This is a genomic window from Streptomyces griseocarneus (genome assembly GCF_014655595.1).
GTDB lineage: Bacteria > Actinomycetota > Actinomycetes > Streptomycetales > Streptomycetaceae > Streptomyces > Streptomyces griseocarneus.
Genome location: NZ_BNBL01000010.1, coordinates 54,071 through 109,711 on the forward strand (window position 1 = coordinate 54,071; position 55,641 = coordinate 109,711).

At 73.9% G+C, this 55,641-nt stretch carries 55 protein-coding genes and 3 tRNA genes (2 of these 58 only partly in view); 29 read left to right on the top strand and 29 right to left on the bottom strand.

Annotation, left to right across the window (positions count from 1 at the left end):
• The 4 genes from IE295_RS23825 to IE295_RS23840 form a co-directional block, all read right to left on the bottom strand.
• Nucleotides 1-233, bottom strand: partial view of a carbohydrate ABC transporter permease gene (locus IE295_RS23825; RefSeq protein ID WP_190065788.1) — the 5' end (the start) only. Its footprint begins 604 nt before the window's first position; only the first 233 of its 837 coding nucleotides appear in the window; it begins with the start codon at nt 231-233; its stop codon lies beyond the left edge, outside the window.
• 6 nt (nt 234-239) lie between these two features.
• A complete protein-coding gene (locus tag IE295_RS23830) occupies nt 240-1,178 on the bottom strand; it encodes a carbohydrate ABC transporter permease (protein WP_190065789.1) in 939 nt (312 codons plus the stop codon).
• Complete coding sequence (locus IE295_RS23835) at nt 1,179-2,438, bottom strand: ABC transporter substrate-binding protein (protein WP_190065790.1); 1,260 nt, start codon at nt 2,436-2,438, stop codon at nt 1,179-1,181.
• A 145-nt stretch (nt 2,439-2,583) separates the two neighbouring features.
• Nucleotides 2,584-4,449 carry an APC family permease gene (locus IE295_RS23840; protein ID WP_190065791.1) on the bottom strand — a complete coding sequence of 622 codons (1,866 nt, stop codon included), beginning with the start codon at nt 4,447-4,449 and terminating at the stop codon, nt 2,584-2,586.
• A 270-nt stretch (nt 4,450-4,719) separates the two neighbouring features.
• Here IE295_RS23840 and IE295_RS23845 point away from each other — a divergent pair, with 270 nt between their 5' ends.
• Nucleotides 4,720-5,274, top strand: coding sequence for a hypothetical protein (locus tag IE295_RS23845; protein WP_224322896.1), 555 nt, complete (start codon nt 4,720-4,722; stop codon nt 5,272-5,274).
• Between the two features lie 33 nt (nt 5,275-5,307).
• Here IE295_RS23845 and IE295_RS23850 read toward each other — a convergent pair whose 3' ends face one another.
• Nucleotides 5,308-6,225, bottom strand: a complete 918-nt coding sequence (locus IE295_RS23850; RefSeq protein WP_190065792.1) for an oxidoreductase — start codon at nt 6,223-6,225, stop codon at nt 5,308-5,310.
• A gap of 103 nt (nt 6,226-6,328) precedes the next feature.
• Between IE295_RS23850 and IE295_RS23855 the strand changes: the two genes are divergently transcribed.
• The 3 genes from IE295_RS23855 (at nt 6,329) to IE295_RS23865 (ending at nt 9,032) form a co-directional block, all read left to right on the top strand.
• Complete coding sequence (locus IE295_RS23855; protein WP_190065793.1) at nt 6,329-6,997, top strand: hypothetical protein; 669 nt, start codon at nt 6,329-6,331, stop codon at nt 6,995-6,997.
• Between the two features lie 141 nt (nt 6,998-7,138).
• Nucleotides 7,139-7,924: a sulfite exporter TauE/SafE family protein gene (locus tag IE295_RS23860; RefSeq protein ID WP_190065794.1), complete on the top strand. Its 786-nt coding sequence runs from the start codon at nt 7,139-7,141 to the stop codon at nt 7,922-7,924.
• 169 nt (nt 7,925-8,093) lie between these two features.
• Entirely contained in the window at nt 8,094-9,032 is a 939-nt protein-coding gene (locus tag IE295_RS23865; RefSeq protein WP_224322895.1) for a trypsin-like serine peptidase, read from the top strand.
• A gap of 23 nt (nt 9,033-9,055) precedes the next feature.
• On the opposite strand, the gene IE295_RS23870 is transcribed toward IE295_RS23865, so the two are convergent.
• Nucleotides 9,056-9,754 carry a SanA/YdcF family protein gene (locus tag IE295_RS23870; protein ID WP_190065795.1) on the bottom strand — a complete coding sequence of 233 codons (699 nt, stop codon included), beginning with the start codon at nt 9,752-9,754 and terminating at the stop codon, nt 9,056-9,058.
• A 103-nt stretch (nt 9,755-9,857) separates the two neighbouring features.
• Here IE295_RS23870 and IE295_RS23875 point away from each other — a divergent pair, with 103 nt between their 5' ends.
• The 4 genes from IE295_RS23875 to IE295_RS23890 all read left to right on the top strand — a co-directional run bounded on the left by IE295_RS23875 (nt 9,858) and on the right by IE295_RS23890 (nt 15,973).
• On the top strand, nt 9,858-11,198 hold the full coding sequence (locus IE295_RS23875; protein WP_190065796.1) for a deoxyguanosinetriphosphate triphosphohydrolase: 1,341 nt from the start codon (nt 9,858-9,860) through the stop codon (nt 11,196-11,198).
• Nucleotides 11,199-11,355: 157 nt separating this feature from the next.
• Complete coding sequence (locus tag IE295_RS23880; protein WP_190065797.1) at nt 11,356-12,621, top strand: NAD(P)/FAD-dependent oxidoreductase; 1,266 nt, start codon at nt 11,356-11,358, stop codon at nt 12,619-12,621.
• An 89-nt stretch (nt 12,622-12,710) separates the two neighbouring features.
• Complete coding sequence (gene dnaG / locus IE295_RS23885; protein WP_190065798.1) at nt 12,711-14,624, top strand: DNA primase; 1,914 nt, start codon at nt 12,711-12,713, stop codon at nt 14,622-14,624.
• 224 nt (nt 14,625-14,848) lie between these two features.
• Nucleotides 14,849-15,973, top strand: a complete 1,125-nt coding sequence (locus IE295_RS23890) for an RNA polymerase sigma factor (RefSeq protein WP_190066004.1) — start codon at nt 14,849-14,851, stop codon at nt 15,971-15,973.
• 41 nt (nt 15,974-16,014) lie between these two features.
• Here the strand turns inward: IE295_RS23890 and IE295_RS23895 are convergent, their stop codons facing one another.
• Both IE295_RS23895 and IE295_RS23900 read right to left on the bottom strand, forming a co-directional pair.
• Nucleotides 16,015-17,451: an FGGY family carbohydrate kinase gene (locus IE295_RS23895; RefSeq protein WP_190065799.1), complete on the bottom strand. Its 1,437-nt coding sequence runs from the start codon at nt 17,449-17,451 to the stop codon at nt 16,015-16,017.
• Nucleotides 17,452-17,493: 42 nt separating this feature from the next.
• Nucleotides 17,494-17,781 carry a YtxH domain-containing protein gene (locus tag IE295_RS23900; protein ID WP_190065800.1) on the bottom strand — a complete coding sequence of 96 codons (288 nt, stop codon included), beginning with the start codon at nt 17,779-17,781 and terminating at the stop codon, nt 17,494-17,496.
• 235 nt (nt 17,782-18,016) lie between these two features.
• Between IE295_RS23900 and IE295_RS23905 the strand changes: the two genes are divergently transcribed.
• The 3 genes from IE295_RS23905 to IE295_RS23915 all read left to right on the top strand — a co-directional run bounded on the left by IE295_RS23905 (nt 18,017) and on the right by IE295_RS23915 (nt 18,419).
• Nucleotides 18,017-18,089: transfer RNA gene (locus tag IE295_RS23905), tRNA-Asn, on the top strand.
• A 5-nt stretch (nt 18,090-18,094) separates the two neighbouring features.
• Nucleotides 18,095-18,167, top strand: a tRNA-Asn gene (locus IE295_RS23910).
• Between the two features lie 178 nt (nt 18,168-18,345).
• Nucleotides 18,346-18,419: transfer RNA gene (locus IE295_RS23915), tRNA-Ile, on the top strand.
• Between the two features lie 170 nt (nt 18,420-18,589).
• On the opposite strand, the gene IE295_RS23920 is transcribed toward IE295_RS23915, so the two are convergent.
• The 4 genes from IE295_RS23920 to IE295_RS23935 all read right to left on the bottom strand — a co-directional run bounded on the left by IE295_RS23920 (nt 18,590) and on the right by IE295_RS23935 (nt 23,617).
• Nucleotides 18,590-20,068, bottom strand: coding sequence for an ABC transporter ATP-binding protein (locus IE295_RS23920; protein WP_224322894.1), 1,479 nt, complete (start codon nt 20,066-20,068; stop codon nt 18,590-18,592).
• A gap of 161 nt (nt 20,069-20,229) precedes the next feature.
• Nucleotides 20,230-21,060 carry an ABC transporter permease gene (locus IE295_RS23925; RefSeq protein WP_190065802.1) on the bottom strand — a complete coding sequence of 277 codons (831 nt, stop codon included), beginning with the start codon at nt 21,058-21,060 and terminating at the stop codon, nt 20,230-20,232.
• Complete coding sequence (locus IE295_RS23930) at nt 21,057-22,067, bottom strand: ABC transporter permease (RefSeq protein WP_372478779.1); 1,011 nt, start codon at nt 22,065-22,067, stop codon at nt 21,057-21,059. Before IE295_RS23930 ends, IE295_RS23925 begins: the two co-directional genes overlap by 4 nt.
• Entirely contained in the window at nt 22,064-23,617 is a 1,554-nt protein-coding gene (locus tag IE295_RS23935) for an ABC transporter substrate-binding protein (protein ID WP_190065803.1), read from the bottom strand. The genes IE295_RS23930 and IE295_RS23935 overlap by 4 nt, the downstream gene beginning before the upstream one ends.
• A 274-nt stretch (nt 23,618-23,891) precedes the next feature.
• Between IE295_RS23935 and IE295_RS23940 the strand changes: the two genes are divergently transcribed.
• The 8 genes from IE295_RS23940 (at nt 23,892) to IE295_RS23975 (ending at nt 31,485) form a co-directional block, all read left to right on the top strand.
• Nucleotides 23,892-24,884 carry a TauD/TfdA family dioxygenase gene (locus IE295_RS23940; RefSeq protein WP_190065804.1) on the top strand — a complete coding sequence of 331 codons (993 nt, stop codon included), beginning with the start codon at nt 23,892-23,894 and terminating at the stop codon, nt 24,882-24,884.
• 141 nt (nt 24,885-25,025) lie between these two features.
• Entirely contained in the window at nt 25,026-26,015 is a 990-nt protein-coding gene (locus IE295_RS23945; RefSeq protein ID WP_190066006.1) for an ornithine cyclodeaminase family protein, read from the top strand.
• Nucleotides 26,006-27,394: a type III PLP-dependent enzyme domain-containing protein gene (locus IE295_RS23950; protein ID WP_190065805.1), complete on the top strand. Its 1,389-nt coding sequence runs from the start codon at nt 26,006-26,008 to the stop codon at nt 27,392-27,394. The genes IE295_RS23945 and IE295_RS23950 overlap by 10 nt, the downstream gene beginning before the upstream one ends.
• Nucleotides 27,395-27,431: 37 nt before the next feature.
• The gene (locus IE295_RS23955; RefSeq protein ID WP_190065806.1) at nt 27,432-28,457 is read left to right on the top strand and encodes a cysteine synthase family protein; all 1,026 of its coding nucleotides are present in this window, start codon (nt 27,432-27,434) and stop codon (nt 28,455-28,457) included.
• A gap of 9 nt (nt 28,458-28,466) precedes the next feature.
• Nucleotides 28,467-29,900, top strand: coding sequence for an MATE family efflux transporter (locus IE295_RS23960; protein WP_190065807.1), 1,434 nt, complete (start codon nt 28,467-28,469; stop codon nt 29,898-29,900).
• A gap of 80 nt (nt 29,901-29,980) precedes the next feature.
• Nucleotides 29,981-30,388: a thioredoxin gene (trxA, locus tag IE295_RS23965; protein ID WP_190065808.1), complete on the top strand. Its 408-nt coding sequence runs from the start codon at nt 29,981-29,983 to the stop codon at nt 30,386-30,388.
• A complete protein-coding gene (locus tag IE295_RS23970; RefSeq protein WP_190065809.1) occupies nt 30,381-30,992 on the top strand; it encodes a histidine phosphatase family protein in 612 nt (203 codons plus the stop codon). The genes trxA and IE295_RS23970 overlap by 8 nt, the downstream gene beginning before the upstream one ends.
• Nucleotides 30,993-31,059: 67 nt before the next feature.
• On the top strand, nt 31,060-31,485 hold the full coding sequence (locus IE295_RS23975; protein WP_190065810.1) for an OsmC family protein: 426 nt from the start codon (nt 31,060-31,062) through the stop codon (nt 31,483-31,485).
• Between the two features lie 32 nt (nt 31,486-31,517).
• On the opposite strand, the gene IE295_RS23980 is transcribed toward IE295_RS23975, so the two are convergent.
• Both IE295_RS23980 and IE295_RS23985 read right to left on the bottom strand, forming a co-directional pair.
• Nucleotides 31,518-32,093: a sortase domain-containing protein gene (locus IE295_RS23980; RefSeq protein WP_190065811.1), complete on the bottom strand. Its 576-nt coding sequence runs from the start codon at nt 32,091-32,093 to the stop codon at nt 31,518-31,520.
• A 119-nt stretch (nt 32,094-32,212) separates the two neighbouring features.
• Nucleotides 32,213-32,809, bottom strand: coding sequence for a hypothetical protein (locus IE295_RS23985; RefSeq protein ID WP_190065812.1), 597 nt, complete (start codon nt 32,807-32,809; stop codon nt 32,213-32,215).
• Between the two features lie 182 nt (nt 32,810-32,991).
• On the opposite strand from IE295_RS23985, the gene IE295_RS23990 reads away from it, so the two are divergent.
• Nucleotides 32,992-33,507 carry an isochorismatase family protein gene (locus IE295_RS23990; protein WP_190065813.1) on the top strand — a complete coding sequence of 172 codons (516 nt, stop codon included), beginning with the start codon at nt 32,992-32,994 and terminating at the stop codon, nt 33,505-33,507.
• Between the two features lie 43 nt (nt 33,508-33,550).
• Here the strand turns inward: IE295_RS23990 and IE295_RS23995 are convergent, their stop codons facing one another.
• The gene (locus IE295_RS23995; RefSeq protein WP_190065814.1) at nt 33,551-34,000 is read right to left on the bottom strand and encodes a MarR family winged helix-turn-helix transcriptional regulator; all 450 of its coding nucleotides are present in this window, start codon (nt 33,998-34,000) and stop codon (nt 33,551-33,553) included.
• A gap of 89 nt (nt 34,001-34,089) precedes the next feature.
• Here IE295_RS23995 and IE295_RS24000 point away from each other — a divergent pair, with 89 nt between their 5' ends.
• Nucleotides 34,090-35,118 (top strand): NADP-dependent oxidoreductase, encoded by a 1,029-nt coding sequence (locus tag IE295_RS24000; RefSeq protein ID WP_224322893.1) that lies wholly within the window; start codon nt 34,090-34,092, stop codon nt 35,116-35,118.
• 118 nt (nt 35,119-35,236) lie between these two features.
• Nucleotides 35,237-36,034 (top strand): EI24 domain-containing protein, encoded by a 798-nt coding sequence (locus IE295_RS24005; protein WP_190065816.1) that lies wholly within the window; start codon nt 35,237-35,239, stop codon nt 36,032-36,034.
• 4 nt (nt 36,035-36,038) lie between these two features.
• Here the strand turns inward: IE295_RS24005 and IE295_RS24010 are convergent, their stop codons facing one another.
• Nucleotides 36,039-36,761, bottom strand: a complete 723-nt coding sequence (locus tag IE295_RS24010; protein ID WP_190065817.1) for a carbon-nitrogen hydrolase family protein — start codon at nt 36,759-36,761, stop codon at nt 36,039-36,041.
• Nucleotides 36,762-36,768: 7 nt separating this feature from the next.
• Nucleotides 36,769-38,070, bottom strand: a complete 1,302-nt coding sequence (locus IE295_RS24015) for a PA0049 family protein (RefSeq protein WP_224322892.1) — start codon at nt 38,068-38,070, stop codon at nt 36,769-36,771.
• 89 nt (nt 38,071-38,159) lie between these two features.
• Here IE295_RS24015 and IE295_RS24020 point away from each other — a divergent pair, with 89 nt between their 5' ends.
• The gene (locus tag IE295_RS24020) at nt 38,160-38,963 is read left to right on the top strand and encodes an MgtC/SapB family protein (protein ID WP_190065818.1); all 804 of its coding nucleotides are present in this window, start codon (nt 38,160-38,162) and stop codon (nt 38,961-38,963) included.
• A gap of 315 nt (nt 38,964-39,278) precedes the next feature.
• Here the strand turns inward: IE295_RS24020 and IE295_RS24025 are convergent, their stop codons facing one another.
• Nucleotides 39,279-40,166: an SGNH/GDSL hydrolase family protein gene (locus IE295_RS24025; RefSeq protein WP_190065819.1), complete on the bottom strand. Its 888-nt coding sequence runs from the start codon at nt 40,164-40,166 to the stop codon at nt 39,279-39,281.
• 316 nt (nt 40,167-40,482) lie between these two features.
• Between IE295_RS24025 and IE295_RS24030 the strand changes: the two genes are divergently transcribed.
• The gene (locus IE295_RS24030; RefSeq protein ID WP_190065820.1) at nt 40,483-40,977 is read left to right on the top strand and encodes a DUF3145 domain-containing protein; all 495 of its coding nucleotides are present in this window, start codon (nt 40,483-40,485) and stop codon (nt 40,975-40,977) included.
• 62 nt (nt 40,978-41,039) lie between these two features.
• Nucleotides 41,040-41,924, top strand: a complete 885-nt coding sequence (locus IE295_RS24035) for an NAD(P)-dependent oxidoreductase (RefSeq protein ID WP_190065821.1) — start codon at nt 41,040-41,042, stop codon at nt 41,922-41,924.
• 73 nt (nt 41,925-41,997) lie between these two features.
• Here the strand turns inward: IE295_RS24035 and fabF are convergent, their stop codons facing one another.
• From fabF to IE295_RS24060, 5 genes are all read right to left on the bottom strand, one after another.
• Entirely contained in the window at nt 41,998-43,260 is a 1,263-nt protein-coding gene (fabF, locus tag IE295_RS24040; protein WP_190065822.1) for a beta-ketoacyl-ACP synthase II, read from the bottom strand.
• Nucleotides 43,261-43,324: 64 nt separating this feature from the next.
• Nucleotides 43,325-43,573 (bottom strand): acyl carrier protein, encoded by a 249-nt coding sequence (locus IE295_RS24045; protein WP_190065823.1) that lies wholly within the window; start codon nt 43,571-43,573, stop codon nt 43,325-43,327.
• A gap of 99 nt (nt 43,574-43,672) precedes the next feature.
• Nucleotides 43,673-44,677, bottom strand: a complete 1,005-nt coding sequence (locus tag IE295_RS24050) for a ketoacyl-ACP synthase III (RefSeq protein ID WP_190065824.1) — start codon at nt 44,675-44,677, stop codon at nt 43,673-43,675.
• Nucleotides 44,678-44,690: 13 nt separating this feature from the next.
• Entirely contained in the window at nt 44,691-45,644 is a 954-nt protein-coding gene (locus IE295_RS24055; RefSeq protein ID WP_190065825.1) for an ACP S-malonyltransferase, read from the bottom strand.
• 98 nt (nt 45,645-45,742) lie between these two features.
• Complete coding sequence (locus IE295_RS24060; protein ID WP_190065826.1) at nt 45,743-46,918, bottom strand: PucR family transcriptional regulator; 1,176 nt, start codon at nt 46,916-46,918, stop codon at nt 45,743-45,745.
• An 83-nt stretch (nt 46,919-47,001) separates the two neighbouring features.
• Between IE295_RS24060 and IE295_RS24065 the strand changes: the two genes are divergently transcribed.
• On the top strand, nt 47,002-47,673 hold the full coding sequence (locus tag IE295_RS24065; RefSeq protein WP_190065827.1) for a pirin family protein: 672 nt from the start codon (nt 47,002-47,004) through the stop codon (nt 47,671-47,673).
• Here IE295_RS24065 and IE295_RS24070 read toward each other — a convergent pair whose 3' ends face one another.
• Nucleotides 47,674-48,492, bottom strand: coding sequence for a serine hydrolase domain-containing protein (locus IE295_RS24070; RefSeq protein WP_190065828.1), 819 nt, complete (start codon nt 48,490-48,492; stop codon nt 47,674-47,676).
• Between the two features lie 107 nt (nt 48,493-48,599).
• Here IE295_RS24070 and IE295_RS24075 point away from each other — a divergent pair, with 107 nt between their 5' ends.
• Nucleotides 48,600-49,058 (top strand): MerR family transcriptional regulator, encoded by a 459-nt coding sequence (locus tag IE295_RS24075; protein ID WP_190065829.1) that lies wholly within the window; start codon nt 48,600-48,602, stop codon nt 49,056-49,058.
• A 5-nt stretch (nt 49,059-49,063) separates the two neighbouring features.
• Entirely contained in the window at nt 49,064-50,080 is a 1,017-nt protein-coding gene (locus tag IE295_RS24080) for an aldo/keto reductase (RefSeq protein ID WP_190065830.1), read from the top strand.
• 21 nt (nt 50,081-50,101) lie between these two features.
• Here IE295_RS24080 and IE295_RS24085 read toward each other — a convergent pair whose 3' ends face one another.
• The 5 genes from IE295_RS24085 to IE295_RS24105 form a co-directional block, all read right to left on the bottom strand.
• Nucleotides 50,102-50,773 carry a response regulator gene (locus IE295_RS24085; RefSeq protein ID WP_190065831.1) on the bottom strand — a complete coding sequence of 224 codons (672 nt, stop codon included), beginning with the start codon at nt 50,771-50,773 and terminating at the stop codon, nt 50,102-50,104.
• Nucleotides 50,770-52,059, bottom strand: coding sequence for a sensor histidine kinase (locus tag IE295_RS24090; RefSeq protein WP_224322891.1), 1,290 nt, complete (start codon nt 52,057-52,059; stop codon nt 50,770-50,772). Before IE295_RS24090 ends, IE295_RS24085 begins: the two co-directional genes overlap by 4 nt.
• An 88-nt stretch (nt 52,060-52,147) precedes the next feature.
• Complete coding sequence (locus tag IE295_RS24095; protein ID WP_190065833.1) at nt 52,148-53,008, bottom strand: DUF4429 domain-containing protein; 861 nt, start codon at nt 53,006-53,008, stop codon at nt 52,148-52,150.
• A 56-nt stretch (nt 53,009-53,064) separates the two neighbouring features.
• Nucleotides 53,065-54,309 carry an alpha/beta hydrolase gene (locus tag IE295_RS24100; protein ID WP_224322890.1) on the bottom strand — a complete coding sequence of 415 codons (1,245 nt, stop codon included), beginning with the start codon at nt 54,307-54,309 and terminating at the stop codon, nt 53,065-53,067.
• Between the two features lie 99 nt (nt 54,310-54,408).
• Complete coding sequence (locus IE295_RS24105) at nt 54,409-55,047, bottom strand: TetR/AcrR family transcriptional regulator (RefSeq protein ID WP_190065834.1); 639 nt, start codon at nt 55,045-55,047, stop codon at nt 54,409-54,411.
• A gap of 113 nt (nt 55,048-55,160) precedes the next feature.
• Between IE295_RS24105 and IE295_RS24110 the strand changes: the two genes are divergently transcribed.
• Nucleotides 55,161-55,641: the 5' end (the start) of a DHA2 family efflux MFS transporter permease subunit gene (locus IE295_RS24110; RefSeq protein ID WP_190065835.1), read on the top strand. Its footprint extends 1,112 nt past the window's final position; 481 of the gene's 1,593 nt are visible here — the first part of the coding sequence; it begins with the start codon at nt 55,161-55,163; the stop codon falls past the right edge of the window.

Genomic DNA, 55,641 nt, shown 5'->3' on the forward strand with positions numbered 1-55,641 from the left:
GAGGAGTTCAGCAGCGCGTGGGCCATCGGCACGTCGGGGTCGGTGAACAGCTCGCGCACGTTCGAGAAGTGCGGGCGGCGGGGGAAGAGCGTCCAGCCGGGTGCGGTGATCTCCGCCTCGGAGGACAGGCCGTTGCGCACGAGCAGGTAGAAGGGGATGAGGAACAGCACGGCCAGCGCGATGAGCAGCACCAGCCGCAGGGCGCGGCCGGCGCGTACGAGGGCGTCCTCCATTGGATCTCACTCCTCCGTGCGGCCGAGGCCCGTCCAGCGGGCCTGCACGACGGTCACCACCAGGATGACCAGGGCGAGGATCACCGCGCCCGCGCTGCCCAGGCCCAGGTCCTGCCCCTGGCCGAGGGCGGTGTAGTAGAGGTAGACCAGCGGCGGCCGGGCGTAGGGCGGGTAACCCCGGGTGCCCGAGAGCAGGTTGTAGAACTCGTCGAACGCCTGGAAGGCGTTGACCACGAGCAGCAGGACGACCGCGACCGAGGTGGCGCGCAGGGCCGGGAAGGTGATGTGCCGGAAGGTCTGCCACCCGGGGCGGGCCCCGTCGAGCGCCGCGGCCTCGTACAGCCGCACCGGCACCCGCTGCAGCCCGGCGAGGAAGAGCAGCATGTAGAAGCCCGTCTGCAGCCAGAGCCGGACGGTGACGATGACGAGCCAGTACCAGGGCGGGTCGGTGGCCGACAGCCAGGCCACCGGCTCGGCGCCGAACCATCCCAGCACGGTATTGGCCAGTCCGAATCGCACTCCGTTGAAGACCGAGAGCTTCCAGATCATCGCCGCGACGACGTACGAGCAGGCGGCGGGCAGGAAGAAAACGGAGCGGAAGAACGCCCGGCCGGCGCGCAGCCGGTTCACCGCCAGGGCCAGGCCCAGGGCCAGTACGTAGGTGGTGGGGACGATGAAGGCGGTGAAGACGGCGAAGGTCACCAGGGAGGACCGGAAGGCGCCGTCGCCGAGCATGGCCGTGTAGTTGCCGAGGCCGGTGAACTCCGTGGGGGAGACGGTGTTGTGGGCGTCGAAGAAGCTGAGGTACACGCTCCAGGCCAGTGGGACGTACGTGAAGAGCGTGAGCCCGGCTACGAAGGGGCCGACGAACGTCCAGAACCAGAGGGTATGGTTCCGCTGCCGTGTCCGCCGGGTCCCGGCCCCGGACGGGCGGGCGGCGCCCACTCAGCGCCTCTTCTGAACGCGCCGCAGCTCCGCCCCGGCCGTGCGGACGACCGCCCGCAGCTGGGCGCCGGGGTCGGCACCCTCCTTGATCACGCGGTTGAGGGCGTCCAGATAGGCGGTCTGGCTCGCGGCCGTCCACAAGAGGGGCTGCGCGAAGCCGTGCTCCTCGGTGAACCGCACCGCCTCGGCCGCCGCGCCCTGCCGGAGCCTGTCCGCCGTGGCGGCGAGGGAAGCGCGGGCGGGGATGTGGAAGCCGTAGGAGAGGGCGAAGTCCTTCTGGAGGTCGGTGCGTTCGATCCACAGCCAGCGCACGAAGGCCTCGGCCGCCTCCCGGTGGCCGCCGCGGGCGCTGACGGCCGCGGTCCACGCGCCGACCGGCACGGCGGGTCTTCCCGCCGGGCCGTCCGGCGGGAAGGGCAGCACCCCGAAGTCGTCGCCCAGGGCCTTGGCGATCTGCGGCAGGGCCCACAGGCCGCACCACTGCATCGCGGTGAGCCCCTGGGCGAACGCCGCCGGGTTGGCCCAGTCGGTGGGCGCGCCCAGCAGCAGCGACTTGTCGGCGTACAGCCGGTGGAGCTTGCCGAGGGTGCGGGCCGCGGCCGGTTCGTCGAAGCCCACCGTGCCGCCGGGGGTGACCAGGGAGAGGCCGGCGGCGTACAGGGGCGTGCCCGCGAGGGCGCTCGCGCCGCCGTCGTTGCCGAGGAAGAGGCCCTTGGCCCGCTTGGTGGTCAGCTCGCGGGCCGCGTCGATCAGGGCGTCGAGCGTCGCCGGCGGCCGGAGGCCGGCCGCCCGCAGCAAGCTCTTGCGGTAGTAGAGCAGCTGGGTGTCGACCAGCTGCGGGATGCCCCAGACGCGGCCCTCGTAGGTCTTGGGGGCGAGGACGGCCGGGTGGAAGTCGTCCTTGACGTCCTTGATCAGTTCGGTGAGGTCGGCGACCTGCCCGCCCTGGATCTGCTCGATGGTCGGGCCGTTGACCTCGAAGACGTCCGGCCCGGAGGAGCCGAGCAGGGCGGCGGCGGTCTGCTGGTCGTAGTTGCCGGGCCGCCACTCCACCCGGACGCGGGCCTTGCGGTACGCGGCGGCGTAGCGCTCCACCGCCTGCCGGGTGCCCGGCTCGCCGTACTGGTGGTACCACTGCGACAGCCGGGGCCCCGAACCGCCGTCCGCGCGGCCGGTGTCGGACCCGCACGCGGTGGGCAGGCCCCCTGCCGCGGCGAGTCCGGCGCCGGCGGCCATGAGCTGTCTGCGGCTGATCGGCATGTCGACTCTCCCTCGCGGTGTCGGGGTCGCTGGGACCAACGATCAGCGATGGCGGGGGATTACGACAGGGGGCCTCGCCCGGCCGGCGGGCGAGGCGCCCATGGCCCGCGCCCGATCGCGCCCGCCCGCGCCCACTCGCGCCCGCTCATGCCCCGATGCGGAACCGGAGCCGGCAGATCACCGCGTCGGTGTCCCGCCGCACGGCGTGGGCGAGGACCGCGCCGCGCTGGTTCTGCAGCAGCCGCTGCCAGATGCGGGCGGGTTCCACCTCGGGGATGAGCACGGTCACCCTGGTGTCGGGATGCCGGCCGGACAGCTCGCGGACCAGTTCCACGATCGGGCGGCCCAGCGAGCGCGTGGGCGCGGGCAGCTCGACCAGGTCGACGCCGGGGCGCCACAGCTCCCAGTCGCGGCGCAGCGACTCGGCCGCGCGCCGGCCCTCCGCGTCGGGGTGGGTGACGGTCACGGCCATCACCTCGTCGCCGAGCGAGACGGCGGCGGTGAGCGCCTTGCTGGTCAGCCGGGACAGCGAGGAGACCGGGACCACGACCACGGAGCGGCAGCGGTGCGGGGCCTCGGGCACCCGGCCCAGCTCCAGGCGCTCGCCGATCCGCCCGTACGCCCGGTGGACGGCCTCGAATGCGGCCACCAGCAGCGGCAGCGCGATCACGATCAGCCAGGCGCCCTCGGTGAACTTCGTCGCGGTGACCACGACGGCCGAGACGCCGGTGAGCACGGCCCCGAAGCCGTTGAGCAGTGCCTTGCCCCGCCATCCGGCCGACCGGTCCAGGCGCCAGTGCCGGACCATGCCGGCCTGGCAGAGGGTGAAGCCGACGAACACCCCGATGGCGAAGAGCGGTACGAGGGTGTTGACGTCGCCGCCGGAGAGGACGAGCAGCAGCGCGGAGACGGCGGCCAGGGCCAGCACGCCGTGGCGGTGGACCTGGCGGTCGGCCTTGAGGCCGAAGACGTGCGGCAGGTAGTTGTCCCGGGCCAGCAGGCCCATCAGGACCGGCAGCCCGCCGAAGGAGGTGTTGGCGGCGAGGGCGAGCAGGACGACGGTCGCGAACTGCACGACGTAGAACGCCCAGTTGTGGCCGAGCGAGGCGTCGGCGAGCTGGGCGAGGACGGTGACGCCCTCGGCCGGCTGCAGGTGGAAGCGGCCGATGAGCACGGACAGGCCGATCAGCATGACGCCCAGCAGCGCTCCCAGCGCGACCTCCGTGCGCTGGGCCCGGCGGGTGGCCGGGGCGCGGAAGGCCGGGACGGCGTTGGCGACGGCCTCGACGCCGGTGAGGGCCGAACAGCCCGCCGCGAAGGCCTTGAGCAGGAGCAGTGCGCCGACGGCGGTGGCGTCGCCGGACAGCGCGGACGCGTGGCCGGCGGCCGCCTCGGTGCTCGCGGGGGCGTCCCGCAGGAGGCCGGCCACGATCACCGTGAGGATCGAGCCGACGAAGACGGCGGTGGGGACGAGGAACGCCTTGGCGGAGTCCACGATGCCGCGCAGGTTCACGCCGGTGACCAGGGCCAGCACGCCCAGGCAGAGCCACAGCCGGTCGTCCTGGAGGGAGGGGAAGGCGGAGGTGAGGGCGGCGACGCCGGCGGTGACGGAGACGGCCACGTTGAGCACGTAGTCCAGGACCAGGGAGGCCGCGGTGAACAGGCCGGTGCGCCGGCCAAGGTGCCGCTTGGCGACCGCGTACGAGCCGCCGCCGTCCGGGAAGGCCGCGATGACCTGCCGGTAGGAGGCGACGAGGACGGCCAGCAGGGCGGCGATCGCGAGCGTGACCGGCAGCGTGAACCCCAGGCCGTGCGCCCCGGCCGCGGCCAGCACGAGGACGATCGCCTCGGGCCCGTACGCCACCGACGCCATCGCGTCGAGCGACAGGGCCGCCAGGCCCTGGGTGGCGGTGAGCCGGTGCCGGTCCTCGGCGGCCCGCGCGGCGCCGGTATCGGGCGGCTCTTCGTCGCCGGTGCCCGCGGCGTGCTCCGAATTGGCCAGCATGGACATCTTTTGTCGTACCTCCGTTGGGTCGGAGGCTCAGACTGCGCCCGGGCCGGCGGGGGCGCGTCGTTTCTTGGCGGCGTCTTGGCGGTTTTCGACGGATCTTCTACGGAGTCTTAACGCGTGGGGCCATCACCCGGGCCAGGGCGCGTCAGCGCGGCGCAAGGATTGGCCAAAACCACGTCAGCGCGCCGTCAACGTCGGCGCCTTGGCGCGGCGGACGGCCCTAGCGTCAGCAGTATGGGACGGCGACCGACATTACGGACGCGTGCGCGCGTGCGCGAGGGATACGGCCGGGGCCCGGGGGAACGGGCACCGGCCCGTGGCGTGCTGGCGTGGGACCGCACGTGGCGGCGCGAGGCGCGCTGCGCCTGGCGGTGCGGGCTGGCCCTCGGCGGGGTGCTCCTCCTCGCCGACCTGGCCCGGGGCAGCCTCGACGCGGCGCGCGGCCTGTGCTGGACGGCGCTCGGCGCCGCGCTCGTCGCCGTGCTCAGACCCGTACGGATCACGGTGGGCGCCGACTGGCTGGCCGCCCGCGGCCTCCTGCGCGAGCACCGCGTCCGCACCGACCTGCTCACCCAGGTGCGGCGCGCGGACGGCATCGCCCCCCGCCTCGTGCTGCGCGACGTCGGCGGCAACCGCGTGGAGCTGGACCCCGGCGTCCTCACCGCGAACCCCCTGCTCTGGCACCACCTCGAGACGGGCGCGCGGCGGGCCCGCGAGCGCGGGCTGCTGCGGGAGGGAGCGGTGGCGCTGGCCGCCCTGGCCGAGCGCATCGACGGCGAGACGACGCGGGCGGTGCTGCGGGCGTCGGGGCTGGAGCGGGGCTAGCCGTCACCCCGCCGCGCGGGCAAGGGATGCCTGTCAGTCGTACGTGACGCCCGTCATCCGCTCCGACACCGCCCACAGCCCCGCGCTCGCCCGGTCGTCCCGCGTCCAGGCGGCACGCGGCGAGGGGGCGGGGGCGCCGCGCCAGAGCATTACGCGGGGCCCGAAGAAGTCGTCCTGCCGGACCCCCGGCGCCGTGGCGGCGTAGAGCGAGGGCAGGGCGCCGTCCTCCGCGCTCTGCGCGAGGACCCGGTTGAGCAGCTCCGCCGCCCGCTCGGCCCACGCCCGGTCCTCCATGCGCGCCCCGGCCGTCTGCAGGTTGGTGGCCGCGTAGCCGGGGTGGGCGGCGACCGCGACGACGTCCGAGCCCTCGGCCTTCAGGCGCCGGGCCAGCTCGTGGGTGAAGAGGAGGTTGGCGCTCTTGGAGCGGCCGTAGGCGATCCAGCGCCGGTAGCGGTGGTCCATCTGCACGTCGCGGGGGTCGACCGTCCCCAGGAAGTGCAGCCCGCTGGAGACCGTCACCACCCGGGCCCCTGGGCCGGCCTCGCGCAGCAGGGGCAGCAGCAGGCCGGTCAGCGCGAAGTGCCCCAGGTGGTTGGTGCCCAGCTGCATCTCGAAGTCGTCGACCGTCCTGCGGTGCGGCAGCGCCATCACCCCGGCGTTGTTGACCAGCAGGTCCAGCCGGTCCTCCTTCAGGTCGGCCGCGAAGGCCCGCACCGACGACAGGTCCGCGAGGTCCAGCCGCGCCAACCGCACGTCCGCGCCCGGAACCTGGGCCCGCATCAGCTCCTCGGCGGCCTCGCCGCGCGTGACGTCCCGGCACGCGAGCACCACCCGCGCCCCGCGCCGGGCGAGCTCCCTGGCGGTGACGAACCCGATCCCGCTGTTCGCCCCGGTCACCACGGCGGTACGGCCGCTCTGGTCGGGGATGTCGCTCGCGTTCCAGCCGTTCATTTCCGCTGTGCTCCTCGCTCACGAGTGCGTAGCCGTCCCTCACGCCCCAGGCTACGGGAATATGTTCGAGCAGTCGGGCGGGGGTCGTTGGTAGCGTCGCGGCATGTCGCGTACTCATGAAGCATCCGAACCGACGAGCCGGCCGCGGATGCCGGTCACCCCCGAGGACCTCGAGGACGTGGTGCGGCAGGCCGTCGCCGTCCTGCGCCGGGCCCCGCAGGAAAGGTGGGGGGAGAAGGCCGGCTCGCTGGAGTGGGACTGCTGGGAGACGGTCGAGCACCTGGCGGACGACATGTTCTGCTACGCCACCCAACTCGCGCCGCACTCCGGCGCCTTGAACGGCTACGTGCCGTTCCTGATGACCCGGCAGCGCGAGGGCGGCCCGAACGAGACCCTCCACGCCGAGCGGGACGCGGGCGTGGACGGGCTGGTGCAGGTGCTGGAGGCGAGCGCGGGGCTGCTGGTGGCCATGGTGCGGACGAGGCCGCCGGAGACGCGGGCGCACCACTCCTACGGCGCCTCCGACCCCGAGGGCTTCACGGCCATGGGCATCGTCGAGGCCCTGGTGCACGTGCACGACATCGCCGCCGGGCTCGGCGTGGCGTGGCAGCCCGACGCCGGAGTCTGCGAGCGCGTGCTGCGCCGGCTCTTCCGCGACCTTCCCGTCGGCGACGACCCCTGGCAGACGCTGCTGTGGGCCACCGGCCGGCTGGAGCTGCCCGGGCTTCCGCGGCGCGAGTCCTGGCGCTGGAACGGCACGCCCCTGGACTGACGCGCGTTCCTGGACTGACGCGCGCCCTTGGGCCGAACGCGCGCCCCCGGTCCGGCGACCGGGTCAATCACCCCGCCGCCAGGGGTGATTGGCCGGACCGCGGGGGACCGGCCCCCCGGCCGTGCGCGTACGATCGCGCCGGTGATCCCCGACATATCGCTGACCACGCTGGCCGTGCTGTGCCTCACCGCCGCGGCGGCCGGGTGGATCGACGCCGTGGTGGGCGGCGGCGGCCTGCTGCAGCTGCCCGCGCTGCTGGTGGGGCTGCCGCACACGGCGCCCGCCCACATCCTCGGCACCAACAAGGCCGTCGCCATCTGGGGGACGACCGCGGCCGCCGTCGCCTACGCCCGCAAGGCGCCCGTGGACGTACGGACCGCCGCGCGGATCGGGCTGGCGGCGCTCGGCGGCTCGCTGGCGGGGGCCTTCTTCGCCGCGGGCATCGACAGCGCCGTGCTGCGGCCCCTGATCATGGCCGTCCTGCTCGCGGTGCTCGCGTTCGTGCTGCTGCGGCCCACGTTCGGCACCACGGCCGCGGACCCCGCCCCGCCCACCCGGCGCCGCGTGCTCGCCGCGATCGGCGTCGCGGGCCTGGGCATCGGCTTCTACGACGGGCTGATCGGCCCCGGCACCGGCACCTTCCTGGTCCTCGCGCTGGCCGGGATCCTGCACATGAACCTGGTGACGGCCTCCGGCACGGCCAAGATCGTCAACGTCTGCACCAACGTGGGCGCCCTGGTCACGTTCACCGCGCAGGGCGCCGTGCTGTGGCAGGTGGCGGCCCCGATGGCCGTCTTCAACCTCGCCGGCGGCGCGCTGGGCGCCCGGATGGCCCTCAAGCGCGGGAGCGGCTTCGTGCGGGGCGTGCTGGTCGTGGTGGTCCTGGCGCTGGTGTGCAAGCTGGCCTACGACCAGTGGGGCGGGTGAGCCGGTGTCCGGTGGGGCGGGTGAGCCTGCGTCACCCCGTACGGACCGTGCCGCGCACCGCCCCGTCGATCATGCGCACTACCGACCATGCGCAAAATGACCATGCGGAATACAGCCCGGTGCACGGCAAACACGCCGGATGCGGTTAGCCTGTCGCTACCTTCCTGACGTGGTGGGGGTGCTCGTGCGTTTCTCCCGGTGGAGCCGGGCCCGGTGGGTCCGGGCGCTGTTCGCGGGGTTGTATGTGGTCGCGCTCGCCGCGGCCGTGCCCCGAGGGGCCGGCGGACACGGCCGCGACGACGGCTGGTCCAGCGAGGAGGCCCGGCGGTTCTGGGGCCCCGCGCGGATGTCCACGGCCACCGTGGACGACGACGCGGACGGCGACAAGGACGGCGCCCAGCGGATCACCGGCAGCGCCCGCCACTTCGACGGGATCCCCACGGTGGGGGTGCTCTTCTACGTCGGCGAGGACATGAGGGACCACCACTGCACCGCCAGCGTGGTGCACAGCCCCAAGGGCAATCTGATCGTCTCGGCCGGCCACTGCGGCTTCGGCGACGACGCCGCCTTCGTGCCGGACTACCGCCAGGGCGAGAGCAAGCAGCCGTACGGGGTGTGGGCGGTGGACCGCTCCTTCGTCGACCCGCGGCGCGAGGACACCGGCGACGGCTCCGACCTCGACTTCGCCTTCGCCACCGTCAAGGCCGACAGCCGGGGCCGCCAGCTCGAGCGCGTCACCGGCGCCAACCGCCTGGTCCGCACGCCCGGCTACGTCAACCGGGTCACCGTCATCGGCTACCCCAGCTCCGAGAGCGACCCCGCCGACCGGGCCATCCGCTGCACGGCCATGACCGGCAGGCTGCCCGGCCACCGGCAGATGACGATGCGCTGCGACGGCTTCTACTCCGGCACCTCGGGCAGCCCCTGGCTGGCCAACTACGACGAGAAGACGAGGACCGGCGACCTGATCGGCGTCCTGGGCGGCCTCAACGGCGGCGGCCCCGACGGCGAGGAGAGCGACAAGGTCTCGTACAGCCCCATGAACGACGACGAGATCTTCCGGCTCTACGTGGACGCCATAAACGGGCGCGAGCCCCAGCGCGCCTGACGCGCCCGGGGCCCGCCCGCCTGCTACTTCCTCGCGCCGGCCAGCGCCCGCTCGACGCCCGGCTCGTGCGGGCCCAGGAACGCCGGGCTGGGCCGGACCAGCGCGTCCAGCGCCGCCTTGCCCGCGGCGAAGACCTCGCGCGCACCGCCCGCGTACCAGGTGGCGTTGCGCGTGGCCTCCACCCCGACGCCGTACGAGTCGATGCCCGCGGCCTCGCACAGGGCCACCGCACGGCGTATGTGGAAGTCCTGGCTGATCAGGACCGCATGTTTCACGCCGAAGATCCGCTCGGCGCGGGCGCAGGAGTCCCACGTGTCGAAGCCGGCGAAGTCGCTGACGATCCGCTCGTCCGGCACGCCGTGCCGGATCAGATACGCGCGCATCGCGTCCGGCTCGTCGTAGTCGCTGCGGCTGTTGTCACCGGTCACCAGCACCACGCGCACCTTGCCGCCGCGGTAGAGCTCCGCCGCCGCGTCCAGGCGGTGCGCCAGATAAGGGGAGGGTTTGCCCTCCCACAGCCCCGCACCGAAGACCATCGCCACCGGCGCGGACGGCACCGCGCCGATGTCGCGCACCCGGGGCGTGCCCGAGACGTACACCCACGTGGCGGGCAGCAGACCCAGCACACAGGCCGTCATGACGGCCCACACCAGGTGCCGTCTGCCGCTCGTGGTGGCGGGCAGCCGCAGGCGCGCCCTTCGCACCCGACCCGCGATATCCATGAGACCTCCCCCGTTCGCGATGGGTCAACGCCGCGGACGTCCGGCTGGTTCCCGCCCCCCACGCGCATCGCTGCTGTCACACCCTGCGGCTACCGTCGGGGGTATGAACGGCAGCACAGCGGGGACCGCGTCAGAGCACAACGGCATCGCAGGCTACGAGGAGCCGGACCTGGAGCGCTGGGCGCCCGAGCCCGACAAACGGCCCGGCCGCACCGCCTTCCAGCGCGACCGGGCGCGCGTGCTGCACTCCGCCTCGCTGCGCCGCCTGGCCGGAAAGACCCAGGTCGTCACGCCCGGCGTGAGCTCCCAGGCCTGGGACGCCAGCCCCCGCACCCGCCTGACCCATTCGCTGGAGTGCGCCCAGGTGGGCCGCGAGCTGGGGGCGGCGCTCGGCTGCGACCCCGACCTCGTCGAGACCGCCTGCCTGGCCCACGACCTCGGCCACCCGCCCTTCGGGCACAACGGCGAGCAGGCCCTCGACGAAGTCGCCGGGCCCTGCGGCGGCTTCGAGGGCAACGCCCAGTCGCTGCGCCTGCTCACCCGGCTCGAGCCCAAGCGCTTCGCGCCCGACCCGGCCACGGGCGAGCTGGTCAGCGTCGGCCTCAACCTCACCCGCGCCGCCCTGGACGCCGCGACCAAGTACCCGTGGCCCCGCGGCGGCCACCCCGCCGACCCGGCATCCCGCAAGTTCGGCGTCTACGCCGACGACGTCCCCGTCTTCCGGTGGCTGCGCCAGGGCGCCCCCGGCCACCGCCAGAGCTTCGAGGCACAGGTCATGGACTGGGCCGACGACGTGGCCTACTCCGTGCACGACGTCGAGGACGGCCTGCACGCCGGCCACCTCGACCCGGCCGTCCTGCTCGCCGATCCCGAGCGCCGCGAGGTCTTCGCCGTCGCCGCCGGCCGCTACGCCCCGGGAGCCGACCCCGACGAGCTCGCCGAGGCCCTCGACCGCCTCCTCGAGCAGGAGTGGTGGCCGCACGGCTACGACGGCTCCGCGGTCGCCCAGGCCCGGCTCAAGGACGCCACAAGCCAGCTCATCGGCCGTTTCTGCCTCGCCGCCGAGGGGGCCACCCGGGCCGCCTGGGGGCCCGGCCGGCTCACCCGCTACCGCGCCGAGCTGGAGGTGCCGCGCGCCACGCGCCTGGAGTGCGCCGTCCTCAAGGCCGTCGCCGACCGCTACGTCATGCAGCGCGAGGACCAGGAGAAGCTGCGCGCCGAACAGCGCGTGGTCATCGCCGAGCTCGGCGCCGCGCTGGCCGCCCGGGCCCCCGAGGGCCTCGACCCGCAGTTCCGCACGCTGTTCGCCGAGGCCGCCGACGACGCGGGGCGGATGCGCGCGGTGGTCGACCAGATCGCCGCGCTGACCGACGGCTCGGCCCGGAGCCTGCACGCCCGGCTCGTGGGGGCCCGCAGCGAACTGCCCACCGTGCCGCGGGAGTAACCCCGTACGGCCCTTGCGGGCCGCACCCGGCCCGGGGTAGTCCCTCTACCGGCGCCACGCGGGGTGCGGGACTCTCGGCAGTGGCTCTTTCCGTCCGGGGACGACAACCGCGGACACGCCGGCGACCGGTGTGCCGCGCGCAGCGAGGAGGCAGCAAGTGGTGGACGCGAACCAGACGTTCGTCATCGTCGGAGGGGGCCTGGCCGGAGCGAAGGCGGCCGAGACCCTCCGGTCCGAGGGCTTCACCGGCCGGGTGATCCTCATCTGCGACGAACGCGAGCATCCGTACGAGCGCCCGCCGCTCTCCAAGGGCTACCTGACGGGCCGCGACGCCCGCGACAGCGTCTTCGTCCACACCCCCGACTGGTACGCCAAGGCCGACGTCGAGCTCCACCTCGGCCAGCCCGCCGTGCACCTCGACCGGGCGGCGAGGACCGTGCGCCTGGGCGACGGCACCGTCGTCCACTACGACAAGCTGCTGCTGGCCACCGGCTCCGAGCCCCGCCGCCTCGACATCCCCGGCACCGGCCTGGCGGGCGTCCACCACCTGCGCCGCCTCGCGCACGCCGAACGGCTGCGCGGCGTGCTGTCCTCCCTCGGCCGCGACAACGGCCACCTCGTCATCGCCGGCGCGGGCTGGATCGGCCTGGAGGTGGCCGCCGCCGCCCGCCACTACGGCGCCGAGGTGACCGTCGTCGAGCCCGAGCCCACCCCGCTGCACACCGTCCTGGGCCCCGAGCTGGGCCAGCTCTTCACCGACCTGCACAGCGAGCGCGGCGTCCGCTTCCACTTCGGCGCCCGCCTCACCGAGATCGCCGGCCACGACGGCATGGTCCTGGCCGCCCGCACCGACGACGGCGAGGAGCACCCCGCCCACGACGTCCTCGCCGCGATCGGCGCCGCCCCGCGCACCGCCCTGGCCGAGGCCGCCGGCCTGGCCCTCGTCGACCGCGCCGACGGCGGCGGCATCGCCGTCGACGCCTCGCTGCGCACCAGCGACCCCGACATCTACGCCGCCGGCGACGTCGCGGCCGCCGAGCACCCCTGGCTCGGCACCCGCCTGCGCGTCGAGCACTGGGCCAACGCGCTCCACGAGGGCCCGGCCGCCGCCCGCGCCATGCTGGGCCGGGAGGTCTCCTACGACCGGGTGCCCTACTTCTTCTCCGACCAGTACGACCTGGGCATGGAGTACTCGGGCTACGCGCCGCCCGGCTCGTACGACCAGGTGGTGTGCCGGGGGGACGTGGGCAAGCGCGAGTTCGTCGCCTTCTGGCTGTCCGAGGGCCGCGTGCTCGCCGGGATGAACGTCAACGTGTGGGACGTCACCGCGGACATCCAGCGGCTCATCCGCGCCGGCGCCCGCCCCGACCCGGAGGCCCTGGCCGACCCGTCCGTCCCGCTGACCGCGCTGGCGGCGGGGTGAGCGCGATCCACACCGCGCTGGTGCCCGTCGCGGAGGCCGGGGAGGGCGCGGGGGACGGGAGTGTCGGTGGGCCACCGTAGAATTCACGCGTGGCAGGCAGGATCAACGATGACGACGTGAAGGCGGTCCGGGACGCGGTCCCGATCGACGCCGTCGTGTCCGAGTACCTCCAGCTGCGCAACGCCGGCGGCGGCAACCTCAAGGGCCTGTGCCCCTTCCACGACGAGAAGTCCCCGTCCTTCCAGGTCAGCCCCGCCAAGGGGCTCTTCTACTGCTTCGGCTGCCAGGAGGGCGGGGACACCGTCGACTTCATCATGAAGATCGACCACCTCTCCTTCGCCGAGACCATCGAGCGCCTCGCCTCCCAGGCCGGCATCACGCTGCGCTACGAGGAGGGCGGCTACACCCCCGGCCGCCAGCAGGGCGAGCGCATCCGCCTGGTCGAGGCCCACAAGATCGCCGCGAAGTTCTACGCCGACCAGCTCTCGAGCCCCGAGGCCGAGATCGGCCGGAAGTTCCTCGCGAGCCGCGGCTTCGACCAGGCCGCCGCCGAGCACTTCGGCGTCGGCTACAGCCCCGCCGGCTGGGACCACCTCACCCGCTTCCTGCGCGGCAAGGGCTTCAGCGACAAGGAGCTGCTGCTGTCGGGCCTCGCCCAGGACAGCCGCAGCGGCAAGCCCATCGACCGCTTCCGCGGCCGCCTGATGTGGCCCATCCGCGACATCACCGGAGAGGTCATCGGCTTCGGCGCCCGCAAGCTGCGCGACGACGACAACGGCCCGAAGTACCTCAACACCCCCGAGACGGCGATCTACAAGAAGTCGCACGTCCTCTACGGCATCGACCTCGCCAAGAAGGACATCGCCAAGACCAACCGCGCGGTGGTCGTCGAGGGCTACACCGACGTCATGGCCTGCCACCTGGCCGGCGTCACCACCGCCATCGCCACCTGCGGCACCGCCTTCGCCGGCGACCACATCAAGATCCTGCGCCGGCTGCTGATGGACAACGCCGCCTCCGAGGTCGTCTTCACCTTCGACGGCGACGCCGCCGGCCAGAAGGCCGCCCTGCGCGCCTTCGAGGACGACCAGAAGTTCGCCGCCGAGACCTCCATCGCCATCACCCCCGGCGGCATGGACCCCTGCGAGCTGCGCCTGGCCGAGGGCGACGCCGCCGTGGCGGCCCTCGTCGACGCCCGTACGCCGCTGTTCGCCTTCGCCATCCGCCAGGTCGTCGCCCGGCACAACCTCGACACCGCCGAGGGCCGCGCCGCGGCCCTCGAGGCCGCGGCCCCCATCGTGGCCAACATCAAGAACGGCGCCATCCAGCACGAGTACGCCGTGCAGCTCGCCGGCATGCTCGGCATCCTCGACACCCAGTTCGTCGTCCGCCGCGTGGGGCAGCTGGCCCGCTGGGCCCGCGAGCGCGGCCAGCGGCCGGACCAGGCACGCTCCCCGCAGCGCACGGCGGCCGCCGCCGTCCAGGCCGCCCCGGCGCAGGCCCGGCCCGGACCCGCGCTCAACCTCCGCAGCCCCGCCCAGCTCACCGAGCGCGAGCTGCTCAAGCTCGCCCTGCAGCACCCCCAGCTGGTCGCCCCCGCCTTCGACGCCTACGGCGAGGACGAGTTCACCGCCGCCCCCTACGTGCTCGTACGCCGCGCCATCGAGCAGGCCGGCGGCGTCACCCAGGCCGTCGCCCAGGCCGACTCCGGCTACCTCGCCAAGGTCCGCGACGCCGCCCCCGACGACACCGTCCGCTCGCTGGTCACCGAGCTCGCCGTCGAGGCCGTCCGCGCCAAGAACGTGGACGAGGCCTACGCCGGGATGCAGCTGGTCCAGGTCCGGCTGCGCGCGGTGGAACGCCGCGTCAAGGACGTCCAGGCGAGCATGGTGCGCCTGGGCAGCCAGGCCGACCCCGACCACCTGGCGGCCGTGGCCAACGAGCTGTGGGTGCTGGAGCAGTACGGGCGTGCCCTGAAGGACCGCGGCGCGGCCGCGCTGTAACCGCCCGGTCACCGTCCGGGCTCAGAAAGTGCCCGCACGCCCCTCGTGGCGGGCCCGCGTCGTGCCCCACACTGGTGGGCGGTGCCCGCTTCCTCGGAGCGCGGCGGTCCGGCCGGCCGGACCCGGACCCCTCCGCGACTCGCGCGGGATCCCCGGCACGGGAGGCGGCCGAGCCGCCGTAGCGCTTCGAATGCTCCGCCGCATGTTCTGCCGCCTCAGCAGCGATCACCCTGGAGGTCGCCCCCGTGCAGACCCGGACCCCGACCCTGCCTCAGGCCCAGGCCGATCCGGCACCGACCGTGCCGCAGCAGGCCGAGCCGCCCGCGTCCGAGACCCTGGCCCCCGCCGAGGAGCCGGCCCCGGATCGGGCCCCCGGACCCGACCGGGACACCGCTCCCGGCCCCGCCCCGGACCGGGCCGCGCGGGCCGACACCAGCGGGCCGTCCTCCGACCTCTTCCGCCAGTACCTCCGCGAGATCGGCCGCATCCCGCTGCTGTCGGCCGCGGAGGAGGTGGAGCTGGCCCGCCGCGTCGAAGCGGGCCTGTTCGCCGAGGAGAAGCTGAGCACCACTCCCGACCTCGACACCCAGCTCGCCCTCGACCTCGACCGCCTGGTGGTCCTCGGCCGGATGGCCAAGCGCCGCCTGATCGAGGCCAACCTGCGGCTCGTCGTCTCCGTCGCCAAGCGCTACATCGGCCGCGGCCTGACCATGCTCGACCTCGTCCAGGAGGGAAACCTGGGCCTGATCAGGGCGGTCGAGAAGTTCGACTACGCCCGGGGCTACAAGTTCTCCACCTACGCGACCTGGTGGATCCGCCAGGCCATGTCCCGGGCGCTGGCCGACCAGGCCCGCACGATCCGCGTCCCCGTGCACGTCGTGGAGCTGATCAACCGCGTGGTGCGGGTGCAGCGGCGCATGCTGCAGGAGCGGGGCTACGAACCCACCCCCGAGGAGGTCGCCGCCCAGCTCGACCTCTCGGGTGAACGGGTCAGCGAGGTGCTGCGCCTGGCCCAGGAACCGGTGTCGCTGCACGCCCCCGTGGGCGAGGAGGACGACGTCGCGCTCGGCGACCTCATCGAGGACGGCGACGCCACCTCCCCCGTGGAATCGGCCGCCTTCCTGCTGCTGCGCGAACACCTCGAGGCCGTGCTCTCCACGCTCGGCGAGCGCGAGCGCAAGGTCGTCCAGCTGCGCTACGGCCTGGCCGACGGCCGGCCGCGGACGCTGGAGGAGATCGGGCGGATCTTCGGGGTCACCCGCGAGCGCATCCGCCAGATCGAGTCCAAGACCCTCAACAAACTGCGCGACCACGCCTTCGCCGACCAGCTGCGCGGCTACCTGGACTGACCCGGCCGCCCGGGCCGCTACGTGCCCCGGCCGACGGCGCGCTAGACGGCGTCGAAGGCCCCCGGGTGGGTCTGCTCGCGCACGGCCGCGTACTGCTGGCGCACCGCCTGCCCCACCGGCATTTCGTCCGCGCCCGGCTCGAAGACCTGGCTGGCGGCCGAGGGCCACAGCGGGGGCTGCTGCGGGGACAGCACGCCCTGCTGCACTCCCAGCGCCCAGGCGGCCTGCCGGGCCGCGCCCAGCGCCGCGTAGTCCGCCGGCTGCGGCACGACGACCTGCACGCCGAACAGCGACGGCGCGATCGCCTGCACGGCCGGCAGCTCCGCCGCCGCGCCCAGCAGGAAGACCCGGCGCACCTCGACGCCGCGCCCGCGCAGCACGTCCAGCGCGTCCGTGAGCCCGCACAGCATGCCCTCGAAGGCCGCCCGCGCCAGGTGCTCGCGCTTCATGCTCTCCCGGCGCAGGCCGGTCAGCGTGCCGGCCGTGTGCGGCAGGTGCGGGGTCCGCTCGCCCTCCAGGTACGGAAGCAGCACCATGCCGTACGAGCCGGGCGAGGACATCATGGCCAGCTCGGAGAGGCCGTGCAGGTCCGTGCCGAGGAGCTCGGCGGTGCCGCGCAGGACGCGCACGGCGTTGAGGGTGTGCACCACGGGCAGGTGCATGCCGGTCGCGTCGGCGAAGGAGGTGATGGTGCCGGTGGAGTCCGCCAGCGCGGAGTGGTGCACGGCGAAGACCGAGCCGGAGGCGCCCAGCGAGACCACCGCGTCGCCCAGGCCCACGCCCAGGCCGAAGGCCGCCGCCATCGTCTCGCCCGTGCCCGCCGAGATCAGCAGCCCCTCGGGGGTGTGACCGGCCGGCTCGGCGGGGGCCAGCACGTCCGGCAGCGCCGCCTGCCGGCCCAGCGCCAGCTCCACCAGGTCCGGCCGCCAGCTGCCGGTCGCGGCCGACCAGAAACCCGTGCCGGAGGCGTCACCGCGGTCCGTCGTACGGCGCAGCGGGCGGCCCAGCAGCTGCCAGACCAGCCAGTCGTGCGGCTGCAGCACCGCCGCCACGCGCGCGGCGGACTCGGGTTCGTTGCGGGCCAGCCAGCGCAGCTTGGCCACCGCCTGCGCCGCCTGCGGCACCGTCCCGACGGCCTCGGCCCACGCGGCCCGGCCGCCCAGCGCGTCGGCCAGGTCGGCGGCCGCCGCCTGGACGCGCTTGTCGTTGCCGAGCAGGGCGGGGCGCACGAGCACGCCGCCGGCGTCGAGCGTGAGGAGTCCGTGCTGCTGGGCGGAGACGCCGATGGCCTGGACGCCCTCCAGCAGCCCGCCCGTGGCCGCGTCGCCCAGCGACATCAGCCACGCCTGGGGATCGCCTTCCGGGACCGACGTGGGGTGGGGTGCGTACCCCTGCCGGAGCACAGTGCCCGTGTCCGCGTCACAGACGACGATGCGCGTGCTCTCCGAAGAACTGTCCAACCCGGCGACTATGCCCATGCCGAGATGATGCCAAACACCCGGCCCCGACGGGGCATCCGGTTACGTGTTGCTCGTGCCCCAGTCGTCCTCGTCGCCGGCGCGCTGCTCGCGCAGGGAACGGATCCGGCCTGCCACCGAGCCCGGCAGCCGGTCCCCGATCCGGTCGGCGGCCCTGGTCGCGAGGGCCCGGCCGTTCACGGCGGCGGTCTCGACGCTGTTGCGCACGGCGGGATTCTGCGCGACCCGCTGCGCCCCCTTGCGCAGCGCCTCGTACCGCTCGCGCCCGGCGCGCGCGCCGAGCACGTAGCCGACAGCCACGCCGGTGATGAACGTCAGCCGGTAGCGCATGGCGCCCCTTCCTTCCGCTTCCCTCGGACTCTTCCGGACTCTTCCCGGGTCTGCGAGGGCTTCCGCCCCGGACCCGCCGTGCCCGCCGCCTACCCGGCCGGACCGATGGTCACTCCCGGTGCCGGGGGATACCGATTGGCGGAGCACCCCCCTGCTTGCGCTAATCTATGTCTCGCAGCGAGCGCCCGCCGCCCGGGAGACCGGTTCGGAGGTGCATTCGAGGCACACGCGACATTCCCCTGTAGCTCAATTGGCAGAGCAGCCGACTGTTAATCGGCAGGTTACTGGTTCGAGTCCAGTCGGGGGAGCGCGGTCCCCTGTAGCTCAATTGGCAGAGCAGCCGACTGTTAATCGGCAGGTTACTGGTTCGAGTCCAGTCGGGGGAGCAGTGAGACGAGGACCCCTCCGGGGTCCTTTTTTCATTCCGGAGGGAACCGAACGGCCGTGATCGAAGTCCTCATGGTCAGACCGATCACACGATACGGCCCCTCCGGGGCAGCAGATCGTATGAGCGGCTATGCTGCGGCAGACGGCGCGCACAGATGTGCGCGACGCGCCGTGAACGGGGCGGTAGCTCAGCCGGTTAGAGCAGCGGACTCATAATCCGTCGGCCGTGGGTTCGAGTCCCACCCGCCCCACTTCACGATGCAGGTGCAGAAACGATGCGACCTGCGGTTTCCTTTGCCCCGACCGGTTCCGACCGGGCGGGGCATCGTGCTGTCCGGGGGCGGTCGCGGGCGGCGGCGGGGGCGGGGCGGCGCGACGTGACGCAGATCTCGGGCGGGGGTCCCGTTGCGCGGGGGATGGTCTAACGGTTCGCTGGCATCAGATGCCCGGTGGGCCCGCTCGCGGTGACGCGGCCCGCTTCGAGGACGTGGACGGTGTCGGTGTAGGCGGCGACGAGGTGGAGCTCGTGGCTGACCAGGACGACCGTCAGCCGACGGGCGGCCCGGAGGCCGGTGAGGAGCTCCATCACGGCCGTGGCGGTGCCGGGGTCGAGGGCGGAGGTGACCTCGTCGCACAGCAGGACGTCGGGGGCACAGGCCAGGGCGCGGGCGATGGAGACGCGTTGGCGCTGTCCGCCGGAGAGTTCGTGGGGCCGGCGGCGGGCGATGTCGGCGGGCAGGCCGACGTCGTCGAGGAGTTCGGCGACCCGCCCGGCGATGTCCTCCTTCGCCGCGATCCGGTGCAGGCGCAGGGGCCGGGCCAGGGTGGCGCCGACGGTACGGGCGGGGTTGAGGGTGCCGAGGGGGTTCTGCGGGACCAGTTGAACGCGGCGCTGCATGGTCCGGCCGCGCTTGCGGGCCGGGGCGGGCAGGGGCCTGCCGTCGAGCGTGAGGGTGCCGGCGTCCGGCGACCGCAGCCCGGCGAGGACGCGGAGCAGCGTGGTCTTGCCGGATCCGGAGGGGCCGACGATGCCGGTGGCGCTGCCCGGGGCCGCCGCGAAGTCCACTCCGGCCAGGGCCCGGTGCGGGTGTCCGCGCCGGGTGAACCTCACCTCGAGGCCGTGGGCGGCCAGTCCGGTCCCTGGCGGGTCGCCCCCGGTCCCGGCCTCGGCCCCGGCTCCGGCGCGGACCGGGCGGGCCTTGGGCACGGCCGCCGGTCGTGGCGCCGGTCGTGGCGCCGGCCGGATGGCCTTGCCGAGCTCCACGACCTCGTCGGCGCAGCGGGCGACCAGGTCCGGGTCGTGGCACGCGAGGACGACCGCCATGTCGCGGGTGGTGGCGAGGAGTCGTAGGAGGTCGGAGATCTCGTCGCGCAGGGCGGTGTCGAGCCCCGCCGTGGGTTCGTCGAGCAGGAGGACGTCGGGCCGGCGGGCGAGGGCGCGGGCCAGGGCCACCCGGCGCTGCTGTCCGCCGGAGAGTGTGCCCGGCCTGCGGTCGGGCAGCCCGTCGCCGACGGGCAGGCGGCATTCGGCGAGCAGGTTCCGTACGGTCCGGGGGGACGGGTCGACGGCGGTCTCCGCGACGAGCCGACGCACGCGCATACGGGGGTCGAGGGCGGATCCGGGGTCCTGGCCGACGTAGGCGACGCGGTGGCGGCGCAGATGCCGCAGCCGCTCCGGGGAGAGGGTGAGGACATCGTGGCCCAGGACCTCGATCCGTCCCGCCGAGACGTGGGCACCGGCGGGCAGGTCGCCGATGAGCGCGCGCAGCAGCGTGGACTTGCCGGCGCCGGAGGGGCCGGTGAGGGCGGTGATCCGGCCCCGCCGGAGGGCGAGCCCGGCCCCGGCGAGCAGCACCGGCCCGCCGGCCAGGCGGATCTCCAGGTCGGTGACGCTCACCACGGTGGGGGACCCCGCGGCCGAGGTCTCGGTGGTCGGATTGCCGCCGGTCGGGGAACCCGCGGCCGCAGAGCCCGCCGCCAGGCCGTCCGCCGCCGAGGCATCGACCCAGCCCGCGCCAGGGCCCCCCGCGCCAGTGCCCTCCGCCGAAGGTCCGTGCGGCCTCATCGCGTCCCCGCCTTCGCTCGCCGCAGGCGCGCGGTTGGGGTGAGGGCGTCGGCGGCGAGGTTGACGCTGACGGCCAGGAGGCCGATGGCGAGGCTGGGGGCTACGACGGCCCAGGGGTTGAGGAGGGCGCCGGGGGCGTTCTCGCGGATCATCAGGGCCCAGTCGGGGGCCGGGGGGCGGGGGCCGAGCTGGAGGAAGCCGGCCATGGAGATGACGTAGACGGCGGCGACGAAGCGCAGGCCGAACAGGGCGAGGACGGTGGAGCGCAGGTTGGGGAGGATCTCGCGGAGCGCGAGGTGCCACAGTCGTTCGCCGCTCGCGGTGGCCGCCTCGACGAAGCCGGAGGCGGCGACGGGTGCCGCCGCGCCGGCGACGACGCGTACCGCGTACGGCACGCCGAGCGCGGTGGCGGCGGTCATGACGGCGAGGCGTCCGCCGCCGGGCCAGGCCAGGGCGAGCAGCATCACGCCCAGCACGGGCGGCAGCAGCATGGCCACGTCGGCGCCGCGCTCGACGAGCCGGCCCAGGGTGGGGGTGAGGACGGCGAAGCAGCCCAGTACGGCGGCCAGGGCGGTGACGAGCACGGCGACGACGAGCGCGCTGCCGATGAGGGCGCCGCCGCCGTGCAGCATGCGGCTCAGTACGTCGCGGCCGAGCTGGTCGCCGCCGAGGGGGGTGTCGGTGCCGGGTGGGGCGTAGGGGGTGGTGACGGGAGCGGCGACGGGGTGGGGGGCGAACAGGGGGCCGGTCAGGGCGAGCAGGGTCAGCAGGAGACCGGGGGCGACCGCGAGCGGCACCCGGGCCGGGGCGATGGCGGCGGCCCTCACGGCCGGGCTCCCAGGGTGCGGGCCCGGACGAGGTCGGCACCGAGCAGGACGAGGCTGATGACGGCTCCGGTGCAGGCCACGACCGCGGCGATGACCGGGGTGTCGCGGTCGGCGACGGCGCCGGACAGGACGGTGCCCAGGCCCGGGTAGTTGAAGAGGGTCTCCACGACGACCGCGCCGCCCAGCAGCATGCCGGTGGAGGTGGCGGCGCCGGTGGCGATGGCGGGCCACGCGCCGGGCAGGGCGTGGCGCAGCAGGACGCGGCGCGGGGACAGTCCGTCCAGCCGGGCGGCCGTCACGTGGGGGGCGTCGGCCTGGTCGGCCAGGGCGCCCCGGACGATGCGGGCGTTCCAGCCGGCCTGGGGGACGGCGAGGGCCAGGACCGGCATGACGAGCATGGTCCAGGAGGCGGGCGAGCCGTCGGGGGCGGTGAGGGTGACGGGGGGCAGCCAGCCGGTCCACAGGGACAGGGCGAGCAACAGGCCCACGGAGACCACGAATTCCGGCAGGGCCAACGCGATGCCGCAGGCGAGGCCGAGGATACGGTCCACCGCGCCGCCGGGGCGCAGCGCCCCCCAGCAGCCCAGGGCGAGGGCCGTGACGAGGGTGACGGCGAAGGCGGTGGCGCCGAGCAGGAGCGTGTTGGGGAAGGGTGCGGCGAGCAGGCCGGTGACGCGTTCGCCCCGGGCCGAGGTCCCCAGGTCGCCGGTGGGCAGGGCCGTCATCCAGTCGCCGAACCGCTCCCACACCGGCCGGTCGAGGCCGAGCAGGTGGCGGCGTGCCGCGGTGCCGGCGGCGCTCTCGCCGCGCTCGGAGGTGGCCGTGGCCGCGTCGCCGGGCAGCAGCTCGATCGCGGCGAACACGACGGCGAGCAGCACGCTCAGCAGCAGGGCGCGCTGGGCGAGGACCAGGCCCGCGCGGCCGGCCGCCGCCAGGGCGCGGCGCGGGGCCGGGGCGGCCGTGGCTTCGGCGGCCGCCCCGGCCCGCCGTATCGCGGCCTCGTTCACCGCGCCAGCCAGACGTTCTCGAGCTGCACGCGTCCGTAGCCGGGCAGCTTGGGCAGGTTGCGGACCGTGGGGCCGGCCAGGTCGATGCCGTCGGCCATGCCCCACACCAGATAGCCGGACTTCTCGTGTTCGATCTTCTGGAGCTCGCGCAGGGCGGCGGCGCGGGCCTTGGCGTCGGCGGTGCCGACGACCTTGCGGTACGTGTCGTCGAACCGCGGCTCCGACCAGCCGGCCTCGTTCTGGCCGGCGCCGGTGACCATGGTCTTGGAGGCGAAGAACACCACGGAGTCGTTGGTGCCCCAGTAGGTGGTGTACAGCGCGCCCTTGAGCCAGGTCTTGTCGTAGAAGGTGCCCGATTCCTGCTTGACGACCTTGATCCTGATGCCGGCCTCGCGGGCCTGGCCGGCGAAGAGGGCCGCGGACTCGGCGAGCCCCGGTATGTCCTCGGTGGTGACGAGCTCGTAGGTCTTCGAGAGGCCGAAGTTCGCCTCTTCGAGCAGCTTCTTGGCCTTGGCGAGGTCCCGCTTGCGCTGGGGGACGTCGTCGGCGTAGGCGGGGTCGCCGGTGCCGAGGATGTCGTTGGCGACCGTGCCGTAGCCGGAGAGGACCTGCTTGACCATGGCCTCGCGGTCGACGACGAGCCGCATGGCCTCGCGAACCCTGGCGTCTGCGAAGGGCCCGTCGGCGGTGCGCATCACGATCGGCATCGCCATGTCGTCGGGGCGCCGTACGACCTGGATGTCCTTGCGCGAGGCGGCGGTGCGGGCCGCGACGGCGCCGGCGTTGGAGGCGACGTCGATCTGCCCGCCCAGCAGGGCGTTGGCCATGGCCTGGGGGCTTTCGAACATGGTCACCTCGATGGCGTCGAGGTGGACCTGCCCGCCGTGCCACTTGTCGTTGCGCAGCAGACGGGCGTTGCCGCCGCGGAACCAGTCGAGCGTGAACGGTCCCGTGCCGGGGGCCTTGGCGAGCTCCTTGTCGGAGGTGCCCTTCTTCAGGACGAACGTCGTCAGGCGGGTGAGCAGCGGGAGTTCGGCGTTGGGCGTGTCGGAGACGAGGACGACGGTGCCCCTGCCGTCGGCGGTGATGCCGTCGGCCTTGATGCCCGGCAGCCGGGCCGCGCCGGAGGGGGTGTTGCGCAGTCTGCGCAGCGACCACACGACGTCGTCGGCGGTGACCGGTGAGCCGTCGTGGAAGGCGGCGCCCTTGGCGATCGTGAAGCGCCAGGTCTTGAGGTCGTCGGAGGCCTTCCAGCCGGAGGCGAGGCGGCCGACGGTGTTGGTCTTCAGGCCCGGTGCGGTGAGGGTGTCGTAGACGAGCGAGATGATCAGGTAGTCGCTCTCGTTGGCCTGGGTTCCGTGCGGGTCGCGGGTGGTGGCTGAGGCGCGGCCGAGCGCGCCGATGCGGAGGGTGCCGCCCTTGCGAGGGGTGCCGGAGGCGGAGTCCGCCGGCCGGGAGGTCGCGTCGTCGCCGTCCCCGCAGGAGGTGAGCAGCGCGGCCGCGCCGATGCTTCCGCCGGCCCACAGTGCCTGGCGCCTTGTCCAATTCACGTCGGCCCTCGTTCCTGTGAAGTTGTTGTTACTTAGGGTTGGCTACCCTAAAACCGGCCCTGATCGCAACTATGGGTGCGCCGTGAAGCGAAAGCTGATTCTCCGTCAACCTCCGCTTTCTAGGGGCGAGTTGGGCGGAACCCGGGCGAAGGTGACTACCTCTTAGTAAGGTTTGCCTTGCCTAATTTCGGTGGTACTTTCCTGGTCGACCGCTGATGTGCACACCGCGTTTCCGCCACAGCCCCCACCGCCAACGGAAACGGATGACCTCGCCATGAGCACGGGAGTCGCACCTGTCCGCCCGCTCGACGCCGCCTCGGCGGCCGAGCTCCACCGGGCCGCCGCCCGGATCCTCGCCGAATGCGGCACCTCCGCCACGTCCCCCCACCTCCTGCGCCGCGTCGCCGAATCGGCGGCGGCCCTCCCCGGCCCGGCCCGGCGCCACCTGCGGCCGGCCGACACCGACCACGGGCTCTTCGTCCTGCGCGGCCTGGCCGTCGACGACGCCGCCATCGGCCCCACACCCGCCAGTTGGGCCACGGCCGGGGACCGCGGCGCCCTCCACGACGTCGTCCTGCTGCTGCTCGCCACCGCCATGGGCACCCCCCTCGCCTGGGAGGGCCAGCAGGGCGGGCGCTTCGTCCACAACATCGTCCCCGCCCCCGGCCACGAGCGGGAGCAGACCGGCGCCAGCAGCGACGTCCTGCTCAGCCCGCACACCGAGGACGCCTTCCACCCCGGCCGCGCCCACCTGCTGCTGCTCGCCTGCCTGCGCAACCCCGACGGCGTCGCCACCACCGCCGCGAGCATCCGCAGGGCGCGCACGCCGGACGCCGACGTCGCCACGCTCACGCGGCCCGAGCTGCCGATCCTCCCCGACGCCGCCTACGCCCGGGCGCGGGGCTTCGCCGGGCGCCCGCCGGACGTCCCCACCCTGTGGCGGTCCGAGGACGGCCTCACCCTGCGCTTCGACCCCGCCTACACCCCGCTGGAGAAGGCCGGCCCCGCCTACCGGGCCGCGTACGCGCGGCTGGAGGCCGAACTGGCCCGCGTCTCGGTGGCGGTGAGCCTGAACCCCGGCGAGGTCCTCGTCCTCGACAACGACCTCGTCGTCCACGGCCGCGTCCCCTTCACCGCCCGCTACGACGGCACCGACCGCTGGCTCAAGCGCGCCTCGGTCCGCGTCCCGGGCCGCCGCACCCGCCCGCCGGCCGAGGCCGCCGAGCACGGCTACGGCCAGATCGCCGTCGAGGCCCACGTCCGCTGATCACCGACCGGCAGACAGGAGCGAGACATGACCGGCACCGACCCCACCAGCCCCCGGATATCCGCTGAAGAACCCCGGATACCCGCCGACGACCCCCGGATATCGGGCGAGGATCCCCGGATACCGGCCGAAGCCCCCCGCATGGCCGCCGACGACACCACGCTGTGCCTGCTGTCCACCAGCGACCTCGCGGGCATCGAGATCAGCCCGGCCGACGTCCTCGCCACCGTCGAGGACGCCTACCGCACCCTGGCCGCCGGCCGGTCGGACAACCCGCGCAAGCTCACCGTCAAGCCCGCCGACGGGCACTCCGTCGCGTACGCCATGCTCGGCCGCGACGGCTCCCGCGACGTCGTCGCCGTCAAGACCTCGTACAAGCACGGCCTGGCCAAGGGCCGCGACGACCAGCACTACTACACCGCCCTCACGCTCTACGACGACGTCACCGGCCTGCCCGTGGCGATGATGGACTGCGGCCGCGTCGGATCGCTGCGCACCCCGGCCGTCTCCGCCCTCCTCGCCCGCGAGCTCGCCACCCCCGGGGCGCGCGCCGCGCTGGTGATCGGCACCGGCACCCAGGGGCGGCTGGCCCTGCCGTTCCTGCTGACCGCGCTGCCCGGCCTCGAGCGGCTGATGCTCTTCGGCACCCACCCGGCGGGCATCGAGGCCGTACGCGCCTCCCTGCGCGCCCATGCGCCCGGCCGGGACGTCGAGGTCGTCGCCGACGTACGGGCCGCGGCGGCCGAGGCCGACGTCGTCGTGGCCACCGCCGGCGCCCACACCCCCGCCGCCGTCGCGGCCGGCGACCTCGCGCCCGGCACCCTGGCCGTCCTGGTCGGCCACGGCCTGGCCCCGTCCACGCTGCACCGCGCCGACCGCGTCGTGGCCACCAGCGAGGCCCAGATGAGCGTCACCGGCACCGACATGGCGGACGCCGACGGGAAACTGCCGCCCGTCGACGCCGAGTTCCCCGCGGTCCTCGCCGGCGCGGCGGCCGGCCGCACGGCCCCGGAGGAGCGGATCTTCGCCTACAACAGCGGCCTGGTCGTCACCGACATCGCCCTCGGCCACCACTTCGCCCGCCTCGCCCTCGAGCGGGGCCTCGGGACGCGGGTGGCGCTGTGGCGGTGAACGGCACACCCCCGACGGCGGCCGCACTCCCCACGCTCCCCGCGTACCCGGACCCCGCCACGGACGAGGTCCTCGACGGCGGCCTCCTCCACGAACTGGCCCACGCCTTCGGCGGGCCCTTCCACTTCCTCCTCCCGCACCGCTTCGACGCCAACCTCGCCGCGTTCCGCGCGGCGCTGGACGACGCCGGGGTCGACGGGCGCGTGTACTACGCGAAGAAGGCCAACAAGGCCGCCGCGTGGATCGAACGCGTCGCCGCCGCCGGGGCCGGGGTGGACGTCGCGAGCCCCGGCGAGCTCCGCGAGGCGCTGGGGCACGGGGTGCGCGGCGAACACCTCGTGGTGACCGGCCCCGCCAAGCACGAGGAACTCCTGCGCGTGGCCGTCCTCCAGGGCGCCCTGATCGCCGTCGACACCCTCGACGAACTCGACCGCGTCGCCGCCCTGGCCCGGGCGGGCGCCGCCCGCCCGGCCCGGCTGCTGCTGCGCCGGCTCCCCCCGGCCCAGCCGCACAGCCGCTTCGGCATGACCGCCGCCGAGCTCGACGAGGCCCTGACCAGGTGCGTACGGGCGGGCGACGCCGTCCGCACGGAAGGCTTCGGCTTCCACCTGTCCGGCTACGCGATCCAGCCGCGCGCCGACCTCGCCGGCCACCTCGTGGACCTCTGCCTCACGGCGCGCGCCCGGGGCCTGCGGGCCGACCGGATCAGCATCGGCGGCGGCTTCGCCGTCGACTACGCGGCGGCCGGCGACTGGCACGCCTTCCTCGCGGCGCAGCGGCCCCGGCACTACCACGCCGGCAAGGCCTTCCCCGCCGCCGGCTTCTACCCGTACCACTCGCCGGTCGCCGGAGCCGGCGCGCTGCGCGCCGTCCTGGCCGCCGTGCCCGAGGGCGGCCGGGACACCCTCGCCGGCAGGCTCCGCGCGACCGGCACCCTCCTGCTCGTCGAGCCCGGCCGCGCCCTGCTGGACCGGGCCGGCTCCTCCGTCTTCCGCGTCCAGGGCGTCAAGGACCGCGACGGCTACGCGATCCTCACCGTCGACGGGACGAGCCTGAGCCTGTCCGAGCAGTGGTTCAACAGCGAATACCTCCCCGACCCCGTGCTGGTGACCCCGGCCGGCCGGGCCCTGGGCCCGGGCGTCCACCCCGCGTGCGTGGGCGGTGCGACCTGCCTGGAGCCGGACCTGCTCACCTGGCGGAAGATCCCCTTCCCCGCCCGCCCCTCGACCGGCGACCTGCTGGTCTACCCCAACACGGCGGGCTACCAGATGGACTCCAACGAGTCCCCGTTCCACGACCTGCCGCTGCCGCCCAAGGTCGTCCTCGACGGCGCCGGCCCGCGGCCGCACTGGCACCTGGACCGCCGTCCCCCGCACTGACCGGCCGTCATCCCCCACTGCCCCAGGAGCCGTTCCCATGAACGAGGCACTGATGCGCCCCGCCGTGGTCTCCCGCATATCCGACCTCATCGGATACACCCCGCTGCTCGAGCTGTGCCGCACCGGGAACGGCAGCCGGCTGCTGCTGAAGCTGGAGATGTACAACCCCACCGGCAGCGCCAAGATCCGCATGGCCCGGCAGATGGTCCTCGACGCCGAGGCGCGCGGCGAGCTGCGCCCCGGCGGCCGCATCGTCGAGTCCACCTCGGGCAACACCGGACTGGGCCTCGCCGTCATCGCCGCCGAGCGCGGCTACGCCTTCACCGCCGTCGTCGACCACCACGCCTGCGCGGACAAGCTGCGCGGCATGACGGCGCTCGGCACCGAGCTCGTCCACGTCGTCGACGACGGCACCGAGGAGCTCGCCACCGCGGCCCGCGAGGAACTCGCCGAGGAGATGGCCCGCGGCCAGGACAACACCGTCTTCACCGAGCAGCACAACAACCCCGCCAACGCCGTCGGCTACCACCCCGTCGCCCACGAGCTCCACCAGGCCCTCGACGGCCGCGTCGACATCCTCCTCGGCGCCGTCGGCACCGGCGGCGCCCTCTGCGGCACCACCCGCGAGCTGCGCCGGCTCGTCCCGGGCGTACGGACCGTCGGCGTCGAGCCCAAGGGGTCCATCGCCTTCGGCGGCCCTGCCCACCCCTACCACCAGTCCGGCACCGGCACCCCCGAGGGCGCCACGATCGGGGCCCTGGTCGACTTCGGCCTGATCGACGAGGGCGTGAAGGTCGGCGACGTCGAGGCCTTCGCCACCGCCCGCGCCGTCGCCCGCACCGGCCTGCTCATCGGAGGATCCGCCGGCGGTGTGGTGTACGAGGCGCTGACGCGTCTGCCGTCCCTGCCCCCGGGCACCACTATGGTCGCCCTCGTCAACGACGGCGGCGAGAAGTACCTGGACACCGTCTTCGACGACGCGTGGATGCGCGCCCGCGACCTGATCGACCCCGCCGTCGAGCGTGAGATCGACGAAACGCTCGCCAAGCTCCGCGAGAACTAGATGCCCCTCATGCAGCCCACCGTCCTCCTGCGCGACGGCCGCGCCCTGGCCGTCCTCGCCGTCCCCCTCGTCCTCACCCAGCTCGCCCAGGTGGCCCTGACCACCACCGACACGGTGATGATGGGCCTGCTGAGCACCCGCGACCTGGCGGCCGGCGGCCTGGCCCTCGTCATCTTCAACCAGCTCCGCACCATGGGCGTGGGCCTGGTCACCTCCGTGGGCAACCGGATCGCCGCCGCCGCGGCGCGGGCCGAGACCGCCGGCGGCGACACCGCGAGGGGCGGCGAGGAGATCCGCGGGATCGTCCGCGCGAGCGTGGCGGTGGCCACGCTCGCCGGGCTGGCCGGGGCCGCCGTCATGCTCCTCGTCGGCCACGCCCTCACCGGGCTCGGCCAGGAGGCGGCCGTCGCCGCCCGCGCGCGCACGATGCTCCTCGCGCTGGCCCCCGGCCTGCTGCCGTGCCTGTGGTTCCAGGCGGTCCGTCAGTTCACCGTCGGCATGCGGCGCCCCCAGGCGCTGCTGCGGATCACCCTCGCCTCCGTCGCGGTCAACGCCGGCCTGAACTGGCTGCTGATCCACGGCACCTGGGGCCTGCCGGAGCTGGGCCTGCCCGGCATCGGCGTGGCCACCTCCGTCGTCCACCTCCTGTCCTTCCTGGCGCTGTACGCCTCGGCCCGGCGGGACACCGTCCTCGCGCCGCTGCTGAGCCTCAATGCACTCGGGGCCGACCGCGCAGGCGTACGGGAGCTCGTACGCCTGGGCGTCCCCATCGCCGCGACCTACGGGTCGGAGGCAGGCTTCTTCTCGGTCACCGCGCTGATGGCCGGCTCCTTCGGCAGCACCGCGCTGGCCGCCCACACCGCCGTCAACCAGCTCGTCTACATCGTCTTCCAGGTCGCCGTCGGCCTCTCCCACGCCGCCTCCATCAACGTCAGCCGCGAACTCGCCCTCGGCCGCCCCGACGCCGCCCGGCGCATCAAGAACACCGCCCTCGCCTGCGGCGCCGCCGTCATGACCGTCGTCGCTCTCGTCTACGTCGCCTTTCCCCGCCTGGTGCTGCGCCCGTTCCTCGACGCCGGCGGTGCGGACGGCGGCGAGGCCGCCGCGATCGCGACCCGGCTCCTGCTCGTCGTCGCCGTGCTGCAGTTCTTCGACTGCGCCCAGAACATCGGCGTCGGCCTGCTGCGCGGCCTCGACGACACCAGGAGCGGCTTCCGCATCACCCTCGTCGGATACTGGGCCGTGGGCCTTCCCGCCGCATGGCTCCTCGCCTACGCGGCGGACCTCGCGACCCTCGGCGTCTGGCTCGGCCTGCTGGCCGGCCTCGCCACCACCGCGGTCCTCCTCCTGCGCCGCTACGGCTCCGGCCTGCGCGCCCACGCCGGCGCCACGGGCCGGGAGGCCGTCGCCGTCACCCAGCGGGCGGGCGGACCTGCGGAATAGTGGGCGGTGCCGCCTCGTTACGGGTAGCGTCCCCGAGCCACACTGGACCGACCGAGACAAGCGGAAGCGGGTAGGCGCTCATGAGCAGCAGCACGGTGGAGCTGACCAAGGACAACTTCGACGAGGTCGTGTCGGGCAGCGGGTTCGTGCTCATCGACTTCTGGGCGGAGTGGTGCGGGCCGTGCCGGCAGTTCGCGCCCGTGTTCGAGAAGGCGGCGGAGACCCACGACGACCTGGTGTTCGCCAAGGTCGACACCGAGTCCCAGCCGGAGCTGGCGGCGGCCTTCGAGATCACGTCCATCCCCACGCTGATGATCGTGCGGGACAACATCGCCGTCTACGCCCAGCCCGGCGCGCTGCCGCAGGCCGCGCTGGAGGACGTCATCCGGCAGGCCCGCGCCCTCGACATGGACGAGGTCAAGGCCTCCGTGGTGCAGGCGCAGTCGCAGGCGGAGGGCAAGGCGCAGGCGCCGGGCGCCGATGAGTGAGCTGCTGCTGATCCGGCACGGCCAGACCGAGTGGAGCCGCGACGGCCGGCACACGAGCTACAGCGACGTGGCGCTGACCGAGCGCGGCGAGCGCGAGGCGGAGGCGCTGCGGCCGTGGCTGGCGGAGCGGGACATCGCCCAGGTCCTCGTCAGCCCCATGGCCCGCGCCGCGCGGACGGCCGGGCTGGCGGGCCTGAAGGACGTCGAGACCGAGGACGACCTGCGCGAATGGGACTACGGCGGGTACGAGGGCATCACCACCGCCGAGATCCAGCGCGAGCGGCCGGGCTGGTTCCTCTTCGAGGACGGGGTCGTGCCCGGGCCGCCGGGGCATCCCGGGGAGAGCCCCGCGCAGGTGGGGGAGCGCGCGGACCGGGTGCTCGCGCGGATCGGGCCCCGGCTGGGTGACGGTGCGGGAGGCGACGTGGTGCTCGTCGCCCACGCCCACTTCCTGCGGGTGCTGACGGCTCGTAGGCTCGGGCTGCCGCCGTCGGCCGGGGCGCTGTTCCGGCTCGACACCGGGACCGTCAGCCGGATCGGCACCGAGCACGGCAGGCCCGCGCTGCTCGCCTGGAACGGGCGTGTCGGAGCCGGGAGCCGGTAGCCGGGAGCAGGATGATCGGGGCGTTGCCCTGATGGTGTGATGACCGTTCTTCGTGGGAGGAAAAAGCGTGGCCACCAACCGCATCGCGACCACCGTCTGGGAGGGCGAGCTGCTCAAGGGCAGCGGCGTCGTCTCCTTCGATTCGTCCGGCATCGGCGAGCAGCCCGTCTCCTGGCCCTCCCGGGCCGAGGCCGCCAACGGCAAGACCAGCCCCGAGGAGCTCATCGCCGCCGCGCACTCCAGCTGCTTCTCCATGGCCCTCTCGCACGGCCTGACCGGCGCCGGCACCCCGCCGACCCGGCTGGTGACCAAGGCCGAGGTGACGTTCCAGCCGGGCGAGGGCATCACCGGCATCCACCTCACCGTCCGCGGCGAGGTGCCGGGCCTGGACGAGGAGGGCTTCACCGCGGCGGCCGAGGACGCCAAGAAGAACTGCCCGGTCAGCCAGGCGCTCACCGGTACGACGATCACGCTGGCCGCAGAGCTCGCCTGAGCTCACCCGAGCCCGGCCGGGTGCCGGGCCCGTCAGGGCTTCAGGGTCGCGTAGACGATCAGGTTCTCCGCCCGGTGCCCGTCGCCGGCGGAGGGCTCGCCCGCGCAGGTGACCAGGCGCAGCACCCTCTCCTTGGTCTCCCCGTAGACCTTGTGGGCGGGGAAGGCGCCCCCGGTGGCCTTCTCGGTGCCGGTCACCGCGAAGTGCAGCACCGCGCCGTCCCCGCGCCGGATGTCGATGACGGTGCCCTCGCCGACCTTGTCCAGGTCGTGGAAGACGGCCTTGCCGCCGTGCGAGTCGCTGTGGCCCACGATGACGGCGGCGCCCGGGGTGCCGGGCTGGGCGCTGCCGGTGTACCAGCCGGCGGTCATGCCCTTCTCCGGCGGCGGAACCCGCACGGAACCGTCCTTGTTGCGGGTCAGCCGGATCAGCGGGCTGTCCACGCCGATGGACGGGATGGAGACCCGCGACGGCTCCTCGGCCCGGGCGGGCCCGCCGATGACCTTGTCGGTCCCGCCGCCCGGCGCGCAGGCGGCCAGCAGCGCGGCCGCCACGGCCGAGAGCAGGCCGAGGGCGGGGAGGAGCGTTCGACGGGACACACGGGACATGCCCCCCAACCTAGGGACCGTCCGTGCGCCCCCGCCTCGGCCGATCGGCCACTTCGCACCCCCCTGTGGTGCGAGACGGCCCCGCGGCGCGGGGCAGCCCGGAGCGCGTCAGTGGCGGGCTACGGCACCAGCCGCTGGAAGAGGCCCCAGGTGAACTCCGCCACGTACCCGCCCCGCGTCCCGTCGGCGTCGGGGGCCGTGAAGGCCAGCCGCCAGCGGGTGGGGGCCGTGCCCTCCATGGGCCGGGCCGGCGCGAAGGCCCGCGCGACCTCGTCCACCGTGCACGACCAGGGCAGCAGCTCCTCGACCGTGCGCGGCACGGCGGCGGGCGCGCCGGGGGCGCGGACCAGCCATTCGTTCCACACCACCCCGCCGGGCGCGGCCAGCACCTCGAAGCGCAGGTCCGGCCAGAGCGGCACCGGCCAGGTCATCGCCTCGAAGGCGAGGTCGCCCACCCGGCGCTCGCCGACGGTCTCGGGCGGGCCGAGGACGGAGCGGTAGCGCGCCCCGGCGCCACGGCGGCGCGGGGAGTGCAGCATGGCCTGCCAGCGGCGGTTGGCCTCGCGCATCCCGGCGCGGGAGGCGCCCAGTTCGCGCAGGGCGTCCTCGACCAGGCCGCCCTGGTGGTCGGCCATCCGGCGCAGCAGGACGAGCTGGAACTCCAGCGGGCCGAAGGGGGCGGCGCCGCCGGGTACGGGGTCGGTCTCCGGTCTCATGCGGGCCATCGTCGCGCACGCGGGCGCTTCCCGCGCGATCGATCGGCGATCCGCCGGGAGTTGTGCCGCCGGCCGCGGGGCGCCGGGCGAAGTCCCCCTTTCGCGCAAGCTTTACCTCCCGGCAGTCCTGAGCTGGTCCGGAGGCCGCCCACGCCGTGGTCGCGGCCGGTACGGTCTGGACCATGACGGAAATCGACCCCCAGCGCACCGCACTCGTCCTCGTCGATCTCATGGAACGCGTCGTGGCGTTGCCGCTCGCGCCGCGATCGGGAGACGAAGTGGCCGGTACGGCGGCGGAGTTGGCGCGGGCCTTCCGCAAGGCGGGCGCGCCGGTCGCGGTCGTACGGGTGGAGCGGCCCGGCCTCGCCGAGCAGCCGCCCGGCAGCGGGCTGCTCGCGGGGCTGGCGGAGCCGGGCGACATCGAGATCGTCAAGCGGTCCGTGGGCGCGTTCCACGGCACGGAGCTCGACGCCCGGCTGCGCGAGCGCGGCGTGCGCACGCTCGTCCTGGCCGGCATCGCGACCAACCTCGGCGTGGAGTCGACGGCCCGGGCCGCCGTCGACCACGGCTACGAGGTGGTGTTCGTGGAGGACGCCATGAGCGCCCTGACGGCCGAGGAGCACCGCGCCTCGGTGGCGCTGGACATGCCGCGCCTGGGGACCGTGGTGACCGCCGGCGCGCTGGTCCTGCCGGAGTAGGGACCGGAGCGGAGGCCGGAGCGGAGGGGGCCGGGGCCGCCCGTCAGGGGGTCTCGCCCAGCATCCGCCGGAGCAGGTCGCGCAGCGTCGTGCGCTCCTCGGTGGAGAGCCCGGCCAGCGGTTCGCGCGCGAAGTTCAGCGACGCGCGCAGCCGGCCTGCCGTCTCCCGGCCGTCCTCCGTGACGGCGGCGAGCTTGACGCGGCGGTCGTCCGGGTCGGGGCGGCGCTCGACCAGGCCGCGGCCCTCCAGCCGGTCGACGATCCCCGTGACGTTCGACGGCTCGCACTTGAGCTTCTGGGCGATGCGCCGCATGGGCATCGCCTCGCGCGCGAGCAGGGCCAGGACGCGGGCCTGGGCGCCGGTGAGGGAGTGCTTGGCCGCGGCTTCCTCGTACTCCTCGTGGTAGCGCGCCACGACCGTCCCGACGAGTTCGACCACCTCGACGGTCAGGGCGTCGGTGTGCGGAGTGGTCCGCGGCGTGTGAGGAGTCATGGGAAACAGGCTACTCGCTTGCTTGACAATGTGAAATATCGAGGCGCATGGTTGTTTCAGTTCATGAAGCATTGAGAAGGGTTGGTTCCATGTCCGCCTCCGCCGGCACCCCCGCCACCAGCCGTGAATGGCACCTGGTCGCCCGCCCGCAGGGCTGGCCCAAGCCGGAGGACTTCGCCCTGCGCGAGGCCCCGGTCCGTCAGCCGGGCGAGGGGCAGATCCTGGTCCGCAACACCCACATGTCGGTCGACCCGTACATGAGGGGCCGCATGAGCGGGGTGAAGTCCTACGTCGACCCCTACGAGCTGGACAAGCCGATGCTGGGCGGCGCCGTCGGCCGCGTCGTCGCCTCCGGGGCCGAGGGCTTCGAGGAGGGCGACCACGTCCTGCACCACCTCGGCTGGCGCGAGTACGCCCTCGTCAACGCGAAGTCCGCCGTGAAGGTCGACCCGGACGTGGCACCGCTCGGCACCTACCTCGGCGTGCTCGGCATGCCGGGCCTGACCGCCTACGCGGGTCTGCTGCGCGTGGCGGACTTCAAGGAGGGCGACACCGTCTTCGTCTCCGCCGCCGCCGGCGCGGTCGGCAGCCAGGTCGGCCAGATCGCGAAGCTCAAGGGCGCCTCGCGCGTCATCGGCAGCGCGGGCTCGGACGAGAAGGTGCGCGTCCTCGTCGAGGAGTACGGCTTCGACGCCGCCTTCAACTACAAGAACGGCCCCGTCAGGGAGCAGCTCGCCGAGGCCGCCCCCGACGGCATCGACGTCTACTTCGACAACGTCGGCGGCGAGCACCTCGAGGCCGCCATCGCCTCGATCAAGCTCCACGGCCGCATCGCCGTCTGCGGAATGATCTCCCAGTACAACGCCACGGAGCCGACCCCGGCCCCGCGCAACCTGGCCCAGATCATCGCCAAGCGCTTCCGCATGGAGGGCCTGCTCGTCGGCGACCACTACGACCTCCAGGGCCGGTTCGTCGAGGAGGTCTCCGCCTGGGTGCGCTCCGGCGAGCTGAAGTACCGCGAGACGGTCGTGCACGGCGTCGACAACGCGGTGGACGCCTTCCTCGGCCTGCTGCGCGGCGAGAACACCGGCAAGATGATCGTCCGCCTCGGCGACTGAGCCCGGTCCGCTTCCCTTCCCCCCTATCCCGCCGGGGACGGTCCCGGGACGGTCTCGCGACCGTCCCGGGACACGAGCGCGACGATCGCATTCCGCCAAGCCGCTACGCTTTCCCGCCATGCGAGATCTTGTTGCGGGCATGACGTATCTGGCCGAGGGCCAGCGCTGGGTGGGGCGTAACCGCCGGCAGTGGGGGTTCGGGCTGCTGCCCGGGCTGATCACGCTGGTCGGGTACGCGGCGGCGGCCGTCGCGCTCGCCTTCTGGGCGGACGACTTCGTCACCTGGGCCACACCCTTCGCCGACGACTGGGGCTCGCCCTGGCTCGGCATCTTCCGCGCCGCCCTGATGACGGTGTTCTTCGGCGCCGTGCTGATGCTGTCGCTGGTCACGTTCACCGCCGTGACCCTGCTGGTCGGGCAGCCCTTCTACGAGTCGCTGTCCGAGCGGGTCGACCTGGCCGAGGGCGGCAGCGCCGCCGAGTCCGGGCTGCCGCTGTGGCGGGAGCTGTGGATCTCGGCCCGCGAGAGCCTCGCCGTGCTCGTACGGGTCGCCGTGTGGGGCGTGCTGCTCTTCGCGCTCGGCTTCGTGCCCGTCATCGGGCAGACCGTCATTCCCGTCCTCGGCTTCTGCGTCTCCGGGTTCTTCCTCGCGGAGGAGCTCACCGCCGTCGCGCTGCAGCGGCGCGGGGTGCCGCTGCGGGAGCGGCTGCGGCTGCTGCGCTCGCGCAAGCTGCTGACGCTGGGATTCGGGGTGCCGCTGGCGCTGCTGTTCCTGGTGCCGTTCGTGGCGGTGTTCGTGATGCCGGGCGCGGTGGCCGGGGCCACGCTGCTGGTGCGGGACCTGATGGGCGAGGAGGCGTCCGAGCCGTCCGGGGAGCCGGAGCAGGACGCTCCCTGGCCCCCCGCCTTCTCGTAGGGCACTACACCTCGGCCGTCACCAGCGCCGCCGCCCCCTCCTCCGGCCCCTCCGCGAGGGCGTGCCCGTCCGGCCCCCAGAGGCCGCTGCCGCCGCAGGCGTCGTACGGGCCGGCGGCCCCCACGTGGTTGGCCAGCAGGACGTGCAGGCCGTGATCCTTCGCCAGCGCCGGGAAGATCTCCCGGCGTTCGGCCTGTCCGGGGCCCCGGCCGTACAGGGAGCTCGCCAGCAGCGCGCCGCAGCCGTCGGCCGCCGCACGGGCGGCCAGGTCCGGGAAGTGGGCGTCGTAGCAGATGGCGAGGCCGAAGGACACGCCGTTCAGGGTGAACCGCCCGTCCGCCGTGCCCGCCGCGAAGCCGGCCGCCAGCTCGTCCCGCGTCAGGTGCACCTTGTCGTAGCGGGTCAGCGGCGCGCCGTCCGGGCCGTACACGAACGAGGAGAGCGTCGGGCCGGCCGGCAGCCGGCCCGCGCAGTTCACCACCGCCGCCACGCCCGCCGCCCGGCAGGCGGCGCGGAGCGGGGCCAGCCGGGCGTCGTCCGGGGCCATGGTCAGCCGGTCCGGGTCGGCGGTGATGCCCTCGAGCTCGTAGCCGGTGACGGCCAGTTCGGGGAAGACGACGAGCGCCGCACCCCGCTCGCCGGCCTCGGTGACGAGCGAGGCCATGGCCCCGATGTTGGCCGCGACGTCGAGCGGGCGGGCGGTGAACTGCGCTGCTGCGATGATCATCGGGTCATCATGGCTGGTCAGTGCCGCCGACCGCCACCGCCAGCACCGACCGGATCTGCGCGGTGATCGCCAGCCGGTTGCGGACGAACTCCGGATCCGTGACCCGACCCGTCGCGGGGTCGGCGTTGTCGTCGCCGAACCGCAGCACGGGCGTGTGCAGGTGCCCGCCCGGCACGCTCAGCCGCACCGCGTCGCGCAGCAGGGTCGCGCGGTAGGCGATCTCGTTGGAGAGGTAGTCGCCCCCGCCGCCCGCGCGGGCCGTCGAGCCCGGCGTCGGGCCGTCCGCCCGGTCCACCTCCTCCGTGCCGCCCGCCGGGATCTCGGTGACGGCGGTGTTGTCGTACACCGGGAACGGGCCGGTCCGCGCCGCCGTGATCGCGGCGTACGGCAGCGAGGTCGTCGTCCACTGCGGCTGCGGGGTCACCGTCGGCACCCCGGGCGGCACGGGCACGGTCTCCGTGCGGGAGACGTTCGCGTTGTCGGGATAGCCGCCGCGCCAGGCGCCGTTGGTGCGCTCGACGTCGAAGCGGCCGGGCCGGCCCTGGCTGATGGTCGTGAAGAGGTCCACCTGCCGCTGCCCGGGCCGGAAGTGGGGCAGCAGGGTGCGCTCGACGGTGCCGTCGGCGAAGTCGGCCCAGCGCACCGGGAAGACGGCCGCCTCGACGCGCGCCGGGCCCGCCGGGGTGTCGATGACGGTGCCGTCCAGCGCGAGTGCCGCCGCGCCCGAGGGGTTGGAGCGGCGGGCGTCGGAGTCCAGCTGGAACGGGTCGAAGCCGGTGATCAGCACGCGCTTGACCTTCGTCCCCGCCGGCAGCTCGATGGAGTCCTGGCCGCGCGAGGTGCGCTCCACCGCCGCCAGCAGGGCGGCGCGCCCCCGCTCGTCGAGGGCGAACGCCGGCCGCCACTCGCGCAGCGCGCGCGTCATGCCCAGCCGCGCCCAGTACAGCGGCCGGTCGTCGTCCCTGCTCAGGTCCCCGCCGTCCGGCCCCCGGCCCTGCGCGCGGTCCACGGCGCGCCGCCACAGCCGCCGCCCGTCCGCCGTCGCCAGCCGCTCGGCCTGCGCGAGGCCGGAGGTGCGGGCCAGGGCGCGGGCGAAGCCGGGCGCCACGTCGTCGAAGCCGCTGCGCCGCAGGATCTCCTGGGGCACGGCCCCGGTGAGGCGCTGCTCCTCGACCGTGAGGGCCGGGGCGGCGGGGGCGGCGCCGGCCGGGGTGGGCAGGGCGAGCGGGAGGCAGGCGAGGAGGACGGCGCCCAGGGCGCCCAGCGGGGTGGTCCGGACCCGTCGCCGGGTTATCTCTGTGGGTCTCATGAGACGGAAGGAAATCACCGGGCCGCGATCGGCGGTAGAGGGCTGCCAACTCTCTTCGTAGAGAGGTGATTTCAGGCCACAATGGCGAGATGGTCATAGCGCAGCTCTTCGCCGATCCGCTCATATCCGCCGGCCAGGCCGTCGCTGCCGAACTGTTCGACCCCAGAGCGGGCCAAGGGGCCCGCCAGATGGCCGAGTTGGCCCTCGCCCTGCTCCTCTCCTCGCTCGTCGGCCTCGAGCGCGAGCTGCAGCAGAAGAGCGCGGGCCTGCGCACCCACACCCTGGTGGGCGTGGGCAGCGCACTGTTCATGGAGGTCTCGATCCACGGCTTCGGCGCCCTGGGGGACCTGACGGGCACCCGCCTGGACGGCTCGCGGGTGGCCGCACAGATCGTCTCGGGCATCGGATTCATCGGCGGCGGCCTCATCTTCGTCCGCCGCGACGCGGTACGCGGCCTGACGACGGCCGCGACCATCTGGCTGACCTGCGCCGTCGGCATGGCCTGCGGCGGCGGGCTGCCGCTGCTCGGCGCCGCCGCGACCGTCGTGCACTTCCTGGTGGTGCGCGGCTTCCCGGTGTTCACCCGGCGGCTGGCGGTGGTGCCGGCCACCGAACGGGTCGAGCTGCGGCTGTCCTACCGCACCCGCAGGGGCGTGCTCGGCAGGGTGCTGGAGCTGTGCACCAAGAGCGGCTTCCGGGTCACGGACGTCCACATCGACGCCGAGGCGGCCGTGGGGGAGGGTCCGGACAAGGGGAAGGGCAAGGCCAAGGAGGCGGGCGTGGTGCTGAGCCTGGAGGGCAAGGGCTCCGCGCACCCGCTGGTGGAGGAGCTGACCGACTGGGACGGCGTCCTCGGCGTGGGCCTGCGCGCCCACCGCGACAGCACCGAATGAGGGCCGCCGTCCCCGGTGCGGGTGAACTCGCTTAGGAGAAGGGCGGGTTCATCGGATAGCGTGCGGGTCAGAGGGCGGCCGCGGCTTCCGCGCCCGCCTTCGGCCACGGCCTGCGCCGACCCGCGCGGGCCCGCGCGGCGCCGGTCGTCCGGGGCGAGGGTACGGAGGCCGGGGCCGCGCCCCGTGTCCGCGGCGTGCGCGGCGGACCAGGCCGTGCGTGGCGGCCGGCTTCCCGGCCGCCTCCCGGGCGAGGGGCGGGGCCACCTGACAGGCCCCGCCCCTTCCTCGTCCGCCGGAGGGGCCCTGGGGCACGGCTTACGCGCCCGGCTGCCGCACTGCGGTGATCGTCCGGTAGGCGAGGCCCGCCAGCTCGCCCTGGCCCTGCCTGCTGGGGTGGAACCAGTCCCACTTGCTCAGCTGCTGCCCGGTGAAGTCGTAGTTGTTCACCGCGCCGTCGTAGCGGCACAGGGCGTCGCGCGAGCAGACGTCCTTCAGCACGGCGTTGTACTCGCCGACGCGCTTGACCACCTGGGCCCGGCGGCCCTGCGCCTCCTCGTCCATCACCTCGGCGTCGCGCAGCATGGACGGGCAGACGGAGCCCAGCTTCCACACCTGCCGGCCGAACATGCTCTTGCGGCCCTCGGACCACAGCCGCTGGAGGTCGGGGATGCTGGCGACGTAGACCTGGGAGGTGGGCAGGGCGGTGCGCAACTGCCTGATGGAGGACTCGAAGTCGGCGCGGAAGGAGTCCACGGACGTCATATCGGCCACATTCGCGCGGCAGGCGTCATTGGCTCCCAGGAGCACCGTCACCAGCTGCGGGCGCTGGGCGACGGCCGCGCGCATCTGGCCGGGCAGGTCCGCCATCCGGGCGCCGGTGCGGGCGTAGTTCCAGCTGCTGGTCTGCGGCGATGTCAGCAGGCGGCGGGCGAGGCTGTCGACGGTGGTGCCGGTGGCCCAGGAGGCTTCGGGGCAGTCCTCGAGCACCGAGCAGGCGTCGAAACCACGGGTGATGGAGTCGCCGAGGGAGGCGATCGAGGTGGGGCGGGGGTTCCAGGCCGGGCGGGTGGGGCTCGGCTTCGCCACGGCGGCCTTGCTCTCCGAACCGCCGTCGTCGCAGCCGGTGACCAGCAGCGCTGCCGAGAGCAGCGCCACCGCCGCCCGCATGGCTCCGGACCGCTTCCGCCTCGTACTGCCGCCCATCCTCGTTCCCCCTCCGGCCGGGTGATATCTGTCCGGGACCGACGGTACGTCACCCCCGGCGCGCCGCCGCACGGTAGCTTTTCCCCCGGGTGATCGGGTCCGCCCGGCATCTTTCGTACTGCGGCGCCACCACATCACAACACGTCACATCCTGTCCCTTTTCAGGAGAAATGCTCCCGATGGTGTTTACTGTTGGTAACCTCGCGAGCTGGTGCGGGAGTGGCCATTGGGGCAGACTGTCTGCTGCCCCGGGCGGGACCGGTACGGGTGCGAGGCCGCTGGGGAAGGCGAACCTCGAACCGCACGGGAGGTCCCGGTGACGACACGTGGAGTTCTGTACGTGCACTCCGCGCCGCGCGCGCTGTGCCCGCACGTCGAATGGGCCGTGGCGGGCGTCCTCGGGGTGCGCGTCACCCTCGACTGGGTCCGCCAGCCCGCGGCCGCCGGCACCTGGCGCTCGGAATTCTCCTGGCAGGGCCGGCCCGGCACCGCCTCCCAGCTCGCCTCCGCGCTGCGCGGCTGGCACCTGCTCCGCTTCGAGGTGACCGCCGAGCCCTGCGCCGCCGCCGAGGGCGAGCGCTACAGCTCCACCCCCGACCTGGGCATCTTCCACGCCGTCACCGGCATCCACGGCGACATCCTCGTCCCCGAGGACCGGCTGCGTGCCGCCCTCGCGCGCGCCGGCCGGGGCGAGAGCGACCTCCAGGACGAGGTCGCCAAGCTCCTCGGCAAGCCCTGGGACGACGAACTCGAACCCTTCCGCTACGCCGGCGAGGGCGCGCCCGTGCGCTGGCTGCACCAGGTGGTCTGACCCCTCCGGCCCGTCGGTCGCGTCTTGCCCTGGAGTGCACTCCAGGCCCTAGCGTCGGGGCCATGTCGGATACGCGTACGACCTCAGTCGCCGTCCTCGGTACCGGAATCATGGGCGCGGCCATGGCCCGCAACCTCGCCCGGGCCGGGCTGTCGGTGAGCGCCTGGAACCGCACCCGGGAGAAGGCCGAACCGCTCGCCGCCGACGGAGTGCGGATCGCCGACGCACCCGCCGACGCCGTGCACGGCGCCGACGTCGTGCTCACCATGCTCCACGACGGTCCCGCCGCCCTGGAGACGATGCGCTCCGCCGCCGCCGGCCTGCGGCCCGGCACCGTCTGGGCGCAGGCGGGCACCGTCGGCCTCGACGGGTTCGGTTCCCTCGCCGCCTTCGCCCGCGAGCAGGGCCTCACCCTCGTCGACTCCCCGGTCCTGGGCACCAGGCAGCCGGCCGAGGCCGGGAAGCTCACCGTGCTCGCCGCGGGGCCCCGCACGGCGCGCCCGGCCCTGGCACCGGTCCTCGAGGCCGTGGGCAGCCGGACCGTCTGGGTCGGCGACGACGCCACGAGCGGCGCGGCCACCCGGCTCAAGCTGGTCCTCAACAGCTGGGTGCTGACCGTCACCCACGGCACGGCCGAGGCGCTCGCCCTCGCCCAGGGCCTCGGCGTGGACCCGGCCGCCTTCCTGGACGCGGTCGCGGACGGGCCGCTGGACATGGGCTACCTGCGGACCAAGGCCCGGCTCCTCCTCGACGGCGCCCTCACCCCGCCGAGCTTCGCGACCAGCACGGCCGAGAAGGACGCCCGCCTGATCGTCGACGCGGGCGCGAGCGCCGGCGTGCGGATGGACGTGGCCGCCGCGGGCGCCGAGCGCTTCCGGCGGGCGGTCGAGCAGGGGCACGGGGACGAGGACATGGTGGCGTCGTACTTCGCCAGCTTCGACCGTTAGCGGCGGGACACGACGAAGGGCCCGCCCCGGCTGTGGAAGCCGGGGCGGGCCCTTCGTGCGTACGGGCGCGCGATCAGACCGTGCGCAGCGCGAGCACCACGTTGTGGCCGCCGAAGCCGAACGAGTTGTTGATCGCCGCGATGGAGCCCTCGGGGAGGGCGCGCGGCTCGTCGCGGACGATGTCCGCGTCGATGTCCTCGTCCAGGTCGTCGACGTTGATCGTCGGAGGGGCCGTGCGGTGGTGCAGGGCGAGGACGGTGGCGACCGTCTCGATGCCGCCGGCGCCGCCGAGCAGGTGGCCCGTCATCGACTTCGTCGCGGACACCGCGACGTGGTCGAGGTCGTCGCCCAGGACCTTGCGCAGCGCCTTGATCTCGGCCGCGTCGCCCTGCGGGGTGGAGGTGGCGTGCGCGTTGAGGTGCACGACCTCCGCCGGCTTGAGGTCGGTGGTGTCGAGGAGGTTCTGCAGCGCGGCCGCGATGCCGCGGCCGGTGGGCTCGGGCTGGGCGATGTGGTGGCTGTCCGCGGACAGGCCCTGGCCCAGCACCTCGCAGTAGACCCGGGCGCCGCGCCGGGCGGCGTGCTCGGCCGACTCCAGGATCACGATGCCGGCGCCCTCGCCGAGGACGAAGCCGTCGCGGGCCTTGTCGTAGGGGCGGGAGGCCGTGGTGGGCTCGTCGTTGTTCTTGGACATCGCCATCATGCTGGCGAAGGCCGCGACGGGCAGCGGGTGGATGGCCGCCTCGGTGCCGCCGGCGACGACGACGTCGGCACGGCCGGAGCGGATCATCTCGTAGGCGTAGCCGATGGCCTCGGCGCCCGACGCACAGGCGCTGACCGGGGTGTGCACGCCCGCCTGGGCGTTCACCTCCAGGCCGACGTTGGCGGAGGGGCTGTTGGGCATCAGCATCGGCACGGTGTGCGGGGAGACGCGGCGGGCGCCCTTCTCCCGGAGCACGTCGTACTGGTCGAGCAGGGTGGTCACGCCGCCGATGCCGGAGGCCACGACGGTGCCCAGGCGCTCGGGGGAGACGGAGGTGTCCTCGCCGGCCTTGGCGGTGAAGCCCGCGTCGGCCCACGCCTCACGGGCGGCGATCAGCGCGAGCTGGGCCGAACGGTCCAGCTTGCGGAGCAGGGGGCGGGGCAGGACGTCGGCGGGGTCGACGGCCACGGGCGCCGCGATGCGGACGGGCAGCTCGGCGAACCGCTCACCCTCCAGGGGTTTGACGCCGGAACGCCCGGCGAGCAGCCCTTCCCAGGTCGTTGCGCTGTCGCCACCCAGCGGTGTGGTTGCGCCGATACCGGTGACGACCACGGTGCGATTGGTCGGATTCACAGGAATTGTCTCCACGTGTAGAGGTGCTGGAACCGCCACCGCCGGGGTGGCGACGAACGCTTGATCAGGCCTGGTGCTTCAGGATGTAGTCGGCAGCGTCGCCGACGGTCTTGAGACCCTTGACGTCCTCGTCGGGGATCTTCACGTCGAAGCGCTCCTCGGCGGCGACGACGACCTCGACCATGGACAGCGAGTCGACGTCCAGGTCGTCGGTGAAGGACTTGTCCAGCTGAACGTCCTCGGTGGGGATGCCGGCGATCTCGTTGACGATCTCGGCGAGACCCTCGAGGATCTCCTTCTCGGTGGCGGCCATGTGGCGCTCCTTCTATCGATAGTGCGGTGTGCTGCTAAGGAAACTGCTGAGGCGGTGAGCCCGCCGGCGCCTGTGAGGGGCCGGAACCGTGGATCTCGCCTAGGGGAGGGTAACGACCGTGGCGGCGTACACGAGACCCGCCCCGAAGCCGATGAGGAGCGCGGTGTCCCCGCTCTTCGCCGCTCCGGTCGCCAGGAGGCGCTCCATGGCAAGCGGAATGGAGGCCGCGGAGGTGTTGCCGGTGGTCTCCACGTCGCGGGCGACCGTCACGCTGTCGGGCAGCTTGAGGGTCTTGACCATCGAATCGATGATCCGCATGTTCGCCTGGTGCGGAATGAAGACGTCCAGATCCTCCGGGCTGACCCCGGCCTCGTCCAGCGCCCGCTGGGCGATCTTCGCCATTTCGAAGACGGCCCAGCGGAACACCGCCTGACCCTCCTGGGTGATGGCGGGGAAGCGGACGTCGGTCTCCTCGCGGTAGACGTCCCAGGCCACGGTCTGCTTGATGGTCTCGGCCTTGTCGCCCTCCGAGCCCCACACGACGGGACCGATCGCCGGCTCCTTGGAGGGGCCGACGACCACGGCGCCCGCGCCGTCGCCGAACAGGAAGGCCGTCGCGCGGTCCTCCAGGTCGGTCAGGTCCGACAGCCGCTCGACGCCGATGACCAGGACGTACTCCGCGGAGCCGCCGGTCACCATGTCCTTGGCCATGGCCAGGCCGTAGCCGAAGCCGGCGCAGCCGGCCGAGATGTCGAAGGCGGCGGGCTTGCCCGCACCCACCTTGTGGGCGATCTCGGTCGCGACGGCCGGGGTCTGCTTGAAGTGCGAGACCGTCGAGACGATCACGGCGCCGATCTGCTCGGGGGTGATGCCGGCGTCGGCGATCGCCTTGCCGGCCGCCTCGAGGGACATGGCGCTCACGGTCTCGTCCGGGCCGGCCCAGTGACGGGTGGCGATGCCCGAGCGCGAGCGGATCCACTCGTCCGAGGAGTCGATGTGCTTGAGGATCTCCTCGTTCGGCACCACCCGGACGGGCCGGTAGCCGCCCACGCCCATGATGCGCGCGTATGCGGCGCCCTTGGCGGGTTTGATCTTCGCGGTCATGCTCTCGGGCTCCTTATTCGGCCGTGGACCCGGCGGCGTCGGCATGCTCGGCGATCAGCTCGCGGGCGGCGTCCAGGTTGTCCGGGGTCTTGAGCGCGAGGGTCTTCACGCCGGGCAGGGCGCGCTTGGCCAGGCCCACGAGCGTGCCGCCGGGGGCCACCTCGATGATCGCGGTGACGCCCAGCTCCTTGAAGGTCTCCATGCACAGGTCCCAGCGGACCGGGTTGGCCACCTGGCCCACCAGGCGCCGGACGACCTCGTGGCCGCTCGCCACGACCTGTCCGTCCTTGTTGGAGACATAACGCGTATGCGGGTCCGCGGCTTCCAGCTCGCCCACCGCGGCCTCGAGGACCGAGACGGCCGGGGCCATGTGGTGGGTGTGGAACGCGCCCGCCACCTTCAGCGGGACGACCTTGCGGGTTCCCTCGGGCTTGTCCTCGTTCAGCGCCGCCAGCTGCGCGGCGGTGCCGGCGGCCACGATCTGGCCGGCGCCGTTGACGTTGGCGGGGGTCAGGCCGAGCTTCTCCAGGTGCGGGAGCACGACGTCGGGCTCACCGCCCAGCAGCGCGGACATGCCGGTCTCGGTGATCGCGGCGGCCTCGGCCATGGCCAGGCCGCGCTTGCGCACGAGCTCCATGGCGGCCCGCTCGGACAGCACACCGGTCAGCGCGGCGGCGGCGAGCTCGCCGACGCTGTGGCCGGCGGCCGCGCCCACGAGGCGGGCGAAGTCGTCGGAGGACGCGAAGAGCTGCCCGGCGGAGACCAGGGCGGACGCGACGAGCAGTGGCTGGGCCACGGAGGTGTCACGGATCTCGTCGGCGTCGGCTTTCGTGCCGTAGTGGACGAGGTCCAGGTCGATGGCGGCCGACCATTCCCGCAGGCGGTCTTCAACACCGGGAAGGTCGAGCCAGGGGGTCAGGAAGCCGGGCGTCTGAGCGCCCTGGCCGGGAGCGACGAGTACGAGCACCCTCACACTCTCTCTCGTGGACGGTATCGGTCACCCGTGGGGACAGGGACGAAGAACCGTCAGGGGAATTGTTGACGTTCGACAAAAGCCTACGGGTGTCATTCGGCGTCGGCCAGGCGCCCCAGGATCAGTGCGATCCGCAGCGTAAACGCTGACCGGACGTCGGAGGGTGACCAGCCGGTGACATCCGTCACACGTCGGAGGCGGTATCGCACGGTGTTGGGGTGGACGAACAACATGCGTGCCGCCCCCTCCAGGCTGCTCGCCTGCTCCAGATAGACGCTCAGCGTCTCCAGCAGGGCCGAGCCCGCCTCCTCCAGCGGTCTGTAGATCTCCTCCACCAGCTGGTCCCGCGCAGCCGGGTCGCCGGCCATCGCGCGCTCGGGGAGCAGGTCGTCGGCGAGCACCGGACGGGGGGCGTCCGGCCAGGCCGCGCAGGCCTTCAGCCCCGCCGCCGCGGCCTGTGCCGAGCGGGTCGCGGCCAGCAGGTCGCCCACCACGGGCCCGGCCACCACGGGGCCGGCCGCGAACGGGCCGATCAGCGCCTTCGCGGCCTGCAGCGGGTTCTCCACGCCGCCCACGATCACCACCAGCCGGTCGCCCAGCACGCCCGTGAGGACCTGCACCTTCACGTGCCGCGCGGCCCTGCGGATGGCCTCCACGGTCAGCTCGCTGTCCCCGTTGGGGGCCGTGCCCAGCACCACCGAGACGTTCGCGGGGCCGCTCCAGCCCAGCGCCGCCGCCCGCGACAGCGCCCCCTCGTCGGCCTCGCCCGACAGCACCGCGTTGACCACCAGCGACTCCAGCCGGGCGTCCCACGCGCCGCGCGCCTCGGCGGCCTGCGCGTAGACCTGGGCGGTGGCGAAGGCGATCTCCCGGGCGTACACCAGCAGCGCCTCGCGCAGCGCCGACTCGTCGCCGGGGGCCGCCACCTCGTCGATGGCCGACTCCATGACCTCGATGGTCGTGCGGACCATCTCCACGGTCTGGCGCAGCGTGATCGCCCGGGTCAGCTCGCGCGGGGCGGTGCCGAAGACGTCGGTGCTGATGGCCTGGGGGGTCTCCGGATGCCGGAACCACTCGGTGAACGCGGCGATGCCGGCCTGGGCGACCAGGCCGATCCAGGACCGGTTCTCCGGGGGCATCGCCCGGTACCACGACAGCTGGGCGTCCATCCGGGCGATGGCCGCGGCGGCCAGCGTCCCTGAGGACTTCTCCAGGTTGCGCAGGGTGGCGCTGTGCGGGTGCGGGGTGTCAGCAACTGGTTCGGGCACGGGGACAAGCCTGCCTTATTCGGGTGGGGTCCGGAGCCGCCGGGCCCCCGCGGGGTGCTCCGCGGGGCTACGGTGGGCCGGTGATGTACGTGCAACGAGCGGCCGAACGCTTCCGCGGCGGGGATCCGGCGGCCGGCATCGAGACCTGGCACGCCTTCTCGTTCTCGGGCTTCTACGACCCCGACAACGTGCGCTTCGGCCCGCTCGCGGCCTGCAACGAGGAGCGCCTCGCGGGCGGCGCCGGCTTCGCGGAGCACCCCCACCGCGATGTCGAGATCGTGACCTGGGTGGTGGAGGGCGAGCTCACCCACGAGGACTCCACGGGTCACGTGGAAACGATTCGCCCCGGCGACGTCCAGCGGCTCAGCGCGGGCTCCGGCGTGCGCCACAGCGAGCGCAACGCGGGAGCCGCCCCCTTGCGCTTCGTGCAGATGTGGCTCACGCCGTCCGAAGGCGACGAGGAGCCGTCGTACGAGGTGGTGCGGGGCATCGCCGACGGCACTCCGTACGCGCTGACGCGCGCCGAGGCGGTGCTGCACGTCCGGCGCCTGCGGGGCGCCGAGCGCACGGCCCTGCCGGACGCGCCGTGGCTGTACGTGCACGTGGTGCGCGGCGCCGTCCGGCTGGGCGCGGAGGTGCTGCGGGAGGGCGACGCGGCCCGCGTCCTGGACGCGGAGGGCCTGACGGCCGAGGCCGTCGGCTCCGCCGCCGAGCTGCTGGCGTGGGAGATGCACGCCGAGCCGCACTTCGGCTGATCAGGCCCGGCCGAGCTCGGCCAGGACCGCGTCCGTCAGCAGCGGCCAGGCCTCGATGGCCCAGGGGCCGAAGGCCCGGTCGGCCAGCGCCACGCAGGCCGCGCCCGCCTCCGGGTCCACCCACAGGAACGTGCCCGCCTGGCCGAAGTGCCCGTACGTCCGGGGCGAGGAGGCGGTGCCCGTCCAGTGCTGCGACTTCCTGTCGCGGATCTCGAAGCCCAGGCCCCAGTCGTTGGGGCGCTGGTTGCCGTACCCGGGCAGCACGCCCGCCAGGCCCGGGAACGCCACCGACGTGGCCGCCTCCACGGTCTCCGGCGCCAGCAGCCGCGGGCGCTGCAGCTCCGCCGCGAAGCGCGCCAGGTCGTCCACCGTCGAGACGCCGTCCTTGGCGGGCGACCCGGGAAGGTCCGTCGAGGTCATCCCCAGCGGCTCCAGCACCGCCTGCCGCAGGTACTCCGCGAAGGGGATGTCCGTCGCCTTGGCGATGTGGTCGCCCAGCACCTCGAAGCCCGCGTTGGAGTACAGGCGGCGGGTGCCCGGCTCGGCCATGGGCCGGTGCTCGTCGAAGGCCAGGCCCGAGGTGTGCGCGAGCAGGTGGCGGACCGTCGAGCCCGTCGGGCCCGCCGGCTCGTCCAGCTCGACCGCGCCCTCCTCGACCGCGACCAGCGCCGCGTACGCGGTCAGCGGCTTGGTCACGGACGCCAGCGCGAACCGGTGCCCGGTCGGGCCGTGCGAACCGGCCAGGGTGCCGTCGGCCCGTACGACGGCCGCCGCCGCGGTCGTCACGGGCCAATTGTCGATCGTGCGCAGGCTCTCCATGGCAAGGAGCCTAACGCGGCCGCCGAACGCGCCGGATCTCACTTGCCTGGAGTGCACTCCAACTCTTTAGCGTGGGGGGCACGCACGGTTCGCGAGGGGGAAACGGCATGACAGTGATCGACAGCCCGCCGGTGGAGGTCCCGGTGTGCCTGGAGCTCGACCGGCAGCGCGTCCGGCGGCCCGAGGGCAGGGAGCGCTTCACGATCAGCGAGGTCGTGGAGTACACCGGCCTCTCCGCGCACACGCTGCGCTGGTACGAGCGGATCGGCCTGATGCCGCACGTCGACCGCTCGCACACCGGTCAGCGTCGTTACACCTGCCGCGACCTGGACTGGCTGGACCTGGTGGGCCGGCTGCGGCTGACCGGCATGCCGGTGGCCGACATGGTGCGCTACGCCGAGCTGGTCCGCCAGGGCGAGGAGACCTTCGCCGAACGCGAGCGGCTGCTGAGCGCGCACCGCGACGACGTCCGCAGGCGCATCGCCGAACTGCGCAGCACGCTGGACGTACTCGACTACAAAATCGACATCTATGCCGACGCCCGCCGGGCGTCCGAAAGGGCATGAGGGACATGAGCAACGAGACGATCGCACGCGTCACCCTCGGCAACGGAGGCCCCGGGACGGGCGTCCAGGGACTCGGCTGCATGGGCATGAGCTTCGCCTACGGGCCCACCGACGAGACCGAGGCCCGGGCGACGCTGGAGCGGGCCCTGGAACTGGGCGTCACGCTCTTCGACACCGCCGACATGTACGGCAACGGCGAGAACGAGAAGTTCATCGCGCCCTTCATCCGGGCCCACCGCGACGACGTGGTCCTGGCCACCAAGTTCGCCATCGACGCCAACCCCGAGAACCCCGCGGACCGGGTCGTCCGCAACGACCCGCCCTACATCCGCAAGGCCGTCGAGGCCAGCCTGAAGCGGCTGGGCGTCGAGCAGATCGACCTCTACTACATGCACCGCCGCAACCCCGACGTCCCGCTGGAGGAGTCCGTCGGCGCGATGGCGGAACTGGTGGCCCAGGGCAAGGTCAAGCACCTGGGGCTGAGCGAGGTGACCGGCAGCGAGCTGCGCGCGGCGCACGCCGTGCACCCGATCGCCGCCGTGCAGTCGGAGTGGTCGCTCTTCAGCCGGGACATCGAGGAGAACGTCGTACCGACCGCCCGTGAGCTGGGCGTCGCCCTCGTGCCGTACTCGCCGCTGGGGCGCGGCTTCCTGACGGGCACGTTCACCGACGCCGCCAAGGAGCTCTCGGGCGACGACTGGCGCCGCACCCTGCCGCGCTTCACGGGTGACAACGCGGAGGCGAACGCGGCGCTGCTGGAGCCGGTGCGGGCCATCGCGCGGGCGCACGACGCCACGCTCGCCCAGGTCGCGCTGGCCTGGGTCCAGCAGCGGGCGGACGTCCACGGCCTGACGGTCGTTCCGATCCCGGGCACGCGCAAGCGCAGCCGCCTGGAGGAGAACGTCGGGGCGACCCGCATCGAGCTGACGGCCGATGAGCTGGCGACGCTCGAGCCGGTCGCGTCGAAGGTCGCCGGGACCCGCTACCCGGACATGTCCTCCACGTCGGCGGGCCGCGAGTAGCACCCCGGGCGGGCCCCGGGCTCACTCACCCGGGGTCACCAGCCCCGACTCGTAGGCGAAGATGACCGCCTGGGCGCGGTCGCGCAGGCTCAGCTTGGCCAGCACCCGCCCGATGTGCGTCTTGACCGTCTGCTCCGCCAGCACCAGCTCGGCCGCGATCTCCTGGTTCGACAGGCCCCGGGCGATCAGCTCCAGGACCTCCGTCTCACGCGGCGTCAGCCCGTTGAGCCGCACCGACCGGTTCCGCCGGGGCGCCGGGCGGGCGGCGAAGTCGGCGATCAGACGGCGCGTCACCGAGGGGGCCAGCAGGGCCTCCCCGGCGGCCACGACCCGTACGGCCGAGATCAGGTCGGCGGGCGGGGCGTCCTTGAGCAGGAAGCCGGACGCGCCCGCGCGCAGCGCCTCGTAGACGTAGTCGTCGACGTCGAACGTCGTCAGCATCAGCACCTTCGGACGGTGCGTCACCCCCGGAGGAGGGTCCAGGAGCCGCCGCGCTGCCTCCAGGCCGTCCATCTCCGGCATGCGGACGTCCATCAGCACCACGTCCGGATGGGTGCGCCGGCTCAGCTCCACGCCCTGCCGCCCGTCCGCGGCGTCGCCGACGACGTCGATGTCGCTCTGCGCGGCCAGCAGCGCGGCGAACCCGGCCCGCACCATGGCCTGGTCGTCGACGATGATCACGTTGATGGTCATGCGGGGGAGGATTCCTCTTCTGTGGTGAACGGGAGCCGGGCCGCCACCCGGAAGCCGCCGTCGGGCAGCGGACCGGTGTCGAGCGTGCCGCCGACCAGCCGGACCCGCTCCCGCATGCCGACCAGGCCGTGGCCCGTGCCGCTGGTCTCCAGCGGCGCGGCGCCCGGCTCGGCCGTGGCGGCGTTGACGACCAGGAGCGTAAGGCTCCGGCGGTCCTCGCCGAGGGAGACCGACACCCGGGTGGCCGCGCCCGGGGCGTGCCGGACGACGTTGGCCAGGGCCTCCTGGGCGATGCGGTAGGCGGACAGGTCCACGGCCTGCGGCAGCGCGGCGGGCACCGGCTCCGGCATCGACAGCTCCACCGGCACCCCGGCCCGTACCGTCGCCTCCACCAGCTGCGGGATCCGCTCGACGCCCGGCTGCGGCGCCCGCTCGGGCCCGCCGGCCGGGCCGGTGCCGTCCTCGCTGCGCAGCACGCCCAGCAGGCGGCGCATCTCGGTCAGCGACTCCCGCGCGGTGGCGGCGATCGTGGTGAACTCCTCGCGGGCCGCGTCCGGGAGGTCCGTGATGCGGTACGGGGCGCTGTCGGCCTGCACGGTGATGACGGACATGTGGTGGGCGACCACGTCGTGCAGCTCGCGGGCGATGCGGGCGCGCTCCTCCAGCAGGGTGCGGCGGGAGCGTTCGGCCTCGCTGATGGTCTCCTGCTCGGCCAGCGCCCGCCGGGCCAGGCCGCGTTCGCGCAGCAGCGAGGTCACCACGAGCAGGATGCCGCCGAGGATGACGGGCAGCGGCCAGGAGCCGTTGCTGCGGCCGGGGTCGAGGCTGTCGAAGAGGATGCCGGCCGCCCCGGTCAGCGCCCAGACCGCGACCAGGACGCGGGGCCGCTCGCGCAGGCCGAGGGCCAGCATGAGCAGCAGCATGCCGACGATGCCCGCGGGTGTCCACGGCCAGGCCCAGCCCTTGGCCGCCGGCACGGTGATCAGGGCCGCCGCGCCCGCCACATGACCGGTGAAGGCCACCGCCCAGGCCGCCAGCGGGCGGCGCACGGCGAGCAGCAGCGGCGCGGTCTGCACGAGGCAGAGCAGGAGCGCGAGATCGGAGTTCAGCCCGTACTCGTCGCCCAGCACCATGGTGCCGGACGGCAGGAGGATGGCGATGAACAGCGCCGCGACGAGGTACGGCAGGCGGCGCACGAAGCGGCTGCGGGCGTGGCCGAGGAGGGGCTCGGGCCGCGCGGCGGGGGCGAGCGCGGCGCGTGCACGGCGGAGCGGTGAGGAAGGCATGACGTGCTCAGCGTAGGGGGGACGACCAGGGAAGACGTCACCCTGGAGTGCCGCCCCGGATGTCATACCCCGGTATCACCCCGGGGTTTCACAGCTCCGCCAGCAGCTCGGCCTTCTTCGCGCTGAACTCGTCGTCCGTCAGCAGGCCCGCGTCGTGCAGCTCCCCGAGGTGGCGGATGCGCTCGGCGATGCCGCCGGGGTCGGGCCGGGCGGCGGGCACCGCGCCGGAGGGCGGCACGGGCGTCCTGGTCCGTACGGCCGCCAGCACCGCGGCCGCGAAGGGCAGCGACTCGTGGAGGAGGCCGTAGCCCCGGCCGAAGACCACGGCCGCCGGGTCCTGGTCCGCGGCGCCCTGCCGGGGGCCGTCCGCGCCGCGCCGCAGCAGCCGCAGGTGTCCGCCGAGGGCCTCGGGGGAGCGCCAGTGGACCCCGGTCAGCTCCTCGACGGCGAACCGCTGGTCGCCCGCCTTCCACTTGGCGGAGGAGGCGCCGCTCCAGAACCAGCGGAAGGAGACGGCGCGGCCGTCGAAGGACGCCTTGCCGTCGTAGGCCTTGAAGGACAGCGGTGGCACCGGAGGTGCCACCAGATGGCGCTCGGCCGGCTCGTCCGCGTCCGGGCCGAGCTCGGCCCGTATCCGCTCGGCGTAGTACTCCGCGAGCAGCTCGTGCTCGGCGGGGAGCACCAGGCGGTAGGGGTCGCAGCCCTCCTTGAGCTGGCCGTCCGCCGCGTCGGCCAGCGGGTCGGCGCCGGGTCTGGGCACGGCGCGCAGCACCACCGTCCCGTGCCTTCCCGGGGCCTGCTCGACGCCCGCGAGCGCCTCGTAGGGGATGCGCCGCTCGCCGAGCGCCTGGAGCAGCTTCGGTGTGCGGATCCCCCGTTCGAAGCGGATGAGCACGGAGTCGGTGTCGAACTCCCAGACGGTGTGGAAACCGGCCAGCACATCACCCATGCCGCTCATCGTATGCGGCGCCCGTCCGCCCGTCCCCCCTCGCGACGCTACGCGCGTCATGCGGCAGGGACGACCCGTCCCTGGTCCAGACCGGTGGTGCAGTCACTGGAGTCACCCGCGCACCGGACGGAGCCGGCAGCTCCGACTCCGATGCCGGCGAAGTTGGCGAGGCTGGTGGTGCCGGGCTCGAAGTATCCGGTGTGGCCGCGGGCCCCGGAGGCCGACAGCCTGCGCGCCCCGAAGGCCCCGGAGACCGGGTCGGCGCCGTGCCCCAGGCCGCCGACCTCCATGTGGGGCACGTCCTGAATCCAGTCGTCCGGGTCGCGCATCGCCCAGATCCGGGCGCTGGTGCCCAGGTCGGAGACGCGCTCGGCACGCATGCCGGGGCTGCCCGCCACCGCCACGTCGCTGACGCGGGCGGGCAGCTCGCGGGCGGCGACCCCGCACACCACCGAGCCGTAGCTGTGGCAGAACAGCGAGACCTCGGAGTCGCCGGGCAGCGTGCGCACCAGCTTGCGCAGCCGCAGCGCGCCCTCGGCGGCGAGCTTGCCGGTCGCGGCGTCCATGCCGACGCCGACGGGGGAGGTGTAGTCGGCCCAGGCGATGACGGCCGTCCTGGTGCCGGGGCTCGCCTTCCCCTCGGCGGCGTAGAGGGACCGGGCCATGCCCACGGGGGCGCTGTAGGCGCGCTGGGACTTCTCGAACGTGAGGACGTTGGTGTCGACGCCCGGGACGACCACCGAGACGCGCTCGGCGCGGTCGAGGTCGCCGAAGACCTCCGCGACGCGCCCGGCGCCGCTCGCGTCGAAGGCGAGGACCTGGCGCCCGTCGGCGAGCAGCGACTCGAAGCGGTGCATCCGCCGGGCCGCCTCGTAGCGGCCGGCGGGGGTGAGGGCGCTGTCGTGGGTGCGGCGCTCCTCGGTCGTACGGGCCTTGGCGAGCGCGATCCGGTTGGCGCGGTAGCGCAGCTTCACGGGGGCGCCGCCGAGGTTGCCCACGACGAGGGGATAGCGCTCGGCGAGGTGCTCGCGCTGGCCGCCGGTGAGCGAGCCGAAGAAGCGGGAGAGGGTGGTGGCGTCCGCTCCGAGGGAGGGGAGCGGCCGGCCGCCTATGGAGCCGTGCAGCCATTCCCGGGCCGCCGCCGCTCTCGGGTCCGCGGCCGCCTTGTGGCTTCTCACGGCGGTCCAGCCGGTCGTGGCGAGCATGACGAACACCACGGCCAGCGCGAGGAGTGCGCGCCAGACCGTGGTCGCGTTCGTCCAGGGAATGGAGGGGGAGTCGAGCTCCGGGAAAGCAGTCACCGCGAACCACAGTAGGAGAATTCCGCTTGCGTCCGGGAAGTCGGTGAGCTATCTCACGTTTGGATCACCGGTAATTGGGCGCAGTCGTACGCCTTCCGATCAAGAACGCCAGTTTTCCGCCAAGGCCGGGCCGATCTGGTCCAGATAGGCGGCCGTGGTGCCGCGCAGCTCGGAGAAGTCGCCCCCCGCGGCATCGGCCCACAGTTTGCTCGTCTCCCGCATCACCCCGCTGAACGCGGCGACCAGGATGCGCGGGCGCGGATCCTGCGGGGGCAGGCCCTCCCGGCGGGCGATCTCCGCCGCCAGCCGGTCCTCCAGCTCGGCGAGCCGGCGCAGATGGGCGGCCAGCAGCTGCGGCGTCTCCTGGATCATCCCGTACGTGCGCACGTGCAGCTCCAGCGGCACGACGGCCTCGATGGCCTCCTCGATGCCGTCCCAGGAGGCGAGCACGGCGGTGCGCAGCGCGGTGAGCGGCGACTCGGCGGCGGGGCGCTCGAGGAAGGCGGCGAAGAAGCGCGACTCCGCCATCAGCTGGACGGAGAGGGCGACCTCTTCCTTGTTGGTGAAGTAGCGGAAGAAGGTGCGCTGCGAGACGTCCGCGGCGGCGGCGATCTCGTCGACGGTCGTGCCCTCGTAGCCCTTGAGGGAGAACAGCTCCAGGGCCGACCGGATGAGCGCGTCCCGGGTCCGCCGCTTCTTGCGCTCACGCAGCCCGGGGGCATCCTCGATCGCGTGCATGATCGCCTCTTCTCGCTGTGTTTCCGCTGCTCAGGATAGCTGTGGCCGAACTGACAGATCGTGACGGTTGAAATCGATGGTCAAGTGGCAGTGGCTGACATAATCTCGTCGGCATGACTCGGACCACCGTCGCCGAGGCGACGCCGGACCTCGGGCCCAGCGGCAAAGGGCTGCGGGGCCACCCCTGGCTGACCCTCATATCCGTCGCGATCGGCGTGATGATGGTCGCGCTGGACGGCACGATCGTCGCCATCGCCAATCCCGCCATCCAGAAGGACCTGGGCGCCTCGCTCGCCGACGTCCAGTGGATCACCAACGCCTATCTCCTCGCCCTCGCCGTCGCCCTGATCACCGCCGGCAAGCTCGGTGACCGCTTCGGCCACCGCCTGATCTTCCTCATCGGTACCACCGGATTCGCCCTGTCCTCCGGACTCATCGCCCTGTCCGGCAGCGTGTCGGCGGTCGTTGCCTTCCGCGTGCTGCAGGGCCTGTGCGGCGCGCTGCTGATGCCGGCCGCGCTCGCGCTGCTGCGCGCCACCTTCCCGGCCGAGCGGCTCAACATGGCCATCGGCCTGTGGGGCATGGTCATCGGCG

Coding starts and splice junctions, on each gene's coding strand:
- IE295_RS23835 (WP_190065790.1), bottom strand. CDS start 2,438: ATGCCGATCAGCCGCAGACAGCTCATGGCCGCCGGCGCCGGACTCGCC.
- IE295_RS23840 (WP_190065791.1), bottom strand. CDS start 4,449: ATGTCCATGCTGGCCAATTCGGAGCACGCCGCGGGCACCGGCGACGAA.
- IE295_RS23850 (WP_190065792.1), bottom strand. CDS start 6,225: ATGAACGGCTGGAACGCGAGCGACATCCCCGACCAGAGCGGCCGTACC.
- IE295_RS23855 (WP_190065793.1), top strand. CDS start 6,329: ATGTCGCGTACTCATGAAGCATCCGAACCGACGAGCCGGCCGCGGATG.
- IE295_RS23870 (WP_190065795.1), bottom strand. CDS start 9,754: ATGGATATCGCGGGTCGGGTGCGAAGGGCGCGCCTGCGGCTGCCCGCC.
- IE295_RS23875 (WP_190065796.1), top strand. CDS start 9,858: ATGAACGGCAGCACAGCGGGGACCGCGTCAGAGCACAACGGCATCGCA.
- IE295_RS23895 (WP_190065799.1), bottom strand. CDS start 17,451: ATGGGCATAGTCGCCGGGTTGGACAGTTCTTCGGAGAGCACGCGCATC.
- IE295_RS23900 (WP_190065800.1), bottom strand. CDS start 17,781: ATGCGCTACCGGCTGACGTTCATCACCGGCGTGGCTGTCGGCTACGTG.
- IE295_RS23940 (WP_190065804.1), top strand. CDS start 23,892: ATGAGCACGGGAGTCGCACCTGTCCGCCCGCTCGACGCCGCCTCGGCG.
- IE295_RS23945 (WP_190066006.1), top strand. CDS start 25,026: ATGGCCGCCGACGACACCACGCTGTGCCTGCTGTCCACCAGCGACCTC.
- IE295_RS23955 (WP_190065806.1), top strand. CDS start 27,432: ATGAACGAGGCACTGATGCGCCCCGCCGTGGTCTCCCGCATATCCGAC.
- IE295_RS23960 (WP_190065807.1), top strand. CDS start 28,467: ATGCAGCCCACCGTCCTCCTGCGCGACGGCCGCGCCCTGGCCGTCCTC.
- trxA (WP_190065808.1), top strand. CDS start 29,981: ATGAGCAGCAGCACGGTGGAGCTGACCAAGGACAACTTCGACGAGGTC.
- IE295_RS23970 (WP_190065809.1), top strand. CDS start 30,381: ATGAGTGAGCTGCTGCTGATCCGGCACGGCCAGACCGAGTGGAGCCGC.
- IE295_RS23980 (WP_190065811.1), bottom strand. CDS start 32,093: ATGTCCCGTGTGTCCCGTCGAACGCTCCTCCCCGCCCTCGGCCTGCTC.
- IE295_RS23985 (WP_190065812.1), bottom strand. CDS start 32,809: ATGAGACCGGAGACCGACCCCGTACCCGGCGGCGCCGCCCCCTTCGGC.
- IE295_RS23990 (WP_190065813.1), top strand. CDS start 32,992: ATGACGGAAATCGACCCCCAGCGCACCGCACTCGTCCTCGTCGATCTC.
- IE295_RS23995 (WP_190065814.1), bottom strand. CDS start 34,000: ATGACTCCTCACACGCCGCGGACCACTCCGCACACCGACGCCCTGACC.
- IE295_RS24000 (WP_224322893.1), top strand. CDS start 34,090: ATGTCCGCCTCCGCCGGCACCCCCGCCACCAGCCGTGAATGGCACCTG.
- IE295_RS24005 (WP_190065816.1), top strand. CDS start 35,237: ATGCGAGATCTTGTTGCGGGCATGACGTATCTGGCCGAGGGCCAGCGC.
- IE295_RS24010 (WP_190065817.1), bottom strand. CDS start 36,761: ATGATCATCGCAGCAGCGCAGTTCACCGCCCGCCCGCTCGACGTCGCG.
- IE295_RS24015 (WP_224322892.1), bottom strand. CDS start 38,070: ATGAGACCCACAGAGATAACCCGGCGACGGGTCCGGACCACCCCGCTG.
- IE295_RS24020 (WP_190065818.1), top strand. CDS start 38,160: ATGGTCATAGCGCAGCTCTTCGCCGATCCGCTCATATCCGCCGGCCAG.
- IE295_RS24025 (WP_190065819.1), bottom strand. CDS start 40,166: ATGGGCGGCAGTACGAGGCGGAAGCGGTCCGGAGCCATGCGGGCGGCG.
- IE295_RS24035 (WP_190065821.1), top strand. CDS start 41,040: ATGTCGGATACGCGTACGACCTCAGTCGCCGTCCTCGGTACCGGAATC.
- IE295_RS24045 (WP_190065823.1), bottom strand. CDS start 43,573: ATGGCCGCCACCGAGAAGGAGATCCTCGAGGGTCTCGCCGAGATCGTC.
- IE295_RS24050 (WP_190065824.1), bottom strand. CDS start 44,677: ATGACCGCGAAGATCAAACCCGCCAAGGGCGCCGCATACGCGCGCATC.
- IE295_RS24065 (WP_190065827.1), top strand. CDS start 47,002: ATGTACGTGCAACGAGCGGCCGAACGCTTCCGCGGCGGGGATCCGGCG.
- IE295_RS24070 (WP_190065828.1), bottom strand. CDS start 48,492: ATGGAGAGCCTGCGCACGATCGACAATTGGCCCGTGACGACCGCGGCG.
- IE295_RS24075 (WP_190065829.1), top strand. CDS start 48,600: ATGACAGTGATCGACAGCCCGCCGGTGGAGGTCCCGGTGTGCCTGGAG.
- IE295_RS24080 (WP_190065830.1), top strand. CDS start 49,064: ATGAGCAACGAGACGATCGCACGCGTCACCCTCGGCAACGGAGGCCCC.
- IE295_RS24085 (WP_190065831.1), bottom strand. CDS start 50,773: ATGACCATCAACGTGATCATCGTCGACGACCAGGCCATGGTGCGGGCC.
- IE295_RS24090 (WP_224322891.1), bottom strand. CDS start 52,059: ATGCCTTCCTCACCGCTCCGCCGTGCACGCGCCGCGCTCGCCCCCGCC.
- IE295_RS24095 (WP_190065833.1), bottom strand. CDS start 53,008: ATGGGTGATGTGCTGGCCGGTTTCCACACCGTCTGGGAGTTCGACACC.
- IE295_RS24105 (WP_190065834.1), bottom strand. CDS start 55,047: ATGCACGCGATCGAGGATGCCCCCGGGCTGCGTGAGCGCAAGAAGCGG.